Source organism: Spirillospora sp. NPDC047418 (assembly GCF_040643275.1).
In the GTDB taxonomy this organism is placed as follows: domain Bacteria; phylum Actinomycetota; class Actinomycetes; order Streptosporangiales; family Streptosporangiaceae; genus Spirillospora.
In genome coordinates this window covers 115,056-169,705 of the sequence record NZ_JBEYTW010000007.1, presented here as the reverse complement: position 1 = coordinate 169,705, position 54,650 = coordinate 115,056, and the positions used below count along the sequence as shown (strand labels likewise).

The 54,650-nt window shown below is 73.0% G+C and carries 58 protein-coding genes (1 of these 58 only partly in view); 32 read left to right on the top strand and 26 right to left on the bottom strand.

The genetic code is table 11. The features are described from left to right. Together ABZ806_RS06805 and ABZ806_RS06800 are read left to right on the top strand one after the other, a co-directional pair. On the top strand, window positions 1–184 hold a 184-nt coding region (locus ABZ806_RS06805; protein ID WP_500215874.1), incomplete at its 5' end, for a hypothetical protein. Window positions 185–370: 186 nt separating this feature from the next. After that, the gene (locus tag ABZ806_RS06800; protein WP_500215873.1) at window positions 371–1,345 is read left to right on the top strand and encodes a LysR family transcriptional regulator; all 975 of its coding nucleotides are present in this window, start codon (window positions 371–373) and stop codon (window positions 1,343–1,345) included. Between the two features lie 45 nt (window positions 1,346–1,390). Here the strand turns inward: ABZ806_RS06800 and ABZ806_RS06795 are convergent, their stop codons facing one another. Further along, window positions 1,391–2,314, bottom strand: a complete 924-nt coding sequence (locus ABZ806_RS06795) for a carbohydrate kinase family protein (RefSeq protein WP_500215872.1) — start codon at window positions 2,312–2,314, stop codon at window positions 1,391–1,393. Between the two features lie 168 nt (window positions 2,315–2,482). Here ABZ806_RS06795 and ABZ806_RS06790 point away from each other — a divergent pair, with 168 nt between their 5' ends. Next, window positions 2,483–4,927, top strand: a complete 2,445-nt coding sequence (locus ABZ806_RS06790) for a bifunctional acetate--CoA ligase family protein/GNAT family N-acetyltransferase (protein ID WP_500215871.1) — start codon at window positions 2,483–2,485, stop codon at window positions 4,925–4,927. 193 nt (window positions 4,928–5,120) lie between these two features. Here the strand turns inward: ABZ806_RS06790 and ABZ806_RS06785 are convergent, their stop codons facing one another. Next, on the bottom strand, window positions 5,121–5,438 hold the full coding sequence (locus ABZ806_RS06785; RefSeq protein ID WP_500215870.1) for a hypothetical protein: 318 nt from the start codon (window positions 5,436–5,438) through the stop codon (window positions 5,121–5,123). Window positions 5,439–5,525: 87 nt separating this feature from the next. On the opposite strand from ABZ806_RS06785, the gene ABZ806_RS06780 reads away from it, so the two are divergent. From ABZ806_RS06780 to ABZ806_RS06770, 3 genes are all read left to right on the top strand, one after another. Next, window positions 5,526–6,107 carry a DUF5998 family protein gene (locus ABZ806_RS06780; protein WP_500215869.1) on the top strand — a complete coding sequence of 194 codons (582 nt, stop codon included), beginning with the start codon at window positions 5,526–5,528 and terminating at the stop codon, window positions 6,105–6,107. Further along, entirely contained in the window at window positions 6,104–7,231 is a 1,128-nt protein-coding gene (locus tag ABZ806_RS06775) for an alkaline phosphatase family protein (RefSeq protein ID WP_500215868.1), read from the top strand. The genes ABZ806_RS06780 and ABZ806_RS06775 overlap by 4 nt, the downstream gene beginning before the upstream one ends. Window positions 7,232–7,329: 98 nt before the next feature. Then, window positions 7,330–8,160: a sulfurtransferase gene (locus ABZ806_RS06770; protein WP_500215867.1), complete on the top strand. Its 831-nt coding sequence runs from the start codon at window positions 7,330–7,332 to the stop codon at window positions 8,158–8,160. A gap of 204 nt (window positions 8,161–8,364) precedes the next feature. On the opposite strand, the gene ABZ806_RS06765 is transcribed toward ABZ806_RS06770, so the two are convergent. From ABZ806_RS06765 to ABZ806_RS06750, 4 genes are read right to left on the bottom strand one after another with little or no spacing between them, the layout of a single operon-like run. After that, entirely contained in the window at window positions 8,365–11,091 is a 2,727-nt protein-coding gene (locus tag ABZ806_RS06765) for a CHAT domain-containing protein (RefSeq protein WP_500215866.1), read from the bottom strand. Window positions 11,092–11,120: 29 nt separating this feature from the next. Then, entirely contained in the window at window positions 11,121–11,570 is a 450-nt protein-coding gene (locus tag ABZ806_RS06760; protein ID WP_500215865.1) for a hypothetical protein, read from the bottom strand. After that, window positions 11,567–12,091: an RNA polymerase sigma factor gene (locus ABZ806_RS06755; RefSeq protein WP_500215864.1), complete on the bottom strand. Its 525-nt coding sequence runs from the start codon at window positions 12,089–12,091 to the stop codon at window positions 11,567–11,569. The genes ABZ806_RS06760 and ABZ806_RS06755 overlap by 4 nt, the downstream gene beginning before the upstream one ends. A 36-nt stretch (window positions 12,092–12,127) precedes the next feature. After that, window positions 12,128–13,357 carry a S8 family peptidase gene (locus ABZ806_RS06750; protein WP_500215863.1) on the bottom strand — a complete coding sequence of 410 codons (1,230 nt, stop codon included), beginning with the start codon at window positions 13,355–13,357 and terminating at the stop codon, window positions 12,128–12,130. A 334-nt stretch (window positions 13,358–13,691) separates the two neighbouring features. Between ABZ806_RS06750 and ABZ806_RS06745 the strand changes: the two genes are divergently transcribed. Continuing rightward, a complete protein-coding gene (locus tag ABZ806_RS06745) occupies window positions 13,692–14,186 on the top strand; it encodes a DUF3145 domain-containing protein (RefSeq protein WP_163057090.1) in 495 nt (164 codons plus the stop codon). Between the two features lie 116 nt (window positions 14,187–14,302). On the opposite strand, the gene ABZ806_RS06740 is transcribed toward ABZ806_RS06745, so the two are convergent. The 10 genes from ABZ806_RS06740 to ABZ806_RS06695 form a co-directional block, all read right to left on the bottom strand. After that, a complete protein-coding gene (locus tag ABZ806_RS06740) occupies window positions 14,303–15,616 on the bottom strand; it encodes a beta-ketoacyl-[acyl-carrier-protein] synthase family protein (protein ID WP_500215862.1) in 1,314 nt (437 codons plus the stop codon). Window positions 15,617–15,702: 86 nt separating this feature from the next. Continuing rightward, complete coding sequence (locus ABZ806_RS06735; protein ID WP_500215861.1) at window positions 15,703–15,969, bottom strand: acyl carrier protein; 267 nt, start codon at window positions 15,967–15,969, stop codon at window positions 15,703–15,705. 55 nt (window positions 15,970–16,024) lie between these two features. Then, complete coding sequence (locus ABZ806_RS06730; protein WP_500215860.1) at window positions 16,025–16,993, bottom strand: beta-ketoacyl-ACP synthase III; 969 nt, start codon at window positions 16,991–16,993, stop codon at window positions 16,025–16,027. Next, window positions 16,990–17,916, bottom strand: coding sequence for an ACP S-malonyltransferase (locus ABZ806_RS06725; RefSeq protein WP_500215859.1), 927 nt, complete (start codon window positions 17,914–17,916; stop codon window positions 16,990–16,992). Before ABZ806_RS06725 ends, ABZ806_RS06730 begins: the two co-directional genes overlap by 4 nt. 98 nt (window positions 17,917–18,014) lie before the next feature. Then, window positions 18,015–19,124 carry a PucR family transcriptional regulator gene (locus ABZ806_RS06720; protein WP_500215881.1) on the bottom strand — a complete coding sequence of 370 codons (1,110 nt, stop codon included), beginning with the start codon at window positions 19,122–19,124 and terminating at the stop codon, window positions 18,015–18,017. 137 nt (window positions 19,125–19,261) lie between these two features. Further along, window positions 19,262–20,305, bottom strand: coding sequence for an alpha/beta hydrolase (locus ABZ806_RS06715; RefSeq protein ID WP_500215858.1), 1,044 nt, complete (start codon window positions 20,303–20,305; stop codon window positions 19,262–19,264). A gap of 58 nt (window positions 20,306–20,363) precedes the next feature. Then, entirely contained in the window at window positions 20,364–20,528 is a 165-nt protein-coding gene (locus ABZ806_RS06710) for a hypothetical protein (RefSeq protein ID WP_500215857.1), read from the bottom strand. A gap of 82 nt (window positions 20,529–20,610) precedes the next feature. Beyond that, a complete protein-coding gene (locus tag ABZ806_RS06705; protein ID WP_500215856.1) occupies window positions 20,611–21,558 on the bottom strand; it encodes an alpha/beta hydrolase in 948 nt (315 codons plus the stop codon). Window positions 21,559–21,689: 131 nt separating this feature from the next. Beyond that, on the bottom strand, window positions 21,690–22,355 hold the full coding sequence (locus ABZ806_RS06700) for a response regulator (protein ID WP_500215855.1): 666 nt from the start codon (window positions 22,353–22,355) through the stop codon (window positions 21,690–21,692). Further along, window positions 22,352–23,683 carry a sensor histidine kinase gene (locus tag ABZ806_RS06695; protein WP_500215854.1) on the bottom strand — a complete coding sequence of 444 codons (1,332 nt, stop codon included), beginning with the start codon at window positions 23,681–23,683 and terminating at the stop codon, window positions 22,352–22,354. Before ABZ806_RS06695 ends, ABZ806_RS06700 begins: the two co-directional genes overlap by 4 nt. 84 nt (window positions 23,684–23,767) lie before the next feature. Between ABZ806_RS06695 and ABZ806_RS06690 the strand changes: the two genes are divergently transcribed. Continuing rightward, the gene (locus ABZ806_RS06690) at window positions 23,768–24,790 is read left to right on the top strand and encodes a PHP domain-containing protein (protein WP_500215853.1); all 1,023 of its coding nucleotides are present in this window, start codon (window positions 23,768–23,770) and stop codon (window positions 24,788–24,790) included. A 40-nt stretch (window positions 24,791–24,830) separates the two neighbouring features. Here the strand turns inward: ABZ806_RS06690 and ABZ806_RS06685 are convergent, their stop codons facing one another. After that, window positions 24,831–26,153, bottom strand: coding sequence for a 3-hydroxybutyrate oligomer hydrolase family protein (locus ABZ806_RS06685; protein WP_500215852.1), 1,323 nt, complete (start codon window positions 26,151–26,153; stop codon window positions 24,831–24,833). 262 nt (window positions 26,154–26,415) lie between these two features. Between ABZ806_RS06685 and ABZ806_RS06680 the strand changes: the two genes are divergently transcribed. The 5 genes from ABZ806_RS06680 to ABZ806_RS06660 are packed head-to-tail and all read left to right on the top strand — an operon-like array spanning window position 26,416 to window position 31,022. Then, entirely contained in the window at window positions 26,416–27,234 is an 819-nt protein-coding gene (locus ABZ806_RS06680) for an ABC transporter ATP-binding protein (RefSeq protein WP_500215851.1), read from the top strand. Further along, on the top strand, window positions 27,221–27,913 hold the full coding sequence (locus ABZ806_RS06675; RefSeq protein ID WP_500215850.1) for an ABC transporter ATP-binding protein: 693 nt from the start codon (window positions 27,221–27,223) through the stop codon (window positions 27,911–27,913). Before ABZ806_RS06680 ends, ABZ806_RS06675 begins: the two co-directional genes overlap by 14 nt. 11 nt (window positions 27,914–27,924) lie before the next feature. Next, entirely contained in the window at window positions 27,925–29,163 is a 1,239-nt protein-coding gene (locus tag ABZ806_RS06670; RefSeq protein ID WP_500215849.1) for an ABC transporter substrate-binding protein, read from the top strand. Between the two features lie 12 nt (window positions 29,164–29,175). Continuing rightward, window positions 29,176–30,036 (top strand): branched-chain amino acid ABC transporter permease, encoded by an 861-nt coding sequence (locus tag ABZ806_RS06665; RefSeq protein WP_500215848.1) that lies wholly within the window; start codon window positions 29,176–29,178, stop codon window positions 30,034–30,036. Then, window positions 30,033–31,022 carry a branched-chain amino acid ABC transporter permease gene (locus tag ABZ806_RS06660; RefSeq protein ID WP_500215847.1) on the top strand — a complete coding sequence of 330 codons (990 nt, stop codon included), beginning with the start codon at window positions 30,033–30,035 and terminating at the stop codon, window positions 31,020–31,022. The genes ABZ806_RS06665 and ABZ806_RS06660 overlap by 4 nt, the downstream gene beginning before the upstream one ends. Before the next feature lie 67 nt (window positions 31,023–31,089). Here ABZ806_RS06660 and ABZ806_RS06655 read toward each other — a convergent pair whose 3' ends face one another. Next, window positions 31,090–32,973, bottom strand: a complete 1,884-nt coding sequence (locus ABZ806_RS06655; RefSeq protein ID WP_500215846.1) for a helix-turn-helix domain-containing protein — start codon at window positions 32,971–32,973, stop codon at window positions 31,090–31,092. An 11-nt stretch (window positions 32,974–32,984) separates the two neighbouring features. Then, window positions 32,985–33,773 carry a 3-hydroxybutyrate dehydrogenase gene (locus tag ABZ806_RS06650; protein WP_500215845.1) on the bottom strand — a complete coding sequence of 263 codons (789 nt, stop codon included), beginning with the start codon at window positions 33,771–33,773 and terminating at the stop codon, window positions 32,985–32,987. Window positions 33,774–33,946: 173 nt separating this feature from the next. On the opposite strand from ABZ806_RS06650, the gene ABZ806_RS06645 reads away from it, so the two are divergent. Next, entirely contained in the window at window positions 33,947–34,897 is a 951-nt protein-coding gene (locus tag ABZ806_RS06645; protein WP_500215844.1) for an alpha/beta fold hydrolase, read from the top strand. On the opposite strand, the gene ABZ806_RS06640 is transcribed toward ABZ806_RS06645, so the two are convergent. The 3 genes from ABZ806_RS06640 to ABZ806_RS06630 are packed head-to-tail and all read right to left on the bottom strand — an operon-like array spanning window position 34,875 to window position 37,318. After that, on the bottom strand, window positions 34,875–35,699 hold the full coding sequence (locus ABZ806_RS06640) for a MerR family transcriptional regulator (protein ID WP_500215843.1): 825 nt from the start codon (window positions 35,697–35,699) through the stop codon (window positions 34,875–34,877). The two genes, ABZ806_RS06645 and ABZ806_RS06640, sit on opposite strands and share 23 nt — an antisense overlap. 45 nt (window positions 35,700–35,744) lie before the next feature. Further along, window positions 35,745–36,506 carry an ABC transporter permease gene (locus tag ABZ806_RS06635; RefSeq protein WP_500215842.1) on the bottom strand — a complete coding sequence of 254 codons (762 nt, stop codon included), beginning with the start codon at window positions 36,504–36,506 and terminating at the stop codon, window positions 35,745–35,747. A gap of 8 nt (window positions 36,507–36,514) precedes the next feature. Next, the gene (locus tag ABZ806_RS06630; protein WP_500215841.1) at window positions 36,515–37,318 is read right to left on the bottom strand and encodes an ABC transporter ATP-binding protein; all 804 of its coding nucleotides are present in this window, start codon (window positions 37,316–37,318) and stop codon (window positions 36,515–36,517) included. Between the two features lie 91 nt (window positions 37,319–37,409). Here ABZ806_RS06630 and ABZ806_RS06625 point away from each other — a divergent pair, with 91 nt between their 5' ends. From ABZ806_RS06625 to ABZ806_RS06615, 3 genes are all read left to right on the top strand, one after another. After that, entirely contained in the window at window positions 37,410–38,120 is a 711-nt protein-coding gene (locus ABZ806_RS06625) for a helix-turn-helix transcriptional regulator (protein ID WP_500215840.1), read from the top strand. Between the two features lie 112 nt (window positions 38,121–38,232). After that, window positions 38,233–39,213, top strand: coding sequence for an aldo/keto reductase (locus tag ABZ806_RS06620; protein ID WP_500215839.1), 981 nt, complete (start codon window positions 38,233–38,235; stop codon window positions 39,211–39,213). Window positions 39,214–39,233: 20 nt separating this feature from the next. Further along, window positions 39,234–39,329 carry a VOC family protein gene (locus tag ABZ806_RS06615; protein WP_500215838.1) on the top strand — a complete coding sequence of 32 codons (96 nt, stop codon included), beginning with the start codon at window positions 39,234–39,236 and terminating at the stop codon, window positions 39,327–39,329. Here ABZ806_RS06615 and ABZ806_RS06610 read toward each other — a convergent pair. After that, window positions 39,310–40,749, bottom strand: coding sequence for an MFS transporter (locus ABZ806_RS06610; RefSeq protein WP_500215837.1), 1,440 nt, complete (start codon window positions 40,747–40,749; stop codon window positions 39,310–39,312). The genes ABZ806_RS06615 and ABZ806_RS06610 overlap by 20 nt on opposite strands. A gap of 99 nt (window positions 40,750–40,848) precedes the next feature. Between ABZ806_RS06610 and ABZ806_RS06605 the strand changes: the two genes are divergently transcribed. Next, entirely contained in the window at window positions 40,849–41,274 is a 426-nt protein-coding gene (locus ABZ806_RS06605) for a MarR family winged helix-turn-helix transcriptional regulator (protein ID WP_500215836.1), read from the top strand. A 92-nt stretch (window positions 41,275–41,366) separates the two neighbouring features. Further along, window positions 41,367–41,741 carry a VOC family protein gene (locus ABZ806_RS06600; protein ID WP_500215835.1) on the top strand — a complete coding sequence of 125 codons (375 nt, stop codon included), beginning with the start codon at window positions 41,367–41,369 and terminating at the stop codon, window positions 41,739–41,741. 72 nt (window positions 41,742–41,813) lie between these two features. Here ABZ806_RS06600 and aceE read toward each other — a convergent pair whose 3' ends face one another. Further along, a complete protein-coding gene (gene aceE / locus ABZ806_RS06595) occupies window positions 41,814–44,594 on the bottom strand; it encodes a pyruvate dehydrogenase (acetyl-transferring), homodimeric type (protein WP_500215834.1) in 2,781 nt (926 codons plus the stop codon). Window positions 44,595–44,812: 218 nt separating this feature from the next. Between aceE and ABZ806_RS06590 the strand changes: the two genes are divergently transcribed. The 6 genes from ABZ806_RS06590 (at window position 44,813) to ABZ806_RS06565 (ending at window position 48,335) form a co-directional block, all read left to right on the top strand. After that, a complete protein-coding gene (locus ABZ806_RS06590) occupies window positions 44,813–45,013 on the top strand; it encodes a DUF1918 domain-containing protein (RefSeq protein ID WP_500215833.1) in 201 nt (66 codons plus the stop codon). A gap of 55 nt (window positions 45,014–45,068) precedes the next feature. Then, a complete protein-coding gene (locus ABZ806_RS06585; RefSeq protein ID WP_500215832.1) occupies window positions 45,069–45,476 on the top strand; it encodes a secondary thiamine-phosphate synthase enzyme YjbQ in 408 nt (135 codons plus the stop codon). A 230-nt stretch (window positions 45,477–45,706) separates the two neighbouring features. Further along, window positions 45,707–46,135 (top strand): DUF3052 domain-containing protein, encoded by a 429-nt coding sequence (locus ABZ806_RS06580; RefSeq protein WP_131943265.1) that lies wholly within the window; start codon window positions 45,707–45,709, stop codon window positions 46,133–46,135. An 18-nt stretch (window positions 46,136–46,153) separates the two neighbouring features. Beyond that, a complete protein-coding gene (locus ABZ806_RS06575; RefSeq protein WP_500215831.1) occupies window positions 46,154–46,663 on the top strand; it encodes a peroxiredoxin in 510 nt (169 codons plus the stop codon). A 70-nt stretch (window positions 46,664–46,733) separates the two neighbouring features. Beyond that, entirely contained in the window at window positions 46,734–47,102 is a 369-nt protein-coding gene (locus ABZ806_RS06570) for a hypothetical protein (RefSeq protein WP_500215830.1), read from the top strand. 174 nt (window positions 47,103–47,276) lie between these two features. Beyond that, window positions 47,277–48,335, top strand: coding sequence for a potassium channel family protein (locus ABZ806_RS06565; protein ID WP_500215829.1), 1,059 nt, complete (start codon window positions 47,277–47,279; stop codon window positions 48,333–48,335). A 216-nt stretch (window positions 48,336–48,551) separates the two neighbouring features. On the opposite strand, the gene ABZ806_RS06560 is transcribed toward ABZ806_RS06565, so the two are convergent. Further along, window positions 48,552–48,836 (bottom strand): antibiotic biosynthesis monooxygenase family protein, encoded by a 285-nt coding sequence (locus ABZ806_RS06560; RefSeq protein WP_500215828.1) that lies wholly within the window; start codon window positions 48,834–48,836, stop codon window positions 48,552–48,554. A gap of 28 nt (window positions 48,837–48,864) precedes the next feature. Between ABZ806_RS06560 and ABZ806_RS06555 the strand changes: the two genes are divergently transcribed. The 7 genes from ABZ806_RS06555 to ABZ806_RS06525 all read left to right on the top strand — a co-directional run bounded on the left by ABZ806_RS06555 (window position 48,865) and on the right by ABZ806_RS06525 (window position 54,494). After that, window positions 48,865–49,173, top strand: a complete 309-nt coding sequence (locus tag ABZ806_RS06555; protein WP_500215827.1) for a DUF6703 family protein — start codon at window positions 48,865–48,867, stop codon at window positions 49,171–49,173. A 33-nt stretch (window positions 49,174–49,206) separates the two neighbouring features. Further along, window positions 49,207–50,157, top strand: a complete 951-nt coding sequence (locus ABZ806_RS06550) for a metal ABC transporter substrate-binding protein (protein WP_500215826.1) — start codon at window positions 49,207–49,209, stop codon at window positions 50,155–50,157. Next, window positions 50,154–50,897, top strand: a complete 744-nt coding sequence (locus ABZ806_RS06545) for a metal ABC transporter ATP-binding protein (protein ID WP_500215825.1) — start codon at window positions 50,154–50,156, stop codon at window positions 50,895–50,897. The genes ABZ806_RS06550 and ABZ806_RS06545 overlap by 4 nt, the downstream gene beginning before the upstream one ends. After that, window positions 50,894–51,793 (top strand): metal ABC transporter permease, encoded by a 900-nt coding sequence (locus tag ABZ806_RS06540; RefSeq protein ID WP_500215824.1) that lies wholly within the window; start codon window positions 50,894–50,896, stop codon window positions 51,791–51,793. The genes ABZ806_RS06545 and ABZ806_RS06540 overlap by 4 nt, the downstream gene beginning before the upstream one ends. After that, on the top strand, window positions 51,790–52,176 hold the full coding sequence (locus ABZ806_RS06535; protein WP_500215823.1) for a Fur family transcriptional regulator: 387 nt from the start codon (window positions 51,790–51,792) through the stop codon (window positions 52,174–52,176). The genes ABZ806_RS06540 and ABZ806_RS06535 overlap by 4 nt, the downstream gene beginning before the upstream one ends. 178 nt (window positions 52,177–52,354) lie before the next feature. Beyond that, on the top strand, window positions 52,355–53,968 hold the full coding sequence (locus ABZ806_RS06530) for a M4 family metallopeptidase (protein WP_500215822.1): 1,614 nt from the start codon (window positions 52,355–52,357) through the stop codon (window positions 53,966–53,968). 100 nt (window positions 53,969–54,068) lie between these two features. Then, window positions 54,069–54,494 carry an OsmC family protein gene (locus ABZ806_RS06525; RefSeq protein WP_500215821.1) on the top strand — a complete coding sequence of 142 codons (426 nt, stop codon included), beginning with the start codon at window positions 54,069–54,071 and terminating at the stop codon, window positions 54,492–54,494. Between the two features lie 4 nt (window positions 54,495–54,498). On the opposite strand, the gene ABZ806_RS06520 is transcribed toward ABZ806_RS06525, so the two are convergent. Beyond that, a protein-coding gene (locus ABZ806_RS06520) for an isoprenyl transferase (protein WP_500215820.1) crosses the window boundary here: on the bottom strand, window positions 54,499–54,650 show its final stretch. Its footprint extends 649 nt past the window's final position; the window shows 152 of its 801 coding nt (coding positions 650–801); its start codon lies beyond the right edge, outside the window — the gene reads right to left on this strand; it ends in the stop codon at window positions 54,499–54,501.

The following is a 54,650-nucleotide window of genomic DNA, read 5'->3' as shown; positions in this document are numbered from 1 at the left end:
ACCGATCTGCGCACGGGCCGGCGCCTGCCCCGGCGCCGCGGCGGAGAAGGGCCGCGGCGAACGGGAGTCGGGACGCCGAGCGGCGGCCCCGGCGGCCGGCACCGCCGGGGCACGCCCGGAAGCGCCGCCGTCCTGGGTGGGACGGATGACGGCGGCGGGAGCGGCTCGGGAGAAAGTGTCCTAGAGATTAGAAAACTCTGTCCACTTGTTTGCAAGAACATCTTGAGATAAGTTCAGGGGGAAATGTCATCATTTCCCGTTGGATTGGCCGTACGGCCATTTCCGCGGGACGGCGGAACAGGTTGCCATGTCCCTCACCGTGCCACCGAGTCTCGATGCCCTTGTGGATTGCCCGGCAGGGTTGCTCGACATGACGTTCGATCAGCTGCGGACCCTCCTGGTGGTGTACGAGACGGGGTCGGCGCTGCGGGCGGCGCGGGTCCTGGGGCGCGAGCAGTCCAGTGTGCAGAAGCAGCTCGACATCCTGAACCGCAATAGCCAGACCCTGTGCGGCGAGGTGCTGACCGTCCGGCAGGGGCGCGGCAGGGACTACCTGTTCACCCCCACGGGCGAGACCACTGTCGAGCGGGCGCGCATGACGTTCGACAAATGGCTGGAGTCCATTCATCTGAGCCGGCGCCGCCTCGGGCGGATGCTGACCGTCGGCACCACCGAGTTCACGCTGCCGATCGTGTCCCGGGCCTGGAACCGGGTCTCGGAGGAGTTCCGGCAGCGGGAGGTCGAGTTCAAGGTCGCCCACGTCCGCACCAAGGACGTGTGGTCACGCCTGGAGAACCGGCAGGTCGACCTCGTGTGCGGGAGCATCGTCAGCACCCTGGAGGGCGACCTGCGCCTGAAGGAGTACGAGGTCATCGAGTACGCGCGGGGCCAGGCGCTGCTGCTGACGAACCTGCCGGAGAGCGAGCTGCCGGACATGCCGGTCGAGACGAGCGGGCTCGGGCGCGTCCCGCTGGTGCTGCCGCCCGCCGGCCTGGTCGCCGACCTGCTCGCCACCTGGTACGGGACGAACTTCCGGGACCGGCTCAACATCGTCGCCGACATCGACGACGTCCACTACGGGCTGTCGCTGCTGCGGTCGGGGTTCGTGCGCGGCTGCATGGTCGTCACCGGGTCGATCGGACGCGGCATGGCCGCCCAAGAGGACCCCGACGCGGCCCCTCTGCGGGCCATCCGGCTGCACGACGACCTGGAGCCCAAGGCCGAGTTGATGACCGGCGCGTTCGTCCGGCGCGCCGACCTGGAGCGCTACGACGCGGGCCACCCCCTCAACCGCCTCTGGGCGGCGGTAAAGGAGGACGTCCGCACCTACACGCCCCTCGCCTGATCCGGGGGGGTTCCAGGGGGGCGCCCCCCTGGAACAGCACATCCCCTACTTGATCTGGTTGTCGACCACGTCGAGGGTGGGGCGGGCGCCCAGGTGCTTCATGGCCTGGGCGGCGAGGCGGCAGCCGGCGGTGAGGGCGTCGGCGGGCTGCTTGCCGTCCAGCCAGGGCGGCAGGAGGCCCGCGACGAACGCGTCGCCGGCGCCGGTGCCGTCGATGACCTTGTCGACGGGTTCGGCGGAGACGGTGACGGGCTCGGGACGGCCGTTGGTGTACCAGATGGCCCCGTCGGCACCGTTCGTGATGACGACCTGCGGATACCAGGCGGTCAGCACCTTGGCGGCCTGCTCGGCCGTGTCGCGGCCGGTGAGGATCTCGGCCTCTTTGGCGTTGACGACGAGGAGCCGCGCGCCCTGCGTCCACTCGAGGAAGGGCTCGGCGCCCATCCGCTTGAGCGGGGAGGACGAGCCGCCGTCCACGGAGACGGACATCTGCGCCTGGCGGGCGAGGTCCAGCGTGTGGATGGCGGCCTTCCGGGAGCCCTCGTTGATCAGCGCGTAGCCGGACAGGTGCAGGTGGGTGCCCTGCGTGAACAGGTCCTTGCAGCGCTCGATGTCCTCGGGGAGGAGCGCACCGTTGGCGCCGGGATCGGACAGCATCGTCCGGTCGCCTTTGTGCGTGACCATCACCACGCAGGTACCGGTGGGACGTTCCTGGTCCATGACGAGGCGGGCGTCGACGCCGTACCCCATCATCTCCATATCCCGGTTCCGGCCCGCGATATCGGAGCCACGACGACCGACGAACGCGGTGTCGACTCCTTCCAGGGCGAGCCAGGCCGCCACATTGGCGCCCGAACCACCCCCGTGGGTCGTCACGGCGGCGGGCGTGTCGCTCCCCTTAGCCAAGGGGAACGCGGCACGTGCCACGGTGTCTGTCATAAGATCGCCGACCACGACCACGCGCGTCATGGAGTCATCACCTCGATCAACACGGCCCGCGCGAGCGGCAACACTGGGCGTGGGTTGACCGTAACAGCTCCTGAGCCCGGATTAGGTCTCGAACGCGCAGCGAAACCCGGGGAAGCCCGTTTTTTCCCGCGCGGGGCCTGGGGGGGTCCGTGCCTTACCCTCGGGTACGTGACCGAGGGTTATCCGGATCAGTGGGAGGCCGACGTCGTCCTGAGCGACGGCGGGACGGCCCATCTGCGTCCCATCCGGCCCGATGACGCCGGCCTGCTGCGCGCGTTCCACGCGCGGCTCTCCCCGGAGTCGATCTACTACCGGTTCTTCTCGCCGCGCCCGCACCTGTCGGACCGTGACGTCGAGCACTTCACGACCGTCGACTACGACCGGCGTGTCGCGCTGATCGCGACGATCGCGGGGGTGATGGTGGCGGTCGTCCGCTACGACCGGCTGGGCGAGCGGCCCGAGACGGCGGAGGTGGCGTTCCTCGTGGAGGACGCGCACCAGGGCCGCGGCCTCGGCGCGGTGCTGCTGGAGCACATCGCGGCGGCGGCGCGGGAGCGCGGTGTGCGGCGGTTCGTGGCGAGCGTGCTGCCCGACAACCGGCGGATGACGCGGGTGTTCCGGGAGGCGGGCTACCGGGCGGAGCAGCGGTTCGAGGAGGGCGTGATCGAGCTCGTCCTCGACCTGGAGCCGACCGACACCTCGCTGGAGGTCATGACGGCCCGCGAGCACCGGGCCGAGTCGCGGTCGATCCAGCGGCTGCTGTTCCCGGGGTCGGTCGCGGTGATCGGGGCGAGCCGCGCGGAGCACAGCGTCGGGCAGACCGTCCTGCGCAACCTGCTCGGCGGCGACTTCACGGGGCCCGTCTACCCGGTGCATCCGACGGCGGTCGCGGTCGCGGGGGTCCGCGCGTACGCGTCCGTGCTGGAGATCCCGGACGATGTGGACCTCGCCGTCGTCGCCGTCCGCGCCGACGCCGTCCACGAGGTCGTGGAGCAGTGCGCGGCCAAGGGCGTGCGCGGGCTGGTCGTGGTGTCGTCCGGCTTCGGTGAGGTCGGTGAGGAGGGACGCGCCGCCCAGAAGGAACTGGTGAGCCTCGCGCGCGCCTACGGGATGCGTGTCGTCGGCCCCAACTGCCTCGGCATCGCCAACACCGACACGGACGTGCGGCTCAACGCGACCCTGGCGCCGACCATGCCCGGACGGGGGCCGGTGGGCTTCTTCTCCCAGTCCGGTGCGCTGGGCATCGCGATCCTGCAGCGGACGGCCGAACGCGGCCTCGGCCTGTCGACGTTCGTGTCGGCGGGGAACCGGGCGGACGTCTCCGGCAACGACCTCATGCAGTACTGGGAGGAGGACCCGGCGACCAAGGCCGTCCTGCTCTACCTGGAGTCGCTGGGCAACCCCCGCAAGTTCGCGCGGCTGGCGCGCAGGCTGGGCCGCCGCAAGCCGATCGTCGCGGTGAAGAGCGGACGCAGCACGCAGGGCGTCCCGCTCGGGCACGCCGCGCAGGCCCTCACGCTGCCCGACCACGCGGTCAGCGCGCTGTTCGAGCAGGCCGGCGTCATCCGGGTCGAGGACCTGGCGGAGCTGTTCGACGTGGCGCAGGTGCTGGCCTACCAGCCGCTCCCGGCCGGCGACCGCATCGCGATCATCGACAACTCCAACTCGCTCGGGCTGCTGGCGCAGGACGAGGCCGTCGCGCTCGGCCTGGACGTCCGGCCGCGCATCGACCTCGGCCCGCGCGCCGACGCCGACGACTACGAGGCCGCCCTCGCCGGCGCGCTCGCCGACGACATGGTCGACGCCGTCGTCGCGCTGTTCACCCCGCCGACGATCGGCGGGTACGACGTCCGCGTCCCGCAGAAGATCCTCCGGCTCGCGGGCGGCAGCGGGAAGCCGATCGTGGCGACCTACCTGGGCAGCGAGGGCATGCCCGCCGAACTGCGCGTCCCCGGCCCGGACGGCATGCCCGCCGAGGGCTCGGTGCCGTCCTACACCTCGCCGGAGGACGCCGTCCGGGCGCTGGCGTACGTGATCAGGTACGCGCAGTGGCGGCAGCGGCCCGCCGGGCGCACACCCGTGTTCGAGGACGTCGACCGCGCCCGCGCGCGCGGCCTGGTCGCGGGCTGGCTCGGCGACGGCGACGGCGGCCCGGTGGACGTCCCGCCGAAGCAGGCCGCGGAGCTGCTCGCCTGCTACGGCATCGAGGTCGCCGAGGGCGGCGACGGGGTGCCGACCCGCATCGTGGTCAGGGAGGACCGCTCGTTCGGCCCGCTGATCTCGTTCGGCATCGCCGACGAGACCGCCGACCTGCTGGACGACCGCGCCTACCGCCTGTCGCCGCTCGCGGACGTGGACGCCGCCGAGATGATCCGCGCGATCCGCACCGCGCCGCTGCTGCTCGGCCACCGCGGCGCCGAACCCGTGGACGTGGCGGCGCTCGAGCAACTGCTGCTGCGCGCGTCCCGCCTCGGCTACGACCTGCCCGAGGTGGCGCGCCTCGAACTGGACCCCGTCATCGCGGACGGGAGCGGCGCCACCGTGTGCGAGGTGGCGCTCACACTGGAGCGCCCCCTCGGCCCCCGCACCGAAATGGGCCCCCGCCGCCTCTGACCCGCTCTGTTTCTGACCCGCGCCGCCTTTGACCCGCGTCGGCTTTGACCCGCGTCGGCTTTGGCCCGCGTCGGCTTTGGCCCGCGCCGGCTTTGACCCGCGCCGTGTCTGGCCTGCGCCGTGTCTGGCCTGCGCCGTGTCTGGCCTGCGCCGTGTCCGACCCGTGCCTTCTCTGGCCCGGGTCGGCGGGAAGTCAGCCGGGTGGGCTTGGTGGGTGGGGTTCTGGGGTCGGCGGGACGGGGTCGGGTTCGGGGCCCGGCGGGATCGGCTCCGGTGGCGGCGCGGGAGGCGTCGGGTCCGGGGCCGGGCCGGGCGGGGTGGGCTCCGGCGGCGGGCCGGGCGGGACGGGTTCGGGCGACGGGCCCGGCGGGACGGGGCCGGGCGGCCGCGGCCCGGGACCCGGATACGGGCCGGGCGGCGGCTCGGGCGGTACCGGCGGCTGCGGTGTGGGGGCCGGGTCCGGGGTGGGCGGCGGCACCGGAGGCGGGCTCGGCAGTGGATGCTCGTCCATGCCCTGCCCCTACCCCGCGGGCGCGCGGATGACCGCGCGGCCGGGCGGTCATGTGCGCGGCCGCCCCGGACAGGGCAGGATGGGGCCATGAGGGAAACCCGAGCGACCGCAGGCGGGTTGCGCACGGCGATCGAGCGCAGCGGTTACTACCCGGCCCTGGTCGCGGACGCGGTCGAGTCGGCCGTCGGCGACGAGCGCGTCGTCGCGTACGTCGTTCACCACGAGGCGACATTCGACCCCGCGATGGAGGTGCGGCGGCACGTGACGGTGCTCGTGCTGTCCGCGAGCCGGCTGCTGGTGTGCCATACCGACGAGCACCCGCCCGGAGAGGGCATGGCCCAGCCGCACGCGTCCACCACCACCGAGGCCGTCAAGCTGGAGCGCGTCCAGTCGGTCGCGGTGACCCGGGTCGTCCCGGACCCCGCGTCCTACGTGCCGGGGGTGCCGCCCACCGAGGTCGTGCTGACCATCGGCTGGGGCGCCATCGCCCACATCGACCTCGAACCGGCGACCTGCGGCGACGAGAACTGCGAGGCCGACCACGGCTACACCGGCAGCGTCACCGCCGACGACCTGTCCCTTCGGGTCAGCGAGGCGGCGGACGGCGCGGACGCGGTCGGCCAGGTGCTGGCCTTCGCCGAGGAGCTGTCCGAGGCGACCGCCCGGTGACGGGGGCGGTGAACCGGCCGTCCGTTCCGCGGTACGGGGCCGGGGCGCTCTCCGATGTGCCCACCTCGGTGCTGGCGGGGATGGGCGTCCCGGACACGGTGAACGTGCTGGGAGTGCCCGAGGTGCCGCGCGCCTGCGTCCTGATCGTGGACGGGCTCGGCTGGGAGCAGCTCAGGGCGCACCCCGACGAGGCGCCGTACCTGAACGCGATGGACGGCGGCCCGATCACCGCCGGGTTCCCGGCGACGACCGTCACCAGCCTCGCCTCGCTGGGGACGGGCGCGCCGCCCGGCGGGCACGGCCTGCTCGGCCTGCAGGTCGCGATCCCCGGCACGGGCAGGCTGCTGAACTGCCTGCACTGGAAGGGCGACGACCCCGACCCGGCGACGTTCCAGCCCGTCCCGACCGCCTACGAGCGGGCGGCGGCGGACGGTGTCGAGACCGGCTACGTGTCGCTGCGCCAGTACAAGAGGTCCGGGCTGAGCCGCGCGACCGCCCGCGGCGCCGACTACCTGTCCGCCGACGGGCTCGGGCAGCTCGTCGGCCGCACCGAGGCGGCCCTGCGCCGCGGCGACCGCGCGTACGTCACCGCCTACCACGCCGACCTCGACGGGACCGGTCACCGGTTCGGCGTCGACTCGGCCGACTGGCGGCACCAGCTGCGGTTCGTGGACATGCTCGTCCAGCAGATCGCGGCCGTCCTGCCGCCCGGTTCGGCCCTGCACGTGACGGCGGACCACGGCATGGTCGACCCGTCCGAGCGGGTGGACGTCGACGCCGTCCCCGAACTGCGGGAGGGGGTCGCCCTCCTCGGCGGCGACGCCCGCTGCCGCTACGTGTACAGCGAGCCCGGCGCGCAGGGCGACGTGCTCGCCGCCTGGACGGCCCTGCTCGGCGACCGGGCCTGGGTCGTCGAGCGCGAGCGGGCCGTGGCGGACGGCTGGTTCGGCCCGCTCGGCGACGGGATGGCGGACCGCATCGGCGACGTGATCGCCGTTCCGCACGGCGACCTCGCGATCGTCGCGTCCGAGCGGGAGCCCTGGCTGAACCGGATGGTCGGCATGCACGGCTCCCTCGTCCCGGCCGAGCAGCTCGTGCCGCTGCTCACCACGTCCCGCCCCTGACGCCCCGCCCTCGACGCCCCGCCCCTGAGACCCGCGGATGTGAGATGAACCAGGATTCGCCCCTCCCTAATCCGGGCATCGGCGGTCAAACTGGCCGTGTGCACCCTCTCATCGAAGTGCCCGCACTGGACCGGCTGCTGCGACGCCAGACGCCCGTGATCCTGCTGGACGTCCGATGGCACCTGGCGGGACCGCCGGGGATCGAGTCCTACCGCAAGGGGCACCTGCCCGGCGCCGCCTTCGTCGACCTCGACCGCGACGTGGCCGGGCCGCCCGGCCCCGGCGGCCGCCATCCCCTCCCCGAACCGGTCGCCTTCGAGACGGCGATGCGCCGCGCCGGCGTGTCGCAGGACGGCCTCGTCGTGGTCTACGACGACGCCGACTCCACGTCCGCCGCCCGCGTCTGGTGGTCGCTGCGCTACTTCGGGCACGAGCGGGTCCGCGTCCTGGACGGCGGCTACCGCGCCTGGACGGAGGCGGGCCACCGGGTGGACACCGCCGAACCCGAGGTGAAACCGGGCGACTTCATCGCCAACCCGGGCCGGCTGCCCGTCCTGGACGCGGAGGGCGCCGCCGAACTGGCCAGGGCGGGCGTCCTGCTGGACGCGCGCGCCGCCGAGCGCTACCGCGGCGACCAGGAACCGGTCGATCCGGTCGCCGGGCACATCCCGGGCGCCCGGAACGCCCCGACGTCGGGCAATGTCGGCGTGGACGGCCGCTTCCTGCCGCCCGAACTGCTGCGCGAGCGGTTCGCCAAGCTGGGCGCGACCGACGCCCTCGACGTCGGCGCCTACTGCGGCTCCGGCGTCACCGCCGCGCACGAGATCCTCGCCCTCAACCTCGCCGGCATCCCCGCCGCCCTCTACGTCGGCTCCTGGTCCGACTGGGTGACCGACCCGTCCAACCCCGTCGCCACCGGCGACACCTGACCGCCCACCACCCGCACCGCCCGACCGACCGCACCGCCCTGCCGCACTGTCCGGTCGGCCGTACCGCCTGGCCGGCCGCACCGCCCGCCCGGTCGGCCGTACCGCCCGCCCGGACGGACCGTCCGGCCACACCGGCCGCCCGGCCGTACCGCCCGGCCGTACCGCCCGGGCGGACCGTCGGCCGTACCGTCCGGGCGGTCGGTGTCAGCCGGCGCCCATGGTGAGGAAGCCGAGGGCGGCCGGGGTGCGGGGGAGGGCCGCGAGGGCGCGGGACGGAGGCTCGCCGGACGCGACGGCGGTGTGGAAGGCGGACATGAACTCCGGGGTGGCCTCGTCGCGGACGGGGGTGACGCTCGCGACCACCGTGGCGGTGCCGAGGGCGAGGAGGGCGCCAGCCATGCCGAGGACGGCGTCGCCCTCGTCGGCGCGGCCGATGTCGCAGGCGGACAGGACGATCAGGTGCGGCGGCACGGTCAGCTCGTCGAGGTCGTACACCATCAGCGGGCCATCGGCGAGGCGCAGCCGGGAGAACAGGGCGTTGCCGTCGCGGAACTCGCCGTGGGCGGCGATGTGGGCGAGGGCCGCGCCGTCCAGGGCGTCCCGGACGGGTTCGGCGCGCGCGTCGGGACCGGTGAGCAGGCGGGCCCGCGGATGCAGGGCGTGGAGGGCGGTGACCTCCCGGTCCGCATGATCCAGGTCGGGCCCCGCGACGAGCACCGTGTGCCCGCCGGACGGGGTCGCCGTGCGGGCCTGGAGCCACGCACCGGCCGACGGGACGATCGTGAACGGGCGCCCGGCCAGTGACGGGAGCGTCGCCCAGGGGAGGCCGTGCAGCGCGCCGGTCGGGGCGATGACGAGGTCCCGGTCGCCGAGGGCGGCGCGCATCGGGGCGAGGAGGAGGCGGTCGAGACGTGCGGCCGCGCCGGTGAGGGTGGCGAGCGACTGCGGGCAGTCCTTCTCGGCGAGGCGGCGTGCCGCGAAGCGGATCAGGCCGGTCTCGTGGTCGATGCCGTCGCATGGTCCGAGGGGGTGGCGGCGGGGGCGGCCGCCCGCGACGGTGACGGCGTGGAGTTCGCCGCCGATCGCCACCATCTCGACGAGGGCGCGGTCGCCGAGTGCCGCGGCGATCTCGGTGGCCTCGGCGGAGCGGGGCGGGGACGCGCCGGACGGGCGGCGCCGCGTCCGCGAGCGGATCCGCGCCTCCAGACCGGCCATGTCCGGCGAGAGCACCGACGGTACGCCGCCCCGCGCCGTGTCGGCCGTGTGCTCGGCGCTCAGGGCCCGGAGCGCGGCCAGCGCGGCGGCCCGCTCCGGATCCCGGGGCGGACGGACCCGGACCGGCCTGGCGATCGCCCGCCGCCGCTCCTCCACGGCGAGCAGTTCCCGCGCCGAACGGGCCAGGCCGAGGCCCAGCTCGGCCAGTTCGGCGGCGAGACCGGCCGCGCGGGCGCGGAGGTCGAGCGCACCGAGCGCCTCCGCGTGCTCCTCGGCCACCTGCAGACCGGCTCTGACCGCCGCCACCGCGCCCCCGTGGTCGTCGCGTCCCGCGCGTTCGAGGGCGAGGGCGTGCCAGGCGGCGATCCGGGTGGACGCACGGCCGCGCGAACGCCCGACGGCGGACAGCAGGTGCCCGGCGGGTCTGCCCAGCGTCAGGGCCACGCGCGCCGCCACGATGCGGGCCTCATCGGCGGCGTCGGACCAGCCGCCGTCCGCCAACCGCCCGGCCGTGGCCACCGTCGAGCTCAGCAGGACGGGAGAGCGTTCCCCGGACGCCCACCTCGCCTTGAGCAGAGTGTGCTCGGCCAGGAGCATCCATCCCGTTCGTTCCTGCTCGGCGAACGTGGTGCGGGCGTGCTCGGCCGCTTCCGTCGCCTGTTCGGGGTTGCCGTCGGCCAGTTCGGCGTTGGCCAAGAGCAGGAAGCCGTCCGCGACATCGCATCCGTAGCCGTTCGCCATGGCCTCCGCCAAGGCGGCCGTGAGGACGGGGCGTGCCTCGGCGGGCAGACCCGCCATGATGAGGGTCTCCGCCTGGTCGAACCGGCACTGGGCCAGGCGTTCACCGGCCAGGCCCGGTTCCGCCTCGGCGAAGAGGCGGAGCGCGCGCGGGACGTCCCCGCGCCGCGACACCACGAAGGCCAGGTTCCCCTTGGCCATGGCCGTCTGATGACGCAACCCGGACGCCTCGCCCACCGCGACGGCCTCCGACAGAGCGTCCTCCGCGCGGTCGTAGTCGCCGCGGAAGGCCAGCGCCAGACCCAGGTTGGTGAGGAGACCGTTCAGCACGGCCGGGTCGTGTCCTCGGCGTAGCCGGGGTAAGGCGTCCGCCGCCACTTCGCGTGCCTCGTCAAGGCGCCCTGCCCGCGCCAGAGCACACGCCTTGTTCGCGGCGAGACGGTCCGCGTCGGGACCGTCCAGAACGGGCTCGGCCTCACTGGCGCGGGCGAGCGCTCCGTTGACGTCACCTCGTGCGGTGAGCAGGCCGACGAGGTTCATCCGCACCTGCGCCGCCGCGTAGCCCTCAGCCAGGCGCAGCGCACGGTCCAGGTACGCGAGGCCCTCGTCCAGCCGCCCCAGCTCCTTGGCCGCCAGCCCGGCCACCCGCAGCGCCAGCACGACGTCACCACTCTCCAACAGGCCGCCGTCCCCCGGGACGCCGCTGGTCTCCAGCCGACTGCCGCTGCCCAGCACCCCGCCGCTGGCCAGCAGGCCGTCGGTTCCCAGCACCCCGCCGGTCCCCAGCACGTCGTCCGTTCCCAGTAGGCCGCCGCTTTCCGGCATGCTGCCGCTCTCCGGCAGGCCGCAGTCCTCCAGCAGGCCGCCGCTGCCCAGCAGGCCGCTGGCCTCGGGCGTTCCGTCGCTCTCCAGCAGGCCGGTGGGCTCTAGGAGGGCGCGTGCGCGTGTGTAGGCGGTTGCCGGGTCTATCGCGGTCATCCACAGCAGTGCCCGTTCGTTCCGCCCGGTCAAAGGCGGATCCAGCTCGTGACGATCGAGGAGCCGTCCTCGAGCCGGAAGACGAGGCTGACCACGCCCTGCGGGACGCGCGGGACGCGGAACAGCCCGGCCGGCTCGGCGTGCGCCGTGATCCCGTCCGGCGGCAGGTCCCGGTGCCGGACCTGGACGACCGCCGCCGCGGACGGGACGAGCCGCCCGGTGATCTCCCGCTCCCGGCCGTGCTCGGCCACCTCGATCTCCACCGCCCGGCCGGGGCACGCGAACGTCAGCGTCCGGCCCGCCGCGCCCCGCACGCCGGCCGCCGCCCGCACGGCCCGGTCGTGCGACAGCTCCGCCAGCTCCGCCGACGGCGTCCGCCAGGCGATCGACGCGCGGGCCGCCGCCAGGACGTCCGCCGGCACGGGGTCCAGGGCCTCGAAGGCGTCCCGGACCCCGGACATCAGCTCGTCGTCGTTCACGGGACGAGCCTCCGCAGCGCCTCCAGGCACCGCGCCCGCGTCGGGGCGACGCTGCCGACCGGGATGCCGAGCGCGGCGGCCAGCTCGGCGTGGGTCGGTGCCAGCGCGAACAGCCGCAGCAGCGTCCGGCAGCGCCGCGGCAGGGTGTCCAGCGCGGTGCCGACCCGGCCGAGCCGCTCGCGCGCCGCGGCGACCCGGTCGGGGCCGGGCTCCGGCTGCCGGGGCGCGGGCACCAGCGGCAGGTCGCGGCTGCGCCGCCGCACCAGCCGCAGGCTCTCGTTCCGCGCCGTCGTGGCCAGCCAGCAGCCGGTCGCCGACGGGTCGCGCAGCCCGTCGATCCGCTCCACCAGCCGCAGCCACGTCGTCTGCACCACGTCGCCCGAGTCGGCGTCGTTCAATCCGTGCGAGCGGGCGATCGACCACAGCAGCGCGCTGTGCCGCTCCACCAGCCGGGCCCAAGCGTCACCGTCGCCGTCGCGCGCCCGCACCACCAGCTCGTCCGTTCCGTCCCTGTGGGCCACCGAAGTCTCCTCCCGAGGCCCCCCGCTTTGCTCACCCTATGCCATGGCGTGCTGACAGTCAGTACCTTTGGCGGAGTCGACGACCACGCCCAGATCCGGCAGGACGCGATGCGAGCCCGGATCGAGGACGAGGTCCGCAGCCGTGGGCGCGTCGACGCCCTCCGCCGCCGCCCGTCCGGCGATCCGGCCCGCGACCATCGGCGCCGCGAACGACGTCCCGCTCCACGTCGCGTAGCCCTGGAACAGGTCGGGGTCGACGCCGTCCACCGGCGGCCGCGTCCCGTCGAACGACACGAACGTGCTGGACACGTCCACGCCCTGCGCGCACGCGTCCACCCACCAGCCGTGGTTGGAGAACCAGGCCCGGTCGGCACCGTCCAGCGCCGCGACGCCGATGACGGGCTTCATCGCGGCGGGCCAGAACGGGCGGTCGGTCGCCGCGTTGCCCGCGCACGCCACCACGACCGTCCGGCGGCCGAGCGCGGCGACCGCCTGCGCGAGCACCGGCGACGGGCGGTCGTCGTAGGTGTGGCAGCCGAGGGAGAGGTTGACGACGTCCGCGCGGCCCTGCTCGGCGATCCGGTGCAGGGCCCTGATCACCTCCAGCTCGTCGCCGACCCCGTCGCCGCCGATGACCCGGCGGGCCCGCAGCCGCGCCGCCGGCGCCTGGGCCAGCACCACGCCCGCGATGAACGTCCCGTGCCCGGCCTGCGCGTCCAGGTCGAAGTCGAGGTCGGCGTCGAGGACCTCCGCGACCTCGGCGCGCTGCTCGCGGTACCAGCCGGTGTCCGCGTACCAGGGGTGCGGCGACAGGCCCGTGTCCAGGATCGCGACCGTCACGTCCCGGCGCGCCGGGACGGCCGCCCGCGGCGCCGGCAGGGGCGCGGCCGGACGGGGCCGGTCCGCGGGCCCGCTCCACCACATCGGCTGGCCGAGGACGAGGTGGTTCGGCGCCGCGATCACCCGCCGCGACCGGCCGCCCGGAGCCGGCCCGCCGGTGGTCAGCCCGCCGCCCGCCAGCAGGGCGGTGAGTTCGCACACGTCCACCTTCGCGGTGGGCCGCAGCCGCAGCCGGGTGACGCCGGGGCCCTCGTCCCGCGAGTCGTACCAGCGGCGGACGAGGTCCCCGGCCGTGCTCGCGTCCCGCCCCGCGACCAGGATCTGGTCCCGCCGGATCAGCGCCGGCCGTCCCGGCAGCGGCTCCACCACCACCGCGTCGGGATGGCGCGCCAGCACCCGGTCGAGCCTGGCCTGCTGATCGAACATCGGTCCTCGCTCTCGCTCGCGGCCGCCCCCGCGCACATGGTGCCGGATCGCCGACGTTCCGTCACCGCCCATGGGCGGAAAGTGGCCGTCCCCGCCGTCCGGCCGCGGCCGCTCCCGCCTGCGCGCTTTCCGCCGCGGACCGGTCGATGAGGCCCTACTCTTGTCGGTCGGGCCCGGGTGAACGACGTGCATCGCATGGTCAAGCGTTCAATAAACAACCGCCTCCCGGTGGTGCGAGACGGGCCGATGATGCACAATGAGGGACGCGGACGCCGACTTGGGACGTACGAGGCCGTAGGGGAAGACGAGCCTCGGTACAGATCCAGGAGGTCCGGTGACCGCACGTGGCGTCTTTTACGTCCACTCCGCGCCGCCTGCGCTGAGCCCGCACATCGAGTGGGCCGCCGCAGGTGTTCTAGGTGTGCCCGTTTCCCTTGAGTGGGCGGACCAGGCGGCCGCGCCGGGAACGCTGCGCGCCGAACTCCATTGGGAGGGCAGGCCGGGCACCGCCGCGGGGATCACGTCTGCGCTGCGCAATTGGAAGCTCGTGCGGTTCGAGGCCACCGAGGACCCGACGCCCGGCACCGACGGCGTCCGGTTCAGCTTCACCCCGTCCCTCGGCGTCTTCTCCGGCGTCATCGGGGCCAACGGCGACATCCTCGTCCCCGAGGACCGGCTCCGCTCCGTCATGGCCAACGCCGCCGTCGGCAAGACCACGCTGGAGCACGAACTCGACCGCCTCCTCGGCACCCCGTGGGACAACGAGCTGGAGCCCTTCCGCCGGGCCGGCGACGGCGCCCCGGTCCGCTGGCTGCACGCCGCCGTCTGAGGCCGCGGCGGGTCCGCGAAGCCCTGGCACAGCGCGGAACGGCCCGGCGGGTTCGTGCCCCGCCGGGCCGTTCTGCTCGCTTGTGCCGCGGGCCGCGTGACGGCCCGCGCCGGTGGTCAGAGGGGCATGTGCCGCTGGAAGGCCACCGAGACGTTGTGGCCGCCGAAGCCGAACGAGTTGTTCAGCGCCGCGGCGGGGCCGTCGGAGATCTTGCGCGGCTCGTCCCGGACGATGTCCAGGTCGGCCGCGTCGTCGAGGTCCTCCAGGTTGGCGACGAAGGGGATCAGGCCCTCCTTCAGCGCGAGGATGGTGAAGACCGACTCCAGCGCGCCGGCGCCGCCGAGCAGGTGCCCGGTCATCGACTTGGTGGCGGTGACGACGACCTGGCGTGCGGCGTCCTCGCCGAGGCCCGCCTTGATGGAGGCGAGCTCGGCCACGTCGCCAGCCGGGGTCGAGGTGGCGTGCGCGTTGATGTGCACGATGTCGGCGGGCTCCAGCCCCGCGTCCTTGAGGGCGCGCTGCATCGCCTTGGCCTGCCCCGCGCCGGACGGGTCGGGCAGGACGATGTCGTAGGCGTCGCCGGAGTAGCCGCAGCCGGCCGCGACACCGTGGATGCGGGCGCCGCGGGCGACGGCGTGCTCCTCCGACTCCAGGATCAGCGCCGCCGAGCCCTCGCCGAGCACGAACCCGTCGCGGTTCTTGTCGTAGGGCCGGGACGCGCGCGCCGGGTCGTCGTTGCGGGTCGACATCGCGCGCATGGAACCGAACGAGGCCATCTGCAGCGGGTGTATGCACGACTCGGTGCCGCCGCAGATCACCACGTCGGCGCGGCCCGCGCGGATCATGTCGATGGCGTAGCCGACGGCCTCGCCGCTGGACGCGCAGGCGCTGACCAGGGCGTGCGAGCCGGCCATCGCGCCGAACTCGATGCCGACGTGCCCGGACGCGCCGTTCGGCATCAGCATCGGGACGGTGAACGGTGAGACCCGCGCCCAGCCCTTCTCCTTGAACACGTCGTAGCTGTTGAGGGCGGTGTGCAGGCCGCCGATGCCGCTGGAGAACACGACGCCGAGGCGCTCACCGTCCACGGTGAAGCCGCCGTCCACGCCGGCCTTCTCCATGCCCTTCTGCGGCTTGCCGCGCTCGGACGGGGCGAACCCCGCGTCCGCCCACGCCTCGCGCGCGGAGATCAGCGCGATCGCCTGGTTGCGGTCCAGGCGGCGCATCGACTGCCGGGGGATGATCCCCTCCGGCTGGACCTTCAGCGTGGCGGCGAACCGGACCGGCAGGTCCTCGACGCCCTCCCAGTCCAGGGGGCGGACCCCGGACTCTCCTGCGAGCAGGGCGGACCAGGTCGACGGCAGATCTCCGCCGAGTGGGGTCGTTGCACCGAGACCGGTCACCACGACTCTGGTCTGGCTCTTGCTCATAGTGGGTGCTCCTTGCGGACTGTGAGGGGAGGGAAGGTCGGGCGCGCCGCCTCCGGCCGGAGCGGCGGCGCGCCCTCCCCGCGGATCTAGCTCTTGGCCGTGGTCTGCAGGTTCTGGACGAAGTTGATGACGTCCTTCACCGTCTTCAGGTTGCGCAGCTCGTCGTCGGGGATCTCGACGCCGAACTGGTCCTGCGCGGCCACCGCGATCTCGACCATCGACAGCGAGTCGATGTCGAGGTCGTCGATGAAGTTCTTCTCGGGGGTCACCTCGGCCTTGTCGATGCCGACGATGTCGTCGATGATCTCCGCGAGGCCGTCCAGGATCTGCTCTTCGGTGGCGACTTCTGCCATGGTCTGCGTTTCTCCTTCGGTGGGTTGGTCCAGAGCCTGCGAGAGGCGTGACGGCCTACGGGATCTGGATGACTTGGGCAGCGTAGGACAGTCCGGCACCGAATCCGACCAGCAGGGCCGGGGCACCGGACGGAACGGCGCCGCGTTCGATCAGGCGGGACATCGCCATCGGGATCGAGGCGCCGGAGGTGTTGCCCGAGTGCACGATGTCGTCGGCGACGACGGCGTTGGTGGCCTTCACCTTGCGCGCGATGGCCTCGATGATGCGCAGGTTCGCCTGGTGCGGGACGATCGCGGCGAGGTCCTCGGGCTTGACGCCGGCGCGCTCGCACGCCTGCAGCGCGATCGGCGCGATGGCGGTGGTGGCCCAGCGGAACACCGCCTGCCCCTCCTGCCGGATGAACGAGTGCCGGTCATCGATGATGATCTTGTCGTACTTGTCCCCGGCGCTGCCCCACACCACCGGGCCGATGCCGGGCGAGTCGCTGCCCGTGACGACCGCCGCGCCCGCACCGTCCGCGAAGATGATGCAGGTGGAGCGGTCGGTCCAGTCGATCCACTGGGACATCTTCTCCGAGCCGATGACCAGCACGTTGCGGGCGCTGCCGGCCTGGACGGCGGCGCTGGCGGTGGCGAGCGCGTAGCAGAACCCGGCGCACGCGGCGTTGAGGTCGAACGCGCCGGGTGCCTCGATGCCGAGGCGGTGCGCGACGAGCGCGGCGTGGCTCGGCATCGGCGACTCCGCCGAGCAGGTCGCGAGGATCACGAGGTCGATGTCGGACGGGGCGAGGCCGCTGCGCGCGATCGCCTTCTCGCCCGCGTGGACGCCCAGCTCGACGATGCCCTCGTCGTCGCCGGCGATGCGCCGCTCGGCGATGCCGACGCGGCTGCGGATCCACTCGTCGTTGGTGTCGACGGTCTCGGTCAGCTCGTCGTTGGTGACGACGCGGGCCGGCCGGTAGTCGCCGAACGCCAGGACGCGGGTTCCGGCGGTGGCCTGGGGGATCTGCAGCGCGGCGGTCATGACGCGTCCGCCTTGATCAGCTCGCGGGCCTTGTCCAGGTCGGCGGGGGTCTTGAGGGCGACGAGCTCGATGCCCTTCAGCTCGCGGCGGGCGAGGCCGGTGAGCGTCCCGGCGGGCGGCAGCTCGATGATCGCGGTGACGCCGAGGTCCCGCATCGTGTTCATGCACGCGTCCCAGCGGACGGGCGCGCTGACCTGGTCGACGAGCCGCGCCACGAAGTCGCGCCCGGCGGCGACGACGGCGCCGTCGCGGTTCTGCAGCAGCGTGGTGCGCGGGTCGGCGACGGGCGCGCCGGGCGCGAGCCGGCGGAGCGTCGCGACGGCGGGCTCCATGTGCTCGGTGTGGAACGCGCCCGCGACCGACAGCGGCCGCAGCCGCGCCTTGGCGGGCGGCTCGTCGGCGAACTTCGCGAGCTGCTCCATCGTCCCGGCGGCGACGATCTGGCCGGCGCCGTTGACGTTCGCGGGGGTGAGCCCGTGCTTGTCGATCGAGGCGAGGACCTCGTCGGCGTCGCCGCCGAGCACGGCGGTCATCCCGGTCTCGGTGACGGCGGCGGCCTCGGCCATCGCCCGGCCCCGCTCCCGGACGAGCACCAGCGCGGCCTCCGGCGACAGCACCCCGGCGATCGAAGCGGCGGCCAGCTCACCGACGCTGTGCCCCGCGACCGCGTCCGGGACGGCGTCCTGCGGGGCGTCCTCGTACAGCACCTCGTAGGCGGCGAGCGCGGCGGCGACCAGCAGCGGCTGCGCCACCGCGGTGTCGCGGATCTCCTCGGCGTCCGCCTCGGTCCCGTACCTGACCAGGTCCAGCCCGGTGACGGCCGACCACCACGCGAGACGGTCGGCGACTCCGGGTATCTCTAGCCATGGCTGCAGGAAGCCGGGGGTCTGGGCGCCCTGGCCGGGCGATGCGAGGAGAATCACAGCGTCCAGCATTCCGTCAATGCCCGGCGACCTCGATACCGATCAGCACGAACTTTGGTGAGCGGCCTTTGTACGACCCCTACAAGACCCTGTAGGGGTCAGCGCTTCTCGAAGCGGCCCAGCACGAGCGCGATGCGGAGGGTGAAGGCGTTGCGGCCGTCGGTGGGCGCGAGGCCGGTCAGCTCGGTGACTCTGCGCAGCCGGTACCGGACGGTGTTCGGGTGGACGAACAGCAGCCGCGCGGTGGCCTCCAGCGACGATCCCTGCTCCAGGTAGGTGGTGAGCGTGTCGAGGAGCGGCGCGCCCGCGGCGAGCATGGGGTTGTAGACGTTGTCGACCAGGTAGCGGCGCGCGTCGCCGTCGCCGTCCAGGGCCCGTTCGGGCAGCAGCTCGGTCGCCTGGACGGGACGGGGTGCGTCCGGCCACCCGGTGGCGGCGCGCAGCCCGGCGACGGCGGCCTGCGCGGAGTGGGTGGAGTCGTACAGGTCGGGGACCTGCGGGCCGACGACGACGGGGCCCGGTCCGCACTTGGCGGCGATGGGGCGGGCCGCCTCCATGGGGTCGGTGTCACCGCCCACGATGACGATGACGCGGCGGCCCTGGACGCCGGCCAGCACGTCGGCGCGCGCGCGGCGCGCCGCCAGCTGCATCTGGTCGATGGTGACCTCGGGCTCCTCGTCCTCCGGGGTGAGCCCGGCGATGACGGTGACGGGCTTGGACGTCCAGCCGAGGGCGGCGGCCCAGGAGTGCATGCCGTCGTCGACCTCGCCGCGCAGGACCGCGTTGACGACGAGGGCCTCCAACCGGGCGTCCCAGGCGGCGCGGGTCTCGGCGGCGCGCGCGTAGACCTGGGCGGCGCCGAACGCCACGTCCCGCGTGTAGCGGAGGATGGCCTCGCGGAGCTGGGACTCGCCGCCGGGCGCGGCGAGCTCGTCCAGCCGGGTCTCCACCACCTCGATGATGACGCGGATCATGTCGATGGTGTGGTGCAGCTTGATGGAGCGCAGCAGCTCGCGGGGCGCGGTGCCGAACACCTCGCCGGCGATGGCCGGGCGCGTCTTCTCGTTGTTCTTGAACCATTCGACGAACGCGGCGATGCCCGCCTGCGCGACGAGGCCGATCCAGGAGCGCTGGTCGGCCGGCATGCGCCGGAACCAGGGGAGCTGCTCCTCCATGCTGGTCAGGGCCGCGGTGCCGAACGTCCCCATCGCCTTCTCCAGGCGCTGGGTGGTCCGGTCGCGGATTTCGGCCTCGTTCACGGTGTCCACCACCCCAGGGTGCCACCACCTCGCCCGTGACCCGGCCCCGAGCGGGCGATCCGGGCCGGTCGCGCGCCGGCGGCGGGTCAGCCGCGGGTCACCTCGGACGGGTGGCCGAGGGCGATGTCGGTGAGGTTGCGCAGGGACGTCGAGCCGGGGGCGAGGTAGTCGCTGTGGCCGCCGGACCCGGCGTCGAACACCCGCGCGCCGAATTCCGGGGAGACCGGGTCGGGGCCGAGCCCGAGCCCGAAGATGCGCACGTGGGGGACGTCCTCCATCCAGTCGGTCGCCCCTCGTCCCGCCCAGATGCGGGCCGTGCCGCCGAGCTCGGCCGCCGACCAGGCCGTCGTTCCCGGACTGCCGTAGAGGGCGATGTCGGTGACCTGGCGCCAGGCCGCGCTGTCGGGGCCGTCCAACGCCGCACGGCCGCACACCACCGAGCCGTAGCTGTGGCACAGCAGGCCCACGCTCGCGTCGGGGTTGACCCGGTGCAGGCCCTTCAGGAAGTGGCGCAGCCTCCCGGCGCCCTCGGAGGCCCTGCCGTCGGTGAGCACGTCGCTGCTGAACGTCTTGGGCGCCGCGTATCCGAGCCAGGCGACGAGGGCCAGCCCGGGGCTGGGTGACATGGATCGGGCCTGCGCGTAGACGGCGCGCGCGCCGCCGCCCGGCGTCGACCACGGTTTGCCGCCCCGCCTGTCGAACGCGGACAGCGTGGTGTCCGCGCCCGGGACGAGTACCGCGACCCGCCGCGCCCTGGTGATGTCGCCGACGGCCTCGATGGCCCGCCCGCCCCCGCGCGGGTCGAAGTAGAGGAAGCGGCGTCCGGGCTGGAGGAACGCGCCGAGCGCCTTGCCGCGGTCGGTGTCGCCGACGTCCTGCGCCGTCCGCAGGGCCTGCTCGATGGCCTGGCGTTCGGCGGTGTAGCGGGCGTCCAGTGTCGAGGGCGCCAGCGAGGGGACGGCGACGGGCGCGGCGTAGGGGTCGGCGTGCCCGGTCCCGGCCGTCGTGAGCATGATCACACCGATGGACGCGGCGCCGGCGAGGAGCCGCCGCGCCCGCCGGGAGCGCTGCCGCCCGGCGGGCGTCTCCGGCATCGCATGCTGCGGCGGGACCCTGCGTATCTCGACCACCCAAGATCTCTGCGTGGCCGGCGCGGCCCGCGTTCGAAGCGGCCCGCCACGACCGTGATCACGGTCGGCGCGGCCGCGCAGACGGCCGGCCGCGGAAGGCGCTCATGATCCATTCCGGCCGGCCGGGTGCGGTGGGCACCCCCTGCAGGCTACCCAACGTGAGCAGTGCCACAGCGGTCATGACGAGCCGGTGGCCGAGGACGACGCCGAGGATCGCGAGCACGCGCGGCGCATCCGCCGCGTGGTCGCGGGCGGGAGGAGCCCCGAGTCGAGGGCCGCTCTCCCGTGTTTCCCGGGGTTTTGTGTCAAGCGCGGGAGACCTCCGCGGTGCGGCCGAGGGCGATCAGGGAGAGGTTGCGGAGCGCGCGGGTGCCGGGCTTGAGGTAGGCGCTGTGCGGGCCCGTCCCCGCGTCGAAGCGGAGGGCGCCGAAGCCGGGGGAGACGGGGTCGGTGCCGAAACCCACACCGCCGAAGCTGACTTTCGGGACGAACCTCGTCCAGTCGCCCTTCGAGCGTCCCGCCCAGACGCGCGCGGACGTCCCGAGATCGGCGGCCTTGTCCTTGGTGGTTCCGGGACTGCCGAAGAGGGCGATGTCGTCCACCGGCAGGGGAGCGAGGCGCGGGGCGGCCTTCGCGCAGACCACCGAGCCGTAGCTGTGGCAGAGCAGGGCGAACCGGGCGTGTCCGTTCACCCGGTGGACGCCGGCGAGGAGACGCGCGAGGCTGCGGGCGCCGTCCTCGGCCTTGCCGTCCGTCAGGACGGAGGCGCTCAGCGTCGAGGGCGAGTCGTAGCCGAGCCAGGCGATCACGGCGAAGCGGGAGCGGGGCGCGTCGTTCCGCGCCTCCAGGTAGAGGGCGTGGCCGCCGCCGCCGGCGAACTTGGGCGCGTCGTAGTTGGCCAGCGTGTTGTCCGCGCCGGGCACGACGACGGCGATCCGGTCGGCGTGCTCCAGGTCGCCGATGACTTCGACGGCCCGTCCATTGCCGCGCGGGTCGAACGCTAGGAACCGTCTGGCCGGAGCCAGGAACGCGGACAGCGTCGCCGTGCGGTCCTCGTCGTGGAGGCGTTCCGCGGTGGCCAGTGCCCGGCCGATCTCCTGCCCGGCGGCCTGGTAGTGGGCGTCGAGGGTCGTGGACGACAGCGCGGGCACGGCCGCCGGGGCGGCGTACGGTTCGGCGGCCCCCGCCGCCGGGGCGGCGGCGCCGACCGCGAGCAGCGAGACGGCGGCGACTGTCGTGCGGGCACGCGGCATCCGGCACGTCCTTCCTGGTCAGTGGGTTGCGGCACTGATCAGGACGCTAGAGACCGAACGATGTATCGGAGATCAACCGGCGGAGTGAACTCGCGAGGTGCGACCTGGGGTGGACGTCTCGCGCGCAGGTATCAGTCGCCGGGGCGGACCAGGCCCACCTCGTAGGCGTAGACGATCGCCTGCGGCCGGTCGCGGAGGCCGAGCTTCATCAGGATCCGCCCGAAATGGGTCTTCACGGTCTGCTCGGCGACGACGAGCTTCCCGGCGATCTCCCCGTTGGACAGCCCCCGCGCCACCAGCGTCAGGACCTCCGTCTCCCGCTCGGTCAGCTCGCCGAGCCGCTTGCGGGACGGCGCGCGCGGCCCGCCGAGCCGGGAGAACTCCGCGATCAGCCGGCGGGTGACCGACGGCGACAGCAGCGCGTCGCCCGCCGCGACGATCCGGACCGCGTCGGCCAGTTCGGTCGCGGACGCGTCCTTCAGCAGGAACCCGCTGGCCCCCGCACGCAGCGCCGCGTACACGTAGTCGTCCAGGTCGAACGTGGTCAGCATGAGGATCCGCGGGGCGCCCTCGCCGGTGCCGCCGAGGATGCGGCGGGTCGCCTCCAGGCCGTCCAGCACGGGCATGCGGACGTCCATCAGCACCACGTCGGGACGCAGCTCGGCGACGCGGCGCACGCCCTCCTCGCCGTTGACGGCCTCGCCGACGACCTCGATGTCCGGCTGCGCGTTCAGCAGCACGCCGAACCCGGCGCGCACCATGCCCTGGTCGTCGACGATCACCACCCGGATCGTCATGCCGTCTCCCGCGCACTGACCGGCAGCGTGGCGGTCACGGCGAACCCTCCCTCGGACGTCGGACGGGCGGTCAGCTCACCGCCCAGCGCGGCGGCCCGCTCCCGCATACCGAGCAGCCCGTGGCCCCCGCCCGGCAGCGGGGGGCGCGGCACCTGCCCGCCGCCGGGCGGGCCGTTGACCACGCCGAGCCATACGATGCCATCCTCCCCGGCATCCCGGGAAACCTGGACCTCCACCTGCGAACCAGGCGCATGCCGCATCGCGTTGCTGAGCGCCTCCTGCAGGATCCGGTACGCGGTGAGGCCGACGCCCGGCGGCAGCCCGGCGAGGTCGCCGTCCAGCCGCGTCCCGACCCGCAGGCCCGCGCCGCGCGCGTTGCCGATCAGCTCGTCCAGCCGCGCGAGGCTCGGCTGCGGCGCGATCTCGGCGCCGTCCTCCGCGCGCAGCACGCCGAGGACGCGGCGCAGCTCGGTCAGCGCGTCCAGCGCGGTCGCGCGGATCTCGGCGAGGTCGAGCCGGGTCTCCGCCGGCATGGCGTCCACCTTGTAGGGGGCCGCCTCCGCCTGGATCGCGATCATCGACATGTGGTGGGCGACGACGTCGTGCAGCTCCCGCGCGATCCGCTGCCGCTCGGTCAGCACCGCCTCGGCGTCCTGGTGCCGCTTGGCCTGCTCGGCCAGCTCCCGCTGCGCCGTCCGCCGGACCCGGACGGCGTAGCCGACCGCCAGCGGCACCAGGACCAGCACCGACGCACCGGGCGCCGAGTCCGCGTCCTTGATCCACACGCCGGCGAGGGACAGGGCCGCGACGCCCAGGGTGACGTTCCGCGAGCAGCGCACCGTCACGGTGAACAGGCACATGAGCGCGGCGAAGGCGCCGCCCTCGGTGTACTCGATGCCGGGCGGCCACGGGCTCACCGCGAGCACCGCCAGCCCGGCGAAGCTCATCCGCCAGGCCGCGAGCGGGTACCGGTCGCGCAGGGCGAGCGGCGCGGTCACCAGGACCGCGATCAGCAGGGCCGTGCCGTCCCCGGGGTACCCCGCGGCATCGGAGCGGACGGGCTCCTTCAGCATCGAGCTGGTCCCGCCGATGATCAGCAGCGTGAGGAGGGACCAGAACAGGGTCACGACCAGCCCGAACGGCAGCCGCCCGATGCCGAGGAACCGGGTCCAGCGCAGCCCCGCAGGCCAGGGCCGGTCGAGTGGCGGCGCGGGCTCGGCCCGGCCGGTCGCGACGGCGGCCAGGATCCCGTCCCGCAGCACCGCGCGCAGCAGGTTCGGCTCGTCGGTCTTGTCCTGGTTCCCGTCCCCGGTCGTGTCCCCCGCCATGACGACCAGGCTAGAGACCCGGCGGGCAGGGCGGATGGGACCGTGGTGGGACACGTCCCGTCATACCTGGGTACGGTGCGCTGCGTGGAGCCCGTCGAAGCGCTGCGCCGCATCGCGTTCCTGCTGGAGCGCGCCCACGAGCCGACCTACCGCGTCCGGGCCTTCCGCACGGCCGCGGACCTCGCCGAGCGGACGCCCCCGGACGAGCTCGCCGACCGGGCCCGCGCCGGGACGCTGACCGCGCTGCCCGGCATCGGCAAGGTCACCGCGCTGGTGATCGAGGAGGCGCTGCGCGGCGAGACCCCCGTCTACCTGCGGCGCCTGGAGGCGACCGAGGGCGAGCCGCTGGACGCGTCCACGGCCGCGCTGCGCGCCGCGCTCAGGGGCGACCTCCACACCCACAGCGACTGGTCGGACGGCGGCTCGCCCATCCGGGAGATGGCCGAGACCGCCCGCGGCCTCGGCCACGAGTACCTCGCGCTGACCGACCACTCACCGCGCCTGACGGTGGCGAACGGCCTGTCCGCCGACCGCCTGCGCCGCCAGCTCGACGCGGTCGCCGAGCTGAACACCGAGCTGGCGCCGTTCCGGATCCTCACCGGCATCGAGGTCGACATCCTGGACGACGGCACCCTCGACCAGGACCCCGACCTGCTCGAACGCCTCGACGTCGTCGTCGCGAGCGTCCACTCCAAGCTGCGCATGGACCGCGTCGCCATGACGCGGCGCATGGTCGCCGCGATCGCGAACCCGCGCGTGAACATCCTCGGGCACTGCACCGGACGGATCGTGAAGGCGGGCGGCAGGCGCGGCGGGCTGCGCCCCGAGTCGGAGTTCGACGCCGCCCTCGTCTTCGACGCCTGCGCCGCCTACGACGTCGCCGTCGAGATCAACTCCCGCCCGGAGCGCCTCGACCCGCCCAAGCGCCTGCTGCGCCTCGCGGCCGAGGCCGGCTGCCGCTTCTCGATCGACTCCGACGCCCACGCACCGGGCCAGCTCGACTGGCAGCACTTCGGCTGCGAGCGGGCCGCCCGGTGCGGGGTTGTGGCGTCCCGGCTCGTCAACGCGCTCCCGGCCGCCGAACTCCTCGCCTGGACCCGTCCCTGACCTGCGCAGGTACGGCCGTGCCGTGGCGCCGTCCGTCCCTTCAGGAGGTGAGGGAGCAGGTGTTGACGAGGTCGCCGGACGCGGGGCGGGGGAGCGTGGCGCTCTCCGGCGGGGGCGTGCCGTTCCGCGTCCAGGATTCGAGGGCCGTGAAGGCCGTGCGCATGCAGGGGAGAAGGGGCCGGAGGCGGTCCGGGTAGGTGTCGTAGAGGCCGTCGGTGTGATTGGCGGCCTCCAGGCGGTAATAGCGGTAGGGCGCCTTTCCGTGGGCGCGGACGAGTTTCGCGTAGACGTCGGAGTCGGTGCTGATCGGCAGTAGCGAGTCGTAGGTGCCCTGGAGTGTGATCAGGGGTTTGCCGATTCGGCCCGTGAGGGAGATCCGGGCGACCGCCCGGTGCACCTTCTCCGGGCGGTCCGCGTAGTTGTAGTCGGCCTCCGAGCCCGTGTAGGACGGGTCGAATTCCTCGCGGTAGATGCGCTGGGTGAGCTCCCAGTAGACCTGGTCGTGGAACGGCCAGAGGAATTCCGAGCCGGGCGCGAGCCCCGCCTTCAGCAGCGCCTTGTGCGCGGACGGGTCGCCGGTCGCCGCGTACGACGGGTAGGCGCGCAGGATGGCCGGCAGGTAGGTGAACAGGTTCGGGCCGTCCGCGCGCCAGAGGGTGCCCTCGGCGTCGATACCGCCGTCGTAGAGCTCCGGGTGGTTCTCCAATTGCCAGCGGACCAGGTACCCGCCATTGGAGATGCCCGCCGCGAAGGTGCGCCGGGGGGACTTTCCGTAGTGCTTGCGGGCGACCTTCTTGGCCGCGCGGGTGAGCTGGGTCAGGCGCTGGTTCCATTCGACGATGGCGCCGCCGGGGCGGCGGCCGTCCTTGTAGAACTCCAGGCCGCTGTTGCCCTTGTCCGTCGCGGCGTAGGCGTAGCCCTTGCCGAGCGCCCAGTCGGAAATGGTGACGTCGTTGGCGTACTGGCGGCGGTTGCCGGGGGAACCGGCGACGACGAGGCCGCCGTTCCAGTGGTCGGGCAGCCGGATGACGAATTGCGCGTCGTGGTTCCAGCCGTTGTTGGTGTTGACGGTGGAGGTGTCCGGGAAATAGCCGTCCAGTTGGATTCCGGGGACGCCGGTCGGGTTGCGGGTTCCGGTGGCGTGCAGGCCCGCGTAGTCGGCGGGGACGGTGTGCCCGGACGCGATCGTGCCGGCGGTCGTGAGGTCGTCCAGGCGGGCCGACACCTGCTTCTCCGCGCCCGGCACGGCGGGCCCGCGCTCGTGTGCGCGGGCCGGCGCGGCCATCGCCGCGGTGACCGTGGCGGCGGCCGTGAGCGCCGCGGTGACGGCCGCGGCGGTGGTCAGGACGGTGCGGACGGGCATTCCGCCTCCTCGGGAGGGACGTCGGGTCGCCCGCCATGGTGGGTGCCCGCTGTGACCGCGACCACGTGGCCCGTCCACATATCGGGGAAGTCCGGCATGTGTCGATGGGGGTGACCTGGGCGTGATGTGGATCACGCCCGTATCGGCGGGTCCGAATGTGGGTGCGGCTCACATGGTTCGCCTCGCGGGCGCGACCTAGCGTTCCCGGTCACGGCGACCCGGATGTGGTTCGGGTCACCTACGACGAGCGTGAGGAGGGCGCATGGGCGGTCCCGTCCCGGAGGCGCCGGTTCCGGAGGCCCCCGTTCCCCAGGCCCCGGGTCGCGGGGTGCCGGTGCTCCAAGCACGGGGGCTGGTGCGGGAGTTCCGCGGCTTCCGGGCCGTGGACGGCGTCGACCTCGACATCGGGGAGGGTACCGTCCACGCGCTGGTGGGCCCGAACGGCGCCGGCAAGACGACGCTGTTCAACCTGCTCACCGGGTTCCTGAAGCCGACGGTCGGCAGCGTCCGGCTGGGCCGGCACGAGCTGGCGGGCCGGAGCCCGGAGCGGATCGCGCGGCTGGGGCTCGCCAGGTCGTTCCAGATCACCAGCCTGTTCGCCGAGCTGACGCCGCGCCAGCACGTGGAGCTGGCGCTGGCCGGGCGCAGCGGGCTCGGCTGGCGGTTCTGGCGGTCGGACCGGGCGCTCGGGCGCTACTCCGGCCGCGCCGCCGAGCTGCTCGGCCAGGTCGGGCTGGGCGACCACGCGGACATCACCGCGGGCGCGCTGGCCTACGGCCGCAAACGCGCCCTCGAACTGGCGCTGGCCCTCGCGCTCGACCCCAAGGTCCTGCTGCTGGACGAGCCGACCGCCGGTATGGGCGTCGAGGACGTCGGCCGGACGATCGACCTCGTCAAGAAGGTGCGCGCCGGACGGACGGTCGTGCTGGTCGAGCACAACATGAGCGTCGTCTCCAGCCTCGCCGACCGGGTCACGGTGCTCCAGCACGGACAGGTCCTCGTCGAAGGCCCCTACGCAGAGATCCGCCACGACCCCCGCGTCGTCACCGCCTACCTCGGAGACTCCGATGCTGCGCATTGACGGACTGTCCGCCTGGTACGGCGAGGCCCAGGCCCTGCGCGACGTGTCCCTGCACGTCGACGAGGGCGAGATCGTCACGCTCGTCGGCCGCAACGGTGCCGGCAAGACCACGCTCCTGCGCGCCCTGATGGGGCTCCACAAGGGGACGTCCGGAACGATCCATTTCCTGGACGCGGACATCTCCGCGATGAGCTCTCACAAGCGTGCCCGCCGTGGTCTTGGCTACGTCCCGGACGACCGGGGGATCTTCGCGACGCTGTCGGTGGAGGAGAACCTGACGCTTCCGCCGCGCATGGGCTCGGACCCGTGGTCGCTGGACCGCGTGTACGAGACCTTCCCCCGCCTCAGGGAACGGCGCCGGTTTCCCGGGACGAAGCTGTCGGGCGGTGAGCAGCAGATGCTCGCCCTGGCCCGGGTGCTGCGGACGGGTGCCCGGCTGCTGCTGTGCGACGAGCCGACCGAGGGCCTGTCGCCGCTGATCGTCCAGCAGATCGGCGCGATCCTCCGCGAGGTCAAGGCGGCCGGGGTGACCGTCCTGCTCATCGAGCAGAACGTCCACTTCGCCGCGACCGTCGCCGACCGCCACCACCTGCTCGCCGAGGGCCGGATCGTCGAGTCGATGGACAACGACGAGGTCCGCGCCCGCGAGAGCGAACTCCTGCAGTACCTCGGAATCTAGGGAGAACCCCCATGAGAACTATCGGACGCACGGCCGCGCTCGCGACCGCCGGAGCGCTGCTGGCCGGCTGCGCGGGCGGACCCGGCGGGGGCGGGGGCAAGATCAGCGACGACAAGATCGTCCTGGCGGTGCTGACCGACCAGTCCGGCGTGTACGCCGACCTGTCGGGCAAGAACGCCGTGGAGGCGGTGAAGATGGCCGTCGCCGACTTCAAGGCCAAGTACGGCGACAAGGCGGTCACCAAGAACATCGAAGTGGTCTCCGCCGACCACCAGAACAAGCCGGAGATCGCCAACTCCAAGGCGCAGGAGCTCTACGACCGGCAGAAGGCCGACCTGATCGTGGACGTCCCGACGTCCTCGGCCGCGCTCGCCGTCGCCACCGTCGCGAAGAACAAGAAGAAGGTGTTCATCGACGTCGGCGGTGCGACCACCGAGCTGGAAGGCAAGCAGTGCAACAAGTACACCTTCCACTACGGCTACAACAGCTACATGCTCGCCCACGGCACCGGCACTGAGGTCACCAAGGACGGCGCCAAGAACTGGTACATCGTCTACCCCGACTACGCGTTCGGGCAGGACATGGAGAAGACGTTCACGGCCGCCATCAAGGGCGCCGGCGGGAAGGTCGTGAAGAGCGATCCGACGCCGTTCCCCAACGACAACTTCTCCACGTTCCTGCTGAAGGCGCCCAACCTCGACCCCAAGCCGCAGGTGCTCGGCGCCATGCAGGCCGGCGGTGACCTCGTCAACCTGGTGAAGCAGTACAACGAGTACAAGCTTCGCGACAAGGGCGTCGGACTCGCCGTCGGGCTCATGTTCCTGACCGACATCCACTCCCTCACCCCGGACGCGCTGGCGGGGACGTACTTCACCGACTTCTGGTACTGGAACGCCAACGCGGGCAACCGCGCGTGGGCCGACAAGTTCAAGGCCAAGACCGGCACCCGCCCGACGGCCGTCCACGCCGGCGACTACTCCGCGGCGCTCCAGTACCTGGAGGCCGTGCAGCGCGGCGGCACCGACAAGTCCGACGACGTGGTGAAGCAGATGGAGGGCCACAAGGTCGACGACGTGTTCACCTCCACCGGCACGATCCGGGCCGAGGACCACCTGCTCGTCCACGACGCCTACATCGCGCAGGTGAAGCCGTCCAGTGAGGTCAAGGAGCCCTGGGACTACGAGAAGATCGTCAAGACGATCCCGGCGGCGGAGGCGTTCCAGCAGCCGGACGCGTCCTGCAACCTGTAAGGCGGGCCTGACGTGCTGCAACAGGCGTTCAACGGGCTGGTGGGCGGGGCGTTCTACGCCCTGCTCGCCCTCGGCCTGGCCGTCATCTTCGGGATGCTCGGCGTGGTCAACTTCGCGCACGGCGCGTTCTACATGCTCGGTGCCTTCGGGGCGTTCGTCGCCCTCGACTCGCTGGGGCTGAACTTCTGGCTCGCGCTGCCGATCGTCCCCGTGGTGCTGGGCGTGGTCGGCGTCGTGCTGGAGCGGCTGTTCATCCGCCGGCTGGCGCCGCTGGATCCGCTCTACAACTTCCTGTTCACCTTCGGCCTGGCGCTGATCCTGCAGGACCTGGTCAAACGGCAGTACGGCGTGCAGTCGCAGCCGTATCCGCGCCCGTCCGCGCTGGGCGGGTCGGTCGACCTGGGCCTGTTCACCTACCCCGCCTACCAGGTGTTCGTGCTGGCGGTGTCGGTGCTGGTCTGCGGGGCCGTGTGGCTGATCCTCACCCGCACGCGCGTCGGGATGATCGTCCGGGCGGCGACCGAGAAGCCGGAGCTGTCGCGGGCGCTGGGCATCGACGTCGGACGGTGGGTGACCCCCGTGTTCGGCTTCGGGATCGCGCTGGCCGCGTTCGCCGGGGTGCTGGCCGCGCCGATGCGGGCCGTCAACCCGCTGATGGGCTCCGACCTCATCATCACGGTCTTCGCGGTCGTCGTGATCGGCGGGCTCGGGTCGGTGTTCGGCTCGGTCGCCGCCGGGTTCGCGGTCGGGCTGGTCTCGGCCCTCGGCAACTACTACGTCCCGTCCCTCTCGCAGACGCTCGTGTTCATCCTGATGGCCGCCGTCCTGCTGTGGCGGCCGGCCGGCCTGTTCGGACGCGAGGAGGCACTGTGATCCTCTCGAAGCTCGCCGGACGGCCGGTCCTGCTGGCCGCCGGCCTGGCGGTCGCGCTGGTCCTGCCGTGGTTCATCTACCCGCCGGTCGCGCTGGACATCATCTGCTGGGCGCTGTTCGCCGCCGCCGTCGACCTGCTGCTCGGCTTCACCGGGCTCCTGTCGTTCGGGCACGCGGCGTTCTGGGGCGGTTCCGCCTACGTCACCGGACTGATCGCGTTGCATTCCGGGCTGCCGTTCTTCGTGGCCATCCTGGGCGGCGCCCTGTTCGCCGGCGCTCTCGCCGTTCCGATCGGTTTCCTGTCGGTGCGGCTGCGCGGCATCTACTTCGCCATGGTCACCCTGGCGTTCGCCCAGATGGTCTACTTCGTCGCCAACCAGTGGCGGGACGCGACAGGTGGGGAGAACGGCCTCCAGGGCATCCCCAGGGAGTTCTTCGGAGTCGACCTGTCCGACCCGTTCTTCTTCTACTACGCGGCCCTGCCGTTCGTCCTGCTGGGGATGCTCGTGGCCTGGCGCATCGTCCGCTCACCGTTCGGGCGGGTGCTGGTGTCCATCCGCGACAACCCGAACAGGGCGCGGGCGCTCGGATACAGCATCGACCGGTACAAGCTGCTCGCCTTCATCCTGTCGGCGGCCTTGTCGGGCCTGGCCGGCGGGCTGTTCACCGTCGGGCACGGCTTCGCGTCCCTGCAGGGCGTCTACTGGACGACCTCGGGCCAGGTCGTGATGATGGTCGTCCTCGGCGGCATCGGCACCCTGTGGGGCGGCGCCATCGGCGCGGCCCTGGTCGTGGAGCTGAACGACTACCTGGCGACGGCCGGGTTCGAGGAGACCGGGATCATCACCGGCGCGATCTTCATCATCGTCGTGCTGCTGTTCCGCCGCGGCGTCTGGGGCACGGCGCGCGACCTCATCGCCGCCCGCACGTCCCGCAGGCGCCCGGTACCCGAGCCGGACGAAACAAAGGTGGGCGCCCACGCCTGAAACAGGTGAGTACACGGTGTGCCGCCCGCGCTGCGCGGGCGGCACACCGTGCTTTCTCAGCGCGCTTTCAGTGGGAGAGGTGGTTCAGGCGGAGGGCGAGCTGGAGTTCCAGGGCGCGTTCCGGCGTCTGCCAGTCCTCGCCGAGCAGGCGGGCGATGCGGTCCAGGCGCTGGCTCACGGTGTTCACGTGGATGTGCAGGCGCTCCGCCGTCCGCGACAGGCTCCCGCTCGTCCCGAAGTACGCCTCGAGGGTCTGGACGAGGGACGTGCCGCGCCGCTCGTCGTAGTCGAGGACGGGGCCGAGGGCGCTGGCGAGGAAGCCCGTCACGTCCCGGTCGTCCCCGATGAGCAGGCCGACGAAGCCGAGTTCGCCCGCGCCCGCGCCGTCGCCGCGGCGGCCGAGGGACAGCAGGGCGTCGGCGCAGCGCTGCGCCTCCCGGTGCGCGCCCGCGACCTCGCCGGGCCCGTGCACGGGACCGGCGGCGCCGACCGTCGCCGGCCCGCCCAGCGAGGCGCCCAGCTCCCTGGCGACCCGGCGCGCCGCGTCACCGGGACGGTCGCCCGGCAGGAACAGCACGATCTCCTCCGCGCGGTCGGCGGCGAGCCCGTGCTCCACGGCGGCGTAGGACGACGCCCAGAACGCGGCCCGCTGGCGGTGCTCGCGCGACTCGTACTTCGCGCACAGCACGACGTGCGGGCCGGCCAGGTCCACGTTCACACGCCGCGCGCGGGCCGACAGCGCCTCCACGCCCGTCCGGCGGCCGGAGAGCAGGTCGTCGAGCAGTTCGCCGCGCACCCGCCCCTCCGCCTCGGTGACGCTCCGCTGGAACAGCAGCAGCAGGGCGGTGACGAGCGCGGCACGCTCCAGGATCCGCTGGTCGGCGTCGTCCACCTCGTCGGCGGTGCGCAGGACGAGCGTCCCGAGCATCTCGTCGCCGGTCGACACCGACGCGATCCACAGGTCGCCGCGCCGGACCGTCCGGCCCTGCGCGCGCGCGGAGTGGGCCGAGGCCGCCACACCGGCCAGTTCGTCATCGCCCAGGACGGGCGACGCGGCGCCCGTCGTCGCGAGCTGCCGGCCGTCCGCGTCGAGCACGTGCAGGGTCCCGCCGAGCAGTTCCGTCACGATCGCGCCGACGTCCTCCACGCCGCCGCCGCGGACCACGACGGCGGTCATCCGGTCGTGCGCGCGCGCCGCCCGCTCCACGGCGGCGCTGCGCGCCTTGACCTCCTCGTTGGCGGTGCTCAGCTCCTCCAGGGCGGTACGGGTCTCCTCCAGGAGGCGCGCGTTGTCGATGGCGATCGCGGCGTGCGCGGCCAGTGACCCGAGGAGCGCGACCTCCTCCTGGTCGAACGGGCGCTCGCTGCGGTTCGCGGCGGTCAGCACGCCGATGACGCGGCTGCCCAGCCGCATCGGCACGCCGAGGATGGCGACCAGGCCCTCCTCGGTGACCGCGTCGTCGATGTAACCGCGGTGCTGGAACTGCCCGTCGCCCAGGTAGTGGTCGCTGTTGTAGGGCATGGCCGTCTGCGCGACCAGGCCGACGAGCCCGGTGCCCATCGGCAGCCGCAGCCGCCGGAACGCCGCCGACACCGACCCGTCCGTCACCCGCATGTAGGTGTCGCCGTGCTCGTCGTCGTTCAGGGTCAGGTAGGCGATGTCGGCGTTCAGCAGCCGCCGGGCGCGGCGGGTGATCGCCTCCAGCACCGCGTCGAGGTCGCGCAGCCCGGCGAGGTCGCCGGCGGTGTCGAACAGCGCCGCCAGCTCCGCCTCCCGGCGGGCGTGCCGCCGCATGATCGTCCGGACCCGGAGCGCGGCCAGCTTGGCCGCCTCCAGCTCCTCCAGGACGGCGGGCGGCGCGCCGTCCGCCCGCGCCTGGACGAGGGGCCCCTCGAACTCGACGGGGGAGGCCTCGCGGGCCAGCAGTTCGAGGAAGACGCCGCAGGACATACGGGCCATTCTCAATGGGCCGTCCAGCCGCCGTCGAGTGCGAGGGACGCACCGGTCACCATGGACGCCGCCGGCGAGCACAGGTAGCCGACCAGTTCGGCGACCTCGTCCGGCTCGATCAGCCGCTTCATGGCCGCGTGGTCGAGCATCACCCGCTCGACGACCTCGCTCTCGGGCATGCCGTGCGCGCGCGCCTGGTCGGCTATCTGGGTCTCCACCAGCGGCGTCCGGACGTAGGCCGGGTTCACGCAGTTGGACGTCACGCCGTGCGCGGCGCCCTCCAGCGCGACGACCTTGGACAGGCCCTCGAGCCCGTGCTTGGCCGTCACGTAGGCCGCCTTGAACGGCGACGCCCGCAGCCCGTGCACGGAGGAGATGTTGACGATGCGTCCCCAGCCCCGCTCGTACATGCCGGGCAGCGCGTCCCGCACCAGCCGGAACGGCGCCTCCACCATCAGCCGCAGGATCCGCGCGAACATGTCCGGCGGGAACTCGTGGACGGGCGCCACATGCTGGATGCCCGCGTTGTTGACCAGGATGTCGACGCCGGACGCCAGCCCGTCGATCGCGCCCGTGTCGGCCAGGTCGGCGATCAGCGGGACGCCGCCGAACTCGGCCGCCGTCCGCTCCGCCGCCGCGCCGTCCAGGTCGGCCACCACCACCTCGGCGCCCGCCGCCGCCAGCCGCCGCGCGCAGGCCCGGCCGATGCCGCCCGCGCCGCCGGTGACCAGGGCGCGCCGGCCCGACAGATCCAGCGTCCCCGAAGTCCCCGCGCCCGGCCGCGGTGTCACGCTCGTCATGCGAGGAACCTACGGAGCGCGACCCCGCCCTCCCATGTGTTCCCGGCACACAATCCACCGGCGGACGGTATGGGTGGAAGGGATCCCTGAATTTCGGCCGTCCCGCCGTCCGGACCGGAACCGGTGGGGCTAGCGTTGGCCTCGCACGGTCCCGCCCACCGCGAGGGGTTCCGATGACCGAGATCACGCATCGTTTCGTCCAGTCCGAAAGCGGCCTGCGGATGCACGTCGCCGAGGCGGGCGAGGGGCCGCTCGTCCTGCTCCTGCACGGCTTCCCCGAATGCTGGTACTCCTGGCGCCACCAGCTCGCCGCGCTCGCCGGGGCCGGGTTCCACGCCGTCGCCCCCGACCAGCGCGGCTACGCCCGGACCGGCGGCCCGGCGGAGACCGACCAGTACTCGCTCCTGCACCTGGCGGGGGACGCGGTCGGGCTCATCGACGCGCTCGGCGCCGACCGGGCCGTCGTCGCCGGCCACGACTGGGGCGCGCCCGTCGCGTGGGCCGTCGCGCAGATGCGTCCCGACAAGGTGCGCGGAGTGATCGGCATGTCGGTCCCGCACCGTCCGCGCTCCAGCAGGCCACCGGTCGAGTCCATGCGCCGCCTGTTCGGCGACGGCTTCTACATGGTGCGCTTCCAGCAGCCGGACGCCCCCGAGGCCGAAATGGACCGCGACCGTGCCGCGACGTTCCGCCGGATGCTCTACGGGATGTCCGGCGACGGCCCGGCCCCGCCGCTGATCGCACCCGAGGGCGGCGCGTTCCTCGACACGCTCCCCGAACCGGAGAAGCTGCCCGGCTGGCTCACCGACGCCGACATCGCCGCCTACGTCGAGGAGTACGCCGACAGCGGGTTCACCGGGCCGATCAACTGGTACCGCAACCTGGACCGCAACTGGGAGCTGACCGCCGCCTGGCACCGCGCCCCCATCGGCCCGCCCGCCCTCTACATCGCCGGTGACCGCGATATCGTCGCCGTCGGCGCGCGGAACGTGATCGACTCGATGACCGATTTCGTGCCGAACCTCCGCGACACCGTCTGGCTGTCCGGCTGCGGCCACTGGACCCAGCAGGAACGCCCCGCCGAGGTCACCGAGGCCATGCTCACCTTCCTCCGCGCCCTCTGACCCGGGCGGGCCGGCGGCCGGCCTCGGCAGGGCGCTCCTGCAGCCGCTCCGTGCGGACCCAGCCGTTCCAGCCGCGCTCGCGCATCAGCTCCACCATCCGCACCGCCCGCGGATCCGACTCGACCGCGAGCGCCTCCAGAAGGTCGAACGGCAGGTCCTCGTCCGCCATCTCGCCGAGGTCGGCCTCGCCGGCGGCGGACGCCTGCTCCGCCAGTTCGGCCATGATGTCGGCGGCCTCCACCAGCAGCGGGTCGTCACTCGCGTCGCCTTCGACGAGCTCCGAGAGGACCCGGTAGAGGCGGACGACCCGCGGGTCGCGGAGCAGCGCGAACTTCCCGGGCATCTGCTCGCGGACGCGATCGGGCCAGCGGGCCGCCATGAGGATCCACCCGTCCCGCTCGCCCTCCACCATCCGCTCCGACACCCCGAGTTCCCGCAGCCGGTCGAGATAGGAGACCACCTCCGGCGGGAGCACCAGGCCGTCCCCCGCGGCGAGCCGCGCGATGTGCTCCCGGCTGGTCTGGAGCCGGGCGATCTCGTCGCGCAGCCGATCGTCGATCCGCCGGACCGCCTCGGCGAAGGTCGCGGCGTCGGCCCCCAGCAGATCGTCGATCCGGGACAGCGGCACGCCGGCGTCGGCGAGGGTGCGGATCTTGATGAGGGACACGACCGCCGTCGCGCCGTACCTCCGGTACCCCGAGGCGTCCCGCTCCGGTTCGGGCAGCAGCCCGATCTGGTGGTAGTGCCGCACCGCCCGCACCGTCACGTCGGCGTACGCCGCCAGTTGACCGATCGTCAGCATGCTTCGATCCTGCCCCCACTCGCCCGGACGCGGGCCCGTACCGGCTCAGGAGATCCTGCGGCGGTAGGAGATGCCGGCGAGGACGTAGGCGGCGACGAGGATGGCGGCGCACCAGGCGAGCGCGGTCCACAGGCCGGTGCCGACCGGCTGCTCGGTGAGCAGGGCGCGGAGCGTGTCGACGATGGAGGTCACCGGCTGGTGCTCGGCGAACGCGCGGACCGGGCCCGGCATGGTGCCGGTGGGCACGAAGGCCGAGCTGACGAACGGCAGGAAGACCAGCGGGTAGGAGAACGCGCTCGCGCCGTCCACGCTCTTCGCCGTGAGGCCCGGGATGACGGCGATCCAGGTCAGTGCGAGGGTGAACAGGACGAGGATGCCGGCGACCGCCAGCCAGGCCGCCACGCCGGCGCCCGAGCGGAAGCCCGCGATGAGGGCGACGCCGATGACGGCCGCGAGCGAGATCGCGTTGGCGGCCAGCGAGGTCAGCACGTGCGCCCACAGCACGCCCGACCGGGCGATCGGCATCGACTGGAACCGCTCGAAGATCCCGCTCTGCATGTCGGTGAAGAGCCGCAGCGCGGTGTAGGAGATGCCCGACGCGATGGTGATGAGCAGGATCCCGGGAAGCATGTAGTCCACGTACGAGACCGTTCCGGTGTCGATCGCGCCGCCGAACACGTAGACGAACATCAGCATGATGGCGACCGGCGTGATCGCGGTCGTGATGATGGTGTCCAGGCTGCGGGTGACGTGGCGCATCGTCCGCCCCGTCAGGACGGCGGTGTCGCCGAGGAAGTGCGCGTCCATGGCCGTCTCTACTCCTTGCCCGGCAGGGGCTCTCGGTCCTCGCCGACGAGCGCGAGGAAGACGTCTTCGAGGGAGGGCTGCTTCTCGACGTACTCGACCTTGGCGGGCGGCAGCAGCCGTCTGAGCCCGTCCAGGGTGTCGTTGACGATGATCCGGCCCCGGTGGAGGATCGCGATCCGGTCGGCGAGGTGTTCGGCCTCGTCCAGGTACTGCGTGGTGAGCAGCACGGTCGTGCCGCCCTCGGCGAGCTCCTTGACGCACTGCCACACCTCGATCCGCGCCTCCGGGTCCAGCCCGGTCGTCGGCTCGTCGAGGAAGACGACGGGCGGATTCCCGATGAGGCTCATCGCGATGTCCAGGCGGCGGCGCATGCCGCCGGAGTACGCCGAGACCCTCCGGCCGCCCGCCTCGGCCAGCGCGAAGCGGCTCAGCAGGCCGTCGGCGATCGCGCCCGGGTCCTTGAGATGCCGCAGCCTGGCGACCAGGACGAGGTTCTCGCGCCCGCTGAGGATCTCGTCGACCGCCGCGAACTGCCCGGTGAGACTGATGGACGCGCGCACGTCGGCGGCCTGCGCCGCGACATCGAACCCGTTGACCCGGGCCGTCCCCGCGTCGGCCTTGAGCAGCGTGGACAGGATCCGCACCGCCGTGGTCTTGCCCGCGCCGTTCGAGCCGAGCAGGGCGAGGACTTCGCCCCGCTCCACGTCGAGGTCCACGCCGCGCAGCACGCGCAGTTCCTTGTAGGACTTCTCAAGGCCCCGCACGTGGATCGCGGGCCCCTGTACCTGATCGGTCGCCGGGGGGAGGGTCATGGCGGCCAGCATGGAGGGTTGACGCTGCGTCAGGGTCAAGGCCGGGGCCGTCCGGCGCGGGAATGTCGGAGGCGGCGCGTACGGTCGGCGCGTGAACCGCACCGACCGCCTGTACGCACTCGTGGAGGAGCTGCGCGCCTGCGCGCCGCGCCGCCTCGCCGCACGCGAGATGGCCGCGCGGTACGAGGTGAGCGTCCGCACGATCGAGCGCGACATCAGCGCGCTCCAGCAGGCCGGCGTGCCGATCTTCGCGGACGTCGGCCGGGGCGGCGGCTACACCCTGGACAAGAGCCGCACGCTGCCGCCGCTGAACTTCACCCCCGCCGAGGCCGTCGCCGTCGCGATCACCCTGTCCCGCGCGGGCGGCTCGCCGTACTCGCGCTCGGCCCGCACCGCCCTCCACAAGATCGTCGCCGCGATGTCGGCGGACGACGGCGCGTCGGCCCGCGAGCTGGCCGCGCGCATCCGCATCCTGGCGCCCGCCGGGAACGACGGCGCGGCGGCGTCCGTGCCGGCCGTGCTGGAGCAGGCCGTGCTGAGCCGCCGGGTGGTCCGGCTCACCTACGTCGACCGGACGGGCACCGAGACCGAGCGCGACGTCGAACCCGTCACGTTCACCGCGTCCGGCAAGGGCTGGTACCTGACCGCCTGGTGCCGGATGCGGGGCGGCTGCCGCGTCTTCCGCACCGACCGCGTCCGCCGCGCCGCCCTCCTGGAGGAGACCGCCCCCGACCGCTCCACCGAGGCCATGCACGACGACATCCCCGCCGACTACGTCGTCCGCCCGCTGGAGTTCGTCTAGGCCGCCGCGCCCCTCGTGTCGGCGGGGTGAGCGCGCTGGCGGCGCGGATGACGGCGGCGGTGATCCGGTCGGGCACATAGTGTGGTTGCGGTTCCTTCATGGAGGGTTGGTCATGCAGCAGCGCACTCTCGGCCGCCAGGGGCTGGTCACCTCGGCGATCGGCTACGGCACGATGGGCCTGACGATGGCCTACGGCCCCGGCGACGAGCAGGAGGGGGTCGCCGCCGTCCGGCGCGCCTACGAGCTGGGCGTCACCTTCTTCGACACCGCCGAGCTCTACGGCCTCGGCACCGGCTCCAACGAGATCCTGGTCGGCCGGGCGGTCAGGGACTTCCGCGACGAGGTGGTCCTGGCGACCAAGTTCGGCTTCGACCTGTCCTCCGGGAGGATCTCCGGTCTCAACAGCCGCCCGGACAACATCCGCGCGGTCGCCGACAACAGCCTGCGCCACCTGGGCGTCGACCACCTCGACGTGCTGTACCAGCACCGCGTCGACCCGGCCGTCCCGATCGAGGACGTCGCCGGCGCGGTCAAGGAGCTGATCGAGGCGGGCAAGGTGAAGTACTTCGGGTTGAGCGAGGCGGGCCCGCAGACCATCCGCCGCGCGCACGCCGTCCAGCCGGTCTCCGTCCTGCAGACGGAGTACTCGCTGTTCGAACGCGATGTGGAGCGGCTGTTCCCGGTGCTGCGCGAGCTGGGCATCGGGTTCGTGTCGTACTCGCCGCTGGGACGCGGCTTCATCACCGGAACCGCCAAGCCCGCCGGATCCTACGACCCGAGCGACATGCGCAACGGCGACCCCCGCTGGCAGCCGGGCAACTTCGAGAAGAACCTGGAGGCCGTGCGGCGGCTCACCGAGCTGGCCGCCGCCAAGGAGGCGACGGTCTCCCAGCTGGCGCTGGCCTGGGTCCTGGCCCAGGGGGAGGACATCGTCCCCATCCCGGGCACACGCAGCCCGAAGCGGGTCGAGGAGAACACCGCCGCCGCGGATCTGACCCTGACCGGGGCCGACCTGGACGCCATCGCCGAGATCCTGCCGACCGGCGGCCACGGCGCCCGCTACGCCGAACAGGCCCTCCCCACCTGGATCTGACCCGCGGCGGGGAGATCGCAGTGCCCCCGAAGACCGCCGCGAGCGGCCTCCGCTTCGCCCATGTGCACGACCCGGCGGGCAACCGCTTCGGCATCGTCAAGCGGCCCTCCGCCTGACGGCCCCGGCCGCGCTCGGAACGGCGCCGGCCGGCCGGACGTGGGGGAGCAGGAGGCCGGCGAGGGCGGCGAGCAGGCCGAGGGCGACCACGATCCACGCCGCGACGCCGAAGGCGCCGCCCAGCTCCCGGCCGGACGCGGCCGAGTCGAAGAAGACCGTCCCGACGATCGCGATGCCGAGTGCCCCGCCGGCCTGCTGGAAGGTCGAGAGCGTGCCGGAGGCGGACCCGGCGTCGTCGACCGGCACCGCGGCCAGGACGACGTCGGTCAGCGGTACCAGGACCAGGCCCAGTCCCGCGCCGGCGACGGCCATCGGCCCGATGAGACCGGCCACGGTCGGGTGGGAGGTGCCGGCGACGGCCGCGATCGACCACCCGGCACCGGCCGCCTGCAGCAGTGCCCCCATGGCGACCAGCGTCCGGCCCGCCTTGGCGACCAGAGCGGCGGCGGCCCCGCTGGTGAACGCCGCCGCGATGCTGAACGGCAGGACGACGAGCCCGGCCTGCCATGCGCTGAAGCCGAAGCCCGACTGCACGGTGATGCTCAGGACGAACAGGAACCCGATCATGCTGGCCTGGAAGGAGAGCTGCACGATCAGCCCGGCGCTGAATCCGCGGTCGGCGAACAGGCGGAGCGGCAGCAGGAGGGCGCGTCCGCCGCGGGCGCGGGCGCGCTCGTGGACGACGAACGCGGCGAGCAGGACCGGCGCGAGCACGAACAGGGCCGCCGTCCACCAGGGCCATCCCGCCTGGCGGCCCTCGATGAGCGGATAGACGAGGGCCACGACGCCGCCGGCGGCGAGCACCGTCCCGAGGACGTCCGGCGAGAGCGGGTGATCGGTCTTCGTCTGCGGGACCAGGCGGAGGGCACCGACCAGCACGAGGACGCCGATCGGAACGTTGACCAGGAAGATCGCCCGCCAGCCGAGGCCGAGCACGTCTCCGGACACGAACGCGCCGCCCAGCAGGGGCCCGGCGACCGCCGCCAGGCCGGTGACCGCCCCTGCGATCCCGTACACGCCCGCACGCTCCCTGGGTGCGTACAGGGCCTGGACGGTCCCGAGCACCTGCGGCACCATCGCCCCGGCGAACAGCCCCTGCGCGAGCCGCACGACGACCAGTTCGGTGCCGGAGCCGGCGAGGCCGGCCCACAGTGACGCCAGCGTGAACCCGGCCGTGCCGGCGGCGAACACGGTGCGCCGCCCGAGCATGTCGCCCAGCCGGCCGCCGGCGATCAGCATCGCGGCGAAGGTCAGCACGTACCCCGACACGACCCACTCCAGCTGGGCCGCGGTGGTGTGCAGGGAATGCTCGATCGACGGCAGCGCGACGTTGACGATCGTGCTGTCCATCAGGTCCATGAACGACGCCAGCAGCAGTACCACCACCGCCGCCGTCCGGCCGCGTCCGATGCCCTCCATCGGGTCACCTCCAACTACAATCAGGCCGCGACTTTCCCAAGGTGGGTTAGTCCCGTGATGCGATTATCCCACGGTGGGACGATATGGCAAGGGGGTCCGATGGGCGATCCGCATGGCGAGCGCATCCAGCGCGCGTTCCAGGCGGCCCTGGTGAACGCGGTGCTCGGCAACGAACGCATCGCCAAGGAGTTCGGGCTGATGGTCACCGACACCCAGGCCCTGCACCTGCTCGTACTGCGCGACGACATCCGCAACGCCAAGCGGCTCAGCGACGCCACCGGCATCTCCACCAGCACCGTCAGCCGTGTCGTCGACCGCCTGGAGCGCGCCGGATACCTGCGCCGGGTCCCGGACCCGGACGACCGGCGCAGCGCGCGTCTCGAACTCGACATGGCCAGGGTCCAGCCGCTGGTCGACCGGTACGCCGGGTACGTCAGCGACCTGGCGGAGCTCAACGCCGGCTACACCGACGACCAGCTCGACCTCATCGCCGGCTACCTCGAGAAGACCAACGCCCTCTTCTGAGGGAGCGCCGGGAAGTCGTCCGGAAACCCCGACAGGGGGCTGTCGGCATCCTCCCGGACGCTGGTGCCCGCAGCGTTCGAAGGAGGAGATCGATGAGCGTTCCCGCGTTCAACACCGTCACCTGGTTCCAGATCGGCACGGACGCGCCGCAGGAGGCCCGCCGCTTCTACGGCGACATGTTCGGCTGGCAGTTCGCGCTCGACCCGGACGCCGACGGCTACGACCTGGTCAGCTACCCGGGCGCCGGCGCGCCGAGCGGCGGCATCTCGCACGAGCCGGACGCCTCCCGCAACCACGCGATGTTCCTCGTCCTGGTCGAGGACGTCGAGGCCGCCTGCGAGCAGACGGTGACCTGCGGCGGCAAGGTGGCCATGCCCGCGTTGCGCACGGCCAACGGCCTGACGTTCGCCTACCTCCAGGACCCGTCCGGCAACACCTTCGGCGTGTTCACGCCCCCGGCGTCCTGAGCACGAAGGGCCCCGAGGCGAACCTCGGGGCCCTTCTCGGTCATCGCGGCCTACACCTCCGCAATGGCCTGGTTACGCGTCTCCGCCGGTGTTGCTCTCCGCGCTGCCCACGCCGCCCGCGAAGACGTCGCTGACGGCCGCGTTCAGGCGGTACCGCTCGATCGCCAGCGGCAGCGTCTCCGGCTTCACCTCGCCGTGCCGGGCCAGGCGGGTCAGGACCGCCAGGACGATCGACGCCGCGTCCACGTGGAAGAACCGGCGCGCGGCGGCGCGGGTGTCGGAGAAACCGAACCCGTCGGTGCCGAGGGCGGTGAAGTCGCCGTGCACCCACGGGGCGATCTGGTCGGGTACGGCCCGCGTGTAGTCCGATACCGCGACGATCGGGCCGGCGACGTTGTCGAGCGTCCGGGTGACGTACGGGACGCGCTGGTCGCCCTCGGGGTTCAGCAGGTTCCACTCGTCGCACGCGCGGGCCTCGCGGGCCAGTTCGTTCCACGAGGTCGCCGACCAGACGTCGGCGGCGACGCCCCAGTCCTCGGCGAGGAGGCGCTGCGCCTCCAGCGCCCACCGGCCGCCCACGCCCGACGCGAGGATGTTCGCGCGCGGTGCCTCCCCGTCGCCGGGTTCGGCCGCCTTGTAGCGGTACAGCCCCTTGAGGAGGCCGTCGACGTCCAGCCCCGCCGGCTCGGCGGGCTGCTGGTACGGCTCGTTGTAGACGGTGAGGTAGTAGAAGACGTCCTCGCCGTTCGGGTGCTCCTCGGACGTCCCGTACATGCGGCGCAGCGCGTCCCGCACGATGTGGCCCAGCTCGAACGCCCACGTCGGGTCGTAGTGGACGCAGGCGGGGTTCGACGCCGCGAGCAGCGGGGAGTGGCCGTCGGCGTGCTGCAGACCCTCACCGGTCAGCGTGGTGCGGCCCGCGGTGGCGCCGAGCAGGAACCCGCGGCCCATCTGGTCGCCGAACGCCCACATCTGGTCGCCGGTCCGCTGGAACCCGAACATCGAGTAGAAGATGTACACCGGGATCATGTGCTCGCCGTGCGTGGCGTACGCGGTGCCCGCCGCGATGGCGGACGCCATCGAACCCGCCTCGCTGATGCCCTCGTGCAGCATCTGGCCGCTTTCGGACTCCTTGTACGACAGCAGCAGCTTGCGGTCCACCGCGTCGTAGGTCTGCCCGTGCGGCGAGTAGATCTTGGACGTGGGGAACAGCGAGTCCATGCCGAACGTGCGGTACTCGTCCGGGGCGATCGGGACGAACCGGGCGCCGATGTTCTCGTCCTTGATCAGGTCCTTGAGCAGCCGGACGAACGCCATGGTGGTGGCGATGTTCTGCTTGCCCGAGCCCTTCTTCATCTCGCTGTAGACCGGGTCGCCGGGCAGCTTCAGCGGTTTGGCGCGCACGGCCCGCTTCGGCAGGAACCCGCCGAGCGCGGCGCGGCGCTCGCGCATGTACTGGATCTCGTCGGAGTCCTCGCCCGGGTGGTAGTAGGGCGGCAGCGGCTCCTCCAGCGCCGAGTCGGGGATGTCCAGGTAGAGGCGGTCCCGGAACTCCTTCAGCTCGGCCTTGGTGAGCTTCTTCATCTGGTGGGTGGCGTTGCGGGCCTCGAAGTCGGAGCCGAGCGTCCAGCCCTTGATGGTGTGGGCGAGGATCACGGTCGGCTGCCCGACGTGCTCGCGGGCCGCCTTGAACGCCGCGTACACCTTGCGGTAGTCGTGCCCGCCGCGCGACAGCTTGCGCAACTCGTCGTCCGACAGGTGCTGGACGATCTTGCGCAGCCGCGGGTCGGCGCCGAAGAACGTCTCCCGGATGTACTCGCCGGACTCGACGCTGAACGTCTGGAACTGGCCGTCGGGGGTGGTGTTCATCTGGTTGACGAGCACGCCGTCGACGTCCTGCGCGAGCAGCGGGTCCCAGTCGCGGCCCCAGATGACCTTGATGACGTTCCAGCCGGCGCCGCGGAAGAACGACTCCAGCTCCTGGATGATCTTGCCGTTGCCGCGTACCGGGCCGTCCAGCTGCTGCAGGTTGCAGTTGACGACGAAGGTGAGGTTGTCGAGCTCCTCGCGGGCGGCCAGGCCGATCGCGCCGAGCGACTCCGGCTCGCCCATCTCGCCGTCGCCGAGGAACGCCCACACGTGCGAGCGGGACGTGTCCTTGATCTTGCGGTTGTACAGGTAGCGGTTGAACCGCGCCTGGTACACCGAGTCGATCGCGGTCAGGCCCATGGACACCGTGGGGAACTCCCAGAAGTCCGGCATGAGCCGCGGGTGCGGGTAGGACGACAGGCCGCCGCCCGGGTGCGAGTGCTCCTGCCGGAACCCGTCCAGCCTGCTCTCCGGCAGCCGCCCCTCCAGGAAGGCGCGGGCGTAGATGCCGGGCGCGGCGTGCCCCTGGAAGAACACCTGGTCGCCCGACTCGCCGTGGTCCTTGCCGCGGAAGAAGTGGTTGAAGCCCACCTCGTACAGCGACGCCGCGGACGCGTAGGTGGCGATGTGCCCGCCGACGCCCAGTTCGGGACGGTTCGCGCGCGACACCATGATCGCGGCGTTCCAGCGGATGTAGGCGCGGATGCGCCGTTCCACGTGCTCGTCGCCGGGGAACCACGGTTCGTGCTCCGGCGGGATGGTGTTGATGAAGTCGGTACTGCGCAGGCCGGGTACGCCGACCTGCAGCTCGCGGGCCCGCTCCAGGAGCCGGAGCATGACGTACCGCGCCCTGCCGCGGCCCTCGGTCTTGATGACCGTGTCCAGCGACTCCAGCCACTCCCGGGTCTCGTCCGGGTTGATGTCGGGCAGCTGGCTCGGCAGGCCGTCGCTGATGATGGAGAAGCGTTGACGTCCGGAAGCCACGGGGTCCCCTCTGTCCTTGCCGTCTTTGCTGGTGAGACCCGTGGCCGCCGCGCGGGAGGCCACCGGTCCCCGGCAGACTGTTCGGTCGCTCGTCTGGTGGTCCCATCGTCGCCGTTCACGGCTCCTAACGCATCTCTACCAATGGGTAACCATGGGTTCCGGCCAACCGGGGTATCCACCCTGGTGAGAGCCGACAATCCCGACAGATCGGAGGGGCCATGAACGGGCGGATCGGAGATCGGCTGCGCGTCCACGGCAACGTCGTGGGGCAGCCCGACCGGGACGGCGAGATCATCGAGGTGCACGGCAAGGACGGCGGCCCGCCGTACCTGGTGCGGTTCGAGGACGGCCACGAGTCCCTGGTGTCCCCGGGACCGGACGCCGTGATCGAGCCCGCCGGGCGGGCGGCGCGCCGCTAGCCGGCGGGGACCGTGGCATCGGGTAAACACCGTGGCATCGGGTAAACAGGGTGCCATGGAGAGCACCGTGGTCCGGGTGACCACCGGTACGAGGGAGGCCGTCCACGACATCACGGCCGAATGCGAGCGGTTCGCCGCGTCGGCGGGCGGTGACGGGCTGCTGCACGTCTTCGTCCCGCACGCCACCGCCGGCGTGGCGATCCTCGAACTCGGGTCCGGCAGCGACGACGACCTGCTCGCCGCGCTGCGCGACCTGCTGCCGGCCGACGACCGCTGGCGGCACGCGCACGGGTCCCGGGGGCACGGGCGGTCGCACGTGCTGCCCGCCCTCGTCCCGCCGTACGCCGTCCTGCCGGTCGTGGACGGGCGGCTCGCCCTCGGGACGTGGCAATCGGTCGCCCTCGTCGACGTGAATGTGGACAATCCCGACCGGCAGGTGCGACTGTCCTTCCTCCGGGGATGAGAGCGGTCATCGGAGGGTGAGGGTGACGCTGCGTGGGGGCCCGGTCACGCCGATCTGCGCAAGTGGGCCAACGAGGGCGGCAAAAAGGCCGGAAGACACTTGCGCTATGACCCCTCACTTGTGTGGACTGTCCCGCAAACACCGCACAGGTGCGGGCGGGCCACCCGTCCCGGGGGGCTGGAAACGACAGAGCACGGCACCGTGCGGACGACGACAATGGGAGGACTTTCGTGAGCGCGACCGCGGGTCAGGCGCAGTCTGAGCGCAGCCTGGCCGAACGGCTCGGCCTCAAGGCCGGCCAGGTGGTGCAGGAGATCGGCTACGACGACGACGTCGACGAGGAGCTGCGGCACTCCGTCGAGGAACTCACGGGGAACGAGCTGGTCGACGAGGACTACGAGGACGTGGTCGACATCGTGCTGCTGTGGTGGCGCGAGGAGGACGGCGACCTGTTCGAGGGCCTCACCGACGCGATGATCCCGCTCACCGGCGGCGGCAACATCTGGCTGCTGACGCCGAAGGCGGGCCGGGACGGGCATGTGGAGCCGAGCGACATCGGCGAGGCCGCGCAGACGGCCGGGCTCTCGCAGACCAGCAGCGTCAGTGCCGCCAAGGAGTGGTCAGGCACGCGGCTGGTCGCGCCCAAGGTCCGCAAGTAGCCGGGGGACGGTAACGACTTGGCCGGTAACGCGGGCGGCGTCGACGTGGACGCCGCCGAGGTGAGTGCCGTCGAGGTGGGCGACAAGGCGCCCGACTTCGAGCTGAAGGACCAGCACGGCACTCCGGTGCGGCTGTCGGACTTCCGCGGTGAGCGGAAGGTCGTCCTCGTGTTCTACCCGCTGGCGTTCAGCGGCGTGTGCACGGGGGAGCTGTCCCGGTTGCGCGACGAGTTCGAGGACGTGGCCGGGGACGCGGGCGATGCGCAGGTGCTCGCGGTCTCGGTCGACTCGATGTTCGCGCTGCGGGCCTGGTCCGATCAGGAAAGGTTCTGGTTCCCGCTGCTGGCCGACTTCTGGCCGCACGGCGGGACGGCGCGGCGCTACGGCGTCTTCGACGAGGCGAAGGGGCTGGCACTGCGCGGCACCTTCGTCATCGACACCGAGGGCGTGGTCCGGTGGAAGGTCGTGAACGCGCTACCGGACGCACGCGACATCGACGAGTACCGCGAGGCGCTCGCCGGGCTCTGAGCGAAACGGACCGGTTCCGGCGCGCCCGCGAGGGATGGCCGGAACCGGCCCCCGCACCTCTGGAGGTGTGATGCCCTGCTTCCGCTGCGGGGCGCGGCAGACCGATCCCGCCCGCGGCGCGAGCCCGTGGCGGCGCGGGGTCCGGGCGGACCACCAAGTGCTGGTCTGCCCCGGCTGCCAGGCCGCCCGCGACTGGGCGGACGACCTGGACCGCTGCTCGGCCTGCGGATCGGCCGCCCTGGTGTGCCGGCTCGGCGAGGTCGAGTGCCGCGACTGCGGGCACACCCGCGCCGCCGTCCGGGACGAGCCCGGGCCCGGCGACCTGGTGCACTCCGGCGCCGAGCGGCCATCGGGTGCGGACCGTCCGTCCGACGGCGGCCTGTCGGAGGAGGTGGCGGCGGCCCTGTCCCGCGTCCTGCGCCGCGGCCCCGCCCGCTGAACGGCGCGTCCGGTCCCGCTGAGCGGCGGGTTCCGTCCCGTTGGGGAGGCGGCGGCGACCCGCTGAGCGGCGGGGGCCGTGGCCGTGTTCGGCCAGGGGGCGTCGCTCAGCGTGACCGCGTGTCCGGGATTTCCCGGCTTGACGTGGTGATTTGTCCGCTGCCACGCTGCGCGAATGCCGATCGTGCTGTTGCGCCTGGTGAACCGGATCACCGGGCGGTCCTGGCGGATGCCCGCGCTGGTGCTCGCCGCGGCCTTCCTGCTGGGCTGGCTGCTGATCGCGGTGTTCGAGGAGCCCGGCGCCGAGCTCAAGAACCCGGTCGACTACGTCTGGTACTTCATCGTCAGCGGCACCACCACCGGCTACGGGGACCTGTCCCCGACCACGGCCGGCGGCCGGGTCGGCGGCGTGATCATCATCACCGCGGGGCTCACCGCGGGCCTGGTGATGTTCGCCGAGCTGACGCTGTGGATGGGGAGGGGCAGGACGATGAAGGCCAACGGCCAGGCGCAGTTGCACAGGCGGGGCCACGTCGTGGTCGTCGGCTACGAGCGCGAGGCGCTGCGGGCCATCATCGGCCAGCTGCGCGCCGACCCCGACTTCCGGAAGACGCCGGTGGTCGCGCTGTTCTGGCCGGAGGAGCTGTCCGGCGAGAACCCCGATCCCGACCTCTACGACGTGGTCGCCAACGACGACACCGCCTACGAGCGGGCGTGCCTGGAGCGCGCCCGGACCGTCCTCGTCGTGGGACGTTCCGACGACGAGACGGTCCGCGTGATGCTCGGCGTGTCGGCCTACCTGCGGCGCGGCGGGGAGCCGTCCGCCCACCTGCTGGCGGGGCTGCGCGACGGCGGCCGCCGCGCCGAGATCACCGAGGCGCTGAACCTGGTCAGCACCGACATCGAGCCGGTCGACATCGACGACCCGGCGGTGGTGGCGGTCGCGATCCGCAACCCGGGTGTCGCCGCGATCTACCACAACCTCGCCAGCACGCTCGACACCGATGGGACGCTCTACCGGGTGGACGTTCCCGACGACGCCGGCGAATGGTCCCGCATCGACCTGGCGATCTACCTGCTCCGGCGGGGCAGCACGCTGCTGGCGGTCGGTGACTCGCACCGCCCGAACGCGCACTTCCGGCTCACGTCCGTCCCGGACGAGAAGGTCCGCGGCGGCCAGTCGCTGGCGGTGGTCGCCCCGGACCGTCCGGCGATCCCGTGGGGCGAGCTCTGAGCAGTTGCCGGGAGGGCGCCGGCGCGCCCGCTGGACGCCCTCCCGGCGGCCGCCTGCGCGCGGCCCGGGGCACAGGTCCGAAACCCCGGGTCCTCCCCGCACGCACGCGGAGCCTCCGTTGACCTGCGGCGTGTTGTTGTTATGAGCGCCTCATAACAACAACACGCCGCAGATCAACGTTGGCGGCGGGGTGGGGCGGGGGTGGCGGGGTGGGGGTTAGGCGGAGGTTACTGTCTCGTAGGCGCCTGGTTCGTCTATCGCCCAGATCGCCTGGGGCATCAGTTGCATGCGCAGGTCGTGGGCGCCCAGGGCTCGGCGGTAGTGTCCTGCGCCGTCCCATTCGGTGACGAGGGCCCACAGGTCCGGGTCGTCGACGGTCCGGGCGAGGCGGCCGGAGCGGAAGCCGGGGCTCGCCGACAGCGCCGACAGCACCCCGGTCATCGCCGCGGCGAACCCGTCGGCCTCCTCGCCCGGCACCCGGTACCGGGTTATCGCGATCATCCCCCCATCCTGGCAGTACGTTGGGGGCGTGGAGACGAGAGGTGAGCGCGGGGGCGGCCTGCGCGCGGCCGTCGAGCGGCGGAGCGCGGCCCCGGTGGTGTTCCTGCACCGGCTGCCGCGGTGGGTGCTGCTGGTCGCGGTGTTCGTGCTGCTGGTGATCGGCATGGCCGGGACGGGCTGGGTCGCCGCCGCCGGGCTGCTGGTGCTCGCCGCCGCGCTGGGCTGGTTCGCCTACCTGAACTGGCCCGCGCTGGAGGGCTCGGGAAGGATCCTGCGCATGGTCGCGCTGGCGGTCCTGGTGGGGTTCGCCCTGGGGCGCGGCATCGGCCGGTTTTGACAACCGTTTTCATCTTCGTCCATAATCGGCACCGTGCCCCGCCTCCGCGACTCCCTGCGCGCCCTCCCGCCGGCCGCCCTGGCCCTGGTCGGGCTCGCCGCGGGCCTGACGGGCTGCGCCGGCGCGGACGCCGGCGTCCCGCCCGGCAAGGCCGCCGTGGTCGCGTCGTTCTACCCGATGGCGTGGCTGGCGGAGAAGGTCGGCGGCGGCGACGTCTTCGTGCGGACCCTCACCAGGCCCGGAACCGAGCCGCACGACCTCGAGCTGACGGCCCGGCAGGTCGCCAACATCGAGGACGCCGACTTCACCGTCTACGTCAGGGGCGTCCAGCCGGCCGTGGACGACGCCGTCGGCAAGCACGCCAAGGGCGGGTCGCTGGACGCGGCCTCCGTCGTCAGGACGCTGCCGCCGCCGGGCGAGACCGACGACGAGGAGGCGCACGACGGCGTCCGCCACCGCGAGGCGTCCTATGACCCGCATATCTGGCTCGACCCGGACCGCATGGCGGCCGTCGCGACCGCGCTCGGCGAGCGGCTGGCCGCCGCCGACCCGGGCGGCGCGTCCGGCTACCGGCAGCGCGCCCGGGCCGCGGCCGATGAGCTGACCGGGCTCGACCGCGCCTTCCAGGACGGCCTGAAGACCTGCGCGCGCAGGGACATCATCACCGCGCACGCCGCGTTCGGCTACCTCGCCGACCGCTACGGGCTGCGGCAGATCCCGGTCTCCGGGGTCGACCCGTCCGGCGGGCCGTCCCCCAGGCGGCTCGCCGAGCTGACCCGGCTGGTGTCGGCCACCGGCGCGACGACGGTCTTCACCGAGACGCTGGTCAGCCCGCGGACCGCCGAGGCGCTGGCCCGCGAGGCGGGCGCGCGGACGGCCGTGCTCGACCCGGTCGAGGGGATCGAGGACGGCTCGGCCGACGACTACATGACGATCATGCAACGGAACCTGCGGGCCCTGCGCCCCGCGCTGGAGTGCACATGACCCGCCCGGACGGGCACGGCGAGGCCGCGCCGCCGGCCGCGCCGCCCTTCGTGATGACCGGCGGGACCGTCCGCCGGGACGGCCGCGAGATCCTCGCCGGTATCGGCCTGCGGGTCGAGGCGGGCGACGTGCTGGCGGTCCTCGGGCCGAACGGCGCGGGCAAGTCCACCCTGGTCAAGGCGCTGCTCGGGCTGGTCCCGCTCGCCGCGGGGCGGACCGCGATCTACGGCGAGCCGCCGGCCCGGTTCCGCGGCTGGCACCGGATCGGGTACGTGCCGCAGCGGCTGCCGATGGGCGGCGGCGTGCCGGCCACCGTCCGGGAGGTCGTGGCGTCCGGCCGGGTGGCCCGGCGGTCCCGGTGGCGGCCGGCCGCGTTCACCGACCGGGCGGCCGACCGCGCCGCCGTCGACCGCGCCCTGCGGACGGTCGGGCTCACCGGCCGCGCCCGCGACTCGGCGCACCTGCTGTCCGGGGGCCAGCAGCAGCGGGTGCTGATCGCCCGCGCCCTGGCCGGCGAGCCCGACGTGTTCGTCATGGACGAGCCGACCGCCGGCGTGGACGCCCGCAGCCAGGCGGCGCTCGCCGCCACGCTGCACGAACTGGCCGGGGCCGGGCGCACCGTGGTGCTCGTCGCGCACGATCTCGGGCCGCTGGAACCGCTCATCACGCGCACGGTGGAACTGGACCACGGGCGCATCGTCCACGAGACGGCCGCCGAGGCCGCGGGGAGGACCGCGTGAGCGAGATGCTGCAGTACGACTTCATGCGCGTCGCCCTGGTGATGGCGGTGCTGATCGGCCTGACCGCCCCGGCCGTGGGCACGTTCATCGTGCAGCGCAAGCTGTCGCTGCTCGGCGACGGCATCGGCCACATCGCGCTGACCGGCATCGGCCTCGGGCTGCTCACCAGCACCTCCCCCGTGCTCGCCGCGCTGGTGGTGTCGGTGCTCGGCGCGGTCGCGATCGAGGTGCTGCGGGCCCGCAGCCGCAGCGGCGGGGACGTCGCGCTCGCCCTGCTGTTCTACGGCGGCCTGGCGGGCGGCGTGATCCTCACGAACGCCGCGGGCGGCGGGTCGGCGACCCTGCAGTCCTACCTGTTCGGCTCGATCAGCAGCGTGACGGTGACCGACCTCTACGTGGTCGCGGGGCTCGCCGCCGCCGTCCTGGCGATCATCGGGCTGTTCGGCCGCGAGTTGTTCCTGCTGTGCCAGGACGAGGAGGTCGCGCGGGCGGCCGGGCTGCCCGTCCGGTTCCTCAGCGTGCTGATCGCCGCGACCGCCGCCGTCACCGTGGTGATCTCGATGCGCGCGATCGGGCTGCTGCTGGTCAGCGCGCTGATGGTCGTCCCGGTGGCGGCGGCGCAGCAGCTCACCCGGGGCTTCTGGGGGACGATGGCGGCCGCGATGGGGATCGGGGTGCTGTCGGCCGTTTCGGGCCTCGCCGGGTCCTTCGAGTACGATCTGCCCCCAGGCCCCTCGATCGTGCTGCTGGCGCTCGCGGCGTTCACGGCGGCGGTCGCCGGGGGCTCGGTGGTGCGCCGCAGGCGCGCCCGCGCCAGTGCGGCGGGAGACGCCGTCCCCGCCGGCTCCGGGGTGGAGGCGCGTGTGGACGCCGAGGCGGAGGTGCTTGGGGGATGACGACGGCCCGCCGGGACGCGGTACGGCAGGTGCTGGCCGGCTGCGAGGGGTTCCGCAGCGCGCAGGACATTTACGCCGACCTGCGCGCCGACGGCTCCAAGATCGGTCTGACCACCGTCTACCGGGCGCTGCAGGCGCTCAGCGACGCGGGCGAGGTCGACGTGCTGCGCACCGACGAGGGCGAGGCCGTCTACCGCGCCTGCCGGACCGAGGAGCACCACCACCACCTGGTCTGCCGCGACTGCGGCCGGACGGTGGAGGTCGAGGGCCCGGCCGTGGAGCGCTGGGCGGACGCGATCGCCGCCGAGTACGGCTTCACCGGCATAACGCACACCGTCGAGGTCTTCGGGACGTGCCCGGACTGCACGGCGCGGGCCCGCTGACCGGCGGGTAACAACCCCGGCGAATCCGGCAAGGCGCTCACTTCACACGCACAGTCCGCAATTCTTGGCGGATTGTGACATCTACTTGTGAGTAGCCCTATGTCATAAATGTCCCATCGCCACGGCAGGCCCGACGTCGGGCCCCGGGGGTGCGTGGCGCCCGCACGAGAGGGCGTTCATGACACGACGGGCGTTCACCAGCCGAAGGACCGTGCTCCTGGCCTCGGCGACCCTGCTCGCGACCGCCGGCACCGCGCTGCCGGCGTCCGCGCGGCAGGCGCCGTCCCCGCCGACCCCACAGAAGGCCGCCGAGCGGGCGCTCCACGCGCTCGCCGAGCGCGGCCCCGAGGTCCGCGCCGGGGACGGGCAGGCGTTCAAGGTCGTCCGGGTCTCCCTGGACCGGGACGGCACCTCGCACACCCGGATGACCCGCACCTACGACGGCCTGCCGGTGCTAGGCGGCGACGTCGTCGTCCACCAATCGGCGTCGGGCACCTGGCGCGGCAGCAGCGGCACGCTCGCGCAGGCTCCCGCCGACTCCACCCCGGAGGTCTCCGCCAAGACCGCCAGGAAGCGCGCCGTCACCAGGCACCGCAAGGCGGACGGCTCCCCCGCGCTCGTCGTCGAGGCGCGCGGCACCGACCACCAGCCGCGCCTGGCCTGGCGCGTCCAGACCGTCGGCACGCAGGCCGACGGGACACCGAGCCGCGTGTTCACGTCCGTGGACGCCGCGACCGGCAAGGTGCTGCTGCGCGAGGAGACCATCCGCACCGAGGCGGGCGACGGCAAGTCCCTCTACACCGGGACGGTCCCGCTGAACACCACCAAGTCCGGCAGCACCTACCAGCTGAAGGACCCGTCGCGCGGCAACACCTACACCGGCGACGCCGAGAACCAGACCGATCTCTGCTTCCTCATCTGGTGCTTCCAGCGCGCCCCCGCCACCCTGTTCACCGACGCCGACAACCACTGGGGCAGCGGCACGATGTCCGACCGCGCCACCGTCGCCGTCGACGCCCAGTTCGGCACCGACATGACGTGGGACTTCTACGAGAACGTCTTCGGCCGCACCGGCATCGCCGGCGACGGCCAGGGGTCCTACAACCGGGTCCACTACGGCGACGGCTACGCCAACGCGTTCTGGGACGACTCGTGCTTCTGCATGACCTACGGCGACGGTGACGGCTCCCAGCTCGGCCCGCTCACGTCCCTGGACGTGGCCGCGCACGAGATGAGCCACGGCGTCACCAGCTCGACCGCGAACCTCACCTACTCCGGGGAGTCCGGCGGGCTGAACGAGGCGACGTCCGACATCATGGCCGCCGCCGTCGAGTTCTACGCGAACAACGCGAACGACGTCGGCGACTACCTCGTCGGCGAGGAGGTCGTCCTGCCCGGCTTCGGCAAGGCCGCGCTGCGGTTCATGGACAGGCCGAGCCGGGACGGCAGCTCCCCCGACGCGTGGTCGTCCAGCACCAAGAACCTCGACGTGCACTACTCCTCGGGCGTCGCGAACCACTTCTACTACCTGCTGTCCGAGGGCAGCGGCGCGAAGACGATCAACGGCGTCTCCTACAACAGCCCGACGTCCAACGGCTCCACGGTCACCGGCATCGGCCGGGACGCCGCCACGAAGATCTGGTACCGGGCGCTGACCACGTACATGACGTCCTCGACCGACTACAAGGGCGCGCGGACCGCGACCCTGAACGCCGCCGGCGACCTCTACGGCGCGGGCAGCACCCAGTACAACACCGTGGCCGCGGCCTGGTCCGCGGTGAACGTGAACTAGCGGCCCCGGTCCCGGGGTGGGGAGCCCCGCGCCCGGCCGGGCGCGGGGCTTTCCCGGGTTGATGATCCGCACGGCGCCGCCATGGGGAAGAATCGGGGGCATGGCTACTACACGCACCGCAAACGCGCACTGGGAAGGCTCGCTCATCGAGGGCCAGGGGACCGTCTCGCTGGACTCCTCGAAGCTCGGCACGTACGACGTGACCTGGGCATCGCGGTCCGAGGAGCCCAGCGGACGGACGAGCCCGGAGGAGCTCATCGCCGCCGCGCACTCCACCTGCTACTCGATGGCGCTCTCGCACGCCCTCGCCGGGGCCGGCTCGCCGCCGGAGAAGGTGGACACCAAGGCCGAGGTCACGTTCCAGCCGGGCGAGGGCATCACCGGCATCCACCTGACCGTCCGGGCGAGCGTGCCCGGCCTGTCCGCGGCCGACTTCGAGAAGTTCGCCCAGGACGCCAAGGCGAACTGCCCCGTCAGCAAGGCCCTCGCGGGCACCACCATCACCCTCGACGCCGGCCTCGCCTGAGGCCTCAGCCGGTCGCGGCGGCGGGTTCCGGAGGGTTGGGGACCGCGCCGCCGTACCGGCGGTCGCGGGAGGCGTAGACCTCGCAGGCGTGCCACAGGTGGCGGCGGTCGAAGTCGGGCCAGAGCGTGTCGAGGAAGACCATCTCCGCGTACGCCG

Bases quoted from the DNA above. Each gene is read 5' to 3' on its own strand.
- ABZ806_RS06800 (WP_500215873.1), top strand. From the start codon at position 371: ATGACGTTCGATCAGCTGCGGACCCTCCTGGTGGTGTACGAGACGGGG.
- ABZ806_RS06795 (WP_500215872.1), bottom strand. From the start codon at position 2,314: ATGACGCGCGTGGTCGTGGTCGGCGATCTTATGACAGACACCGTGGCA.
- ABZ806_RS06785 (WP_500215870.1), bottom strand. From the start codon at position 5,438: ATGGACGAGCATCCACTGCCGAGCCCGCCTCCGGTGCCGCCGCCCACC.
- ABZ806_RS06780 (WP_500215869.1), top strand. From the start codon at position 5,526: ATGAGGGAAACCCGAGCGACCGCAGGCGGGTTGCGCACGGCGATCGAG.
- ABZ806_RS06765 (WP_500215866.1), bottom strand. From the start codon at position 11,091: ATGACCGCGATAGACCCGGCAACCGCCTACACACGCGCACGCGCCCTC.
- ABZ806_RS06750 (WP_500215863.1), bottom strand. From the start codon at position 13,357: ATGTTCGATCAGCAGGCCAGGCTCGACCGGGTGCTGGCGCGCCATCCC.
- ABZ806_RS06740 (WP_500215862.1), bottom strand. From the start codon at position 15,616: ATGAGCAAGAGCCAGACCAGAGTCGTGGTGACCGGTCTCGGTGCAACG.
- ABZ806_RS06735 (WP_500215861.1), bottom strand. From the start codon at position 15,969: ATGGCAGAAGTCGCCACCGAAGAGCAGATCCTGGACGGCCTCGCGGAG.
- ABZ806_RS06730 (WP_500215860.1), bottom strand. From the start codon at position 16,993: ATGACCGCCGCGCTGCAGATCCCCCAGGCCACCGCCGGAACCCGCGTC.
- ABZ806_RS06720 (WP_500215881.1), bottom strand. From the start codon at position 19,124: ATGGGGACGTTCGGCACCGCGGCCCTGACCAGCATGGAGGAGCAGCTC.
- ABZ806_RS06705 (WP_500215856.1), bottom strand. From the start codon at position 21,558: ATGCCGCGTGCCCGCACGACAGTCGCCGCCGTCTCGCTGCTCGCGGTC.
- ABZ806_RS06700 (WP_500215855.1), bottom strand. From the start codon at position 22,355: ATGACGATCCGGGTGGTGATCGTCGACGACCAGGGCATGGTGCGCGCC.
- ABZ806_RS06695 (WP_500215854.1), bottom strand. From the start codon at position 23,683: ATGGCGGGGGACACGACCGGGGACGGGAACCAGGACAAGACCGACGAG.
- ABZ806_RS06685 (WP_500215852.1), bottom strand. From the start codon at position 26,153: ATGCCCGTCCGCACCGTCCTGACCACCGCCGCGGCCGTCACCGCGGCG.
- ABZ806_RS06680 (WP_500215851.1), top strand. From the start codon at position 26,416: ATGGGCGGTCCCGTCCCGGAGGCGCCGGTTCCGGAGGCCCCCGTTCCC.
- ABZ806_RS06675 (WP_500215850.1), top strand. From the start codon at position 27,221: ATGCTGCGCATTGACGGACTGTCCGCCTGGTACGGCGAGGCCCAGGCC.
- ABZ806_RS06670 (WP_500215849.1), top strand. From the start codon at position 27,925: ATGAGAACTATCGGACGCACGGCCGCGCTCGCGACCGCCGGAGCGCTG.
- ABZ806_RS06655 (WP_500215846.1), bottom strand. From the start codon at position 32,973: ATGTCCTGCGGCGTCTTCCTCGAACTGCTGGCCCGCGAGGCCTCCCCC.
- ABZ806_RS06650 (WP_500215845.1), bottom strand. From the start codon at position 33,773: ATGACGAGCGTGACACCGCGGCCGGGCGCGGGGACTTCGGGGACGCTG.
- ABZ806_RS06645 (WP_500215844.1), top strand. From the start codon at position 33,947: ATGACCGAGATCACGCATCGTTTCGTCCAGTCCGAAAGCGGCCTGCGG.
- ABZ806_RS06640 (WP_500215843.1), bottom strand. From the start codon at position 35,699: ATGCTGACGATCGGTCAACTGGCGGCGTACGCCGACGTGACGGTGCGG.
- ABZ806_RS06635 (WP_500215842.1), bottom strand. From the start codon at position 36,506: ATGGACGCGCACTTCCTCGGCGACACCGCCGTCCTGACGGGGCGGACG.
- ABZ806_RS06630 (WP_500215841.1), bottom strand. From the start codon at position 37,318: ATGACCCTCCCCCCGGCGACCGATCAGGTACAGGGGCCCGCGATCCAC.
- ABZ806_RS06620 (WP_500215839.1), top strand. From the start codon at position 38,233: ATGCAGCAGCGCACTCTCGGCCGCCAGGGGCTGGTCACCTCGGCGATC.
- ABZ806_RS06610 (WP_500215837.1), bottom strand. From the start codon at position 40,749: ATGGAGGGCATCGGACGCGGCCGGACGGCGGCGGTGGTGGTACTGCTG.
- ABZ806_RS06605 (WP_500215836.1), top strand. From the start codon at position 40,849: ATGGGCGATCCGCATGGCGAGCGCATCCAGCGCGCGTTCCAGGCGGCC.
- ABZ806_RS06600 (WP_500215835.1), top strand. From the start codon at position 41,367: ATGAGCGTTCCCGCGTTCAACACCGTCACCTGGTTCCAGATCGGCACG.
- ABZ806_RS06590 (WP_500215833.1), top strand. From the start codon at position 44,813: ATGAACGGGCGGATCGGAGATCGGCTGCGCGTCCACGGCAACGTCGTG.
- ABZ806_RS06585 (WP_500215832.1), top strand. From the start codon at position 45,069: ATGGAGAGCACCGTGGTCCGGGTGACCACCGGTACGAGGGAGGCCGTC.
- ABZ806_RS06570 (WP_500215830.1), top strand. From the start codon at position 46,734: ATGCCCTGCTTCCGCTGCGGGGCGCGGCAGACCGATCCCGCCCGCGGC.
- ABZ806_RS06565 (WP_500215829.1), top strand. From the start codon at position 47,277: ATGCCGATCGTGCTGTTGCGCCTGGTGAACCGGATCACCGGGCGGTCC.
- ABZ806_RS06560 (WP_500215828.1), bottom strand. From the start codon at position 48,836: ATGATCGCGATAACCCGGTACCGGGTGCCGGGCGAGGAGGCCGACGGG.
- ABZ806_RS06545 (WP_500215825.1), top strand. From the start codon at position 50,154: ATGACCCGCCCGGACGGGCACGGCGAGGCCGCGCCGCCGGCCGCGCCG.
- ABZ806_RS06535 (WP_500215823.1), top strand. From the start codon at position 51,790: ATGACGACGGCCCGCCGGGACGCGGTACGGCAGGTGCTGGCCGGCTGC.
- ABZ806_RS06530 (WP_500215822.1), top strand. From the start codon at position 52,355: ATGACACGACGGGCGTTCACCAGCCGAAGGACCGTGCTCCTGGCCTCG.
- ABZ806_RS06525 (WP_500215821.1), top strand. From the start codon at position 54,069: ATGGCTACTACACGCACCGCAAACGCGCACTGGGAAGGCTCGCTCATC.